The organism is Rhizobium leguminosarum (assembly GCF_019798305.1).
Taxonomy (GTDB): domain Bacteria; phylum Pseudomonadota; class Alphaproteobacteria; order Rhizobiales; family Rhizobiaceae; genus Rhizobium; species Rhizobium leguminosarum_U.
Map to the genome: position 1 here is coordinate 52386 of NZ_JAAXDD010000013.1, position 57671 is coordinate 110056.

46 protein-coding genes (1 of these 46 only partly in view) are annotated in these 57671 nt (G+C 58.4%); 21 read left to right on the top strand and 25 right to left on the bottom strand.

Features of this window, described 5'->3' with window-relative positions:
* Positions 1 to 4583, bottom strand: a 4583-nt coding sequence (locus tag HFO99_RS22660; protein WP_222363961.1) for a N,N-dimethylformamidase beta subunit family domain-containing protein, incomplete at its 3' end; no start/stop codon positions are given.
* Positions 4584 to 5221: 638 nt separating this feature from the next.
* Here HFO99_RS22660 and HFO99_RS22665 point away from each other — a divergent pair.
* A complete protein-coding gene (locus HFO99_RS22665) occupies positions 5222 to 6529 on the top strand; it encodes an exopolysaccharide biosynthesis protein (protein WP_222335599.1) in 1308 nt (435 codons plus the stop codon).
* Between the two features lie 79 nt (positions 6530 to 6608).
* The gene (locus HFO99_RS22670) at positions 6609 to 8117 is read left to right on the top strand and encodes an O-antigen translocase (RefSeq protein WP_222363750.1); all 1509 of its coding nucleotides are present in this window, start codon (positions 6609 to 6611) and stop codon (positions 8115 to 8117) included.
* Positions 8118 to 8190: 73 nt separating this feature from the next.
* Here HFO99_RS22670 and HFO99_RS22675 read toward each other — a convergent pair whose 3' ends face one another.
* The 6 genes from HFO99_RS22675 to HFO99_RS22700 are packed head-to-tail and all read right to left on the bottom strand — an operon-like array spanning position 8191 to position 13722.
* The gene (locus HFO99_RS22675) at positions 8191 to 9408 is read right to left on the bottom strand and encodes a DegT/DnrJ/EryC1/StrS family aminotransferase (protein WP_222363752.1); all 1218 of its coding nucleotides are present in this window, start codon (positions 9406 to 9408) and stop codon (positions 8191 to 8193) included.
* On the bottom strand, positions 9405 to 10376 hold the full coding sequence (locus HFO99_RS22680; RefSeq protein WP_222363754.1) for an NAD-dependent epimerase/dehydratase family protein: 972 nt from the start codon (positions 10374 to 10376) through the stop codon (positions 9405 to 9407). Before HFO99_RS22680 ends, HFO99_RS22675 begins: the two co-directional genes overlap by 4 nt.
* Positions 10373 to 11092, bottom strand: coding sequence for an acyltransferase (locus tag HFO99_RS22685; RefSeq protein ID WP_222335595.1), 720 nt, complete (start codon positions 11090 to 11092; stop codon positions 10373 to 10375). Before HFO99_RS22685 ends, HFO99_RS22680 begins: the two co-directional genes overlap by 4 nt.
* The gene (locus HFO99_RS22690) at positions 11082 to 12185 is read right to left on the bottom strand and encodes a DegT/DnrJ/EryC1/StrS family aminotransferase (RefSeq protein WP_222363756.1); all 1104 of its coding nucleotides are present in this window, start codon (positions 12183 to 12185) and stop codon (positions 11082 to 11084) included. The genes HFO99_RS22685 and HFO99_RS22690 overlap by 11 nt, the downstream gene beginning before the upstream one ends.
* On the bottom strand, positions 12182 to 13219 hold the full coding sequence (locus HFO99_RS22695; RefSeq protein WP_112907983.1) for a Gfo/Idh/MocA family protein: 1038 nt from the start codon (positions 13217 to 13219) through the stop codon (positions 12182 to 12184). Before HFO99_RS22695 ends, HFO99_RS22690 begins: the two co-directional genes overlap by 4 nt.
* Positions 13216 to 13722 (bottom strand): acyltransferase, encoded by a 507-nt coding sequence (locus HFO99_RS22700; protein WP_222363758.1) that lies wholly within the window; start codon positions 13720 to 13722, stop codon positions 13216 to 13218. Before HFO99_RS22700 ends, HFO99_RS22695 begins: the two co-directional genes overlap by 4 nt.
* A gap of 538 nt (positions 13723 to 14260) precedes the next feature.
* Between HFO99_RS22700 and HFO99_RS22705 the strand changes: the two genes are divergently transcribed.
* Positions 14261 to 15025 (top strand): LuxR C-terminal-related transcriptional regulator, encoded by a 765-nt coding sequence (locus HFO99_RS22705; RefSeq protein WP_222363760.1) that lies wholly within the window; start codon positions 14261 to 14263, stop codon positions 15023 to 15025.
* Between the two features lie 227 nt (positions 15026 to 15252).
* On the opposite strand, the gene HFO99_RS22710 is transcribed toward HFO99_RS22705, so the two are convergent.
* The 5 genes from HFO99_RS22710 to HFO99_RS22730 form a co-directional block, all read right to left on the bottom strand.
* On the bottom strand, positions 15253 to 16242 hold the full coding sequence (locus tag HFO99_RS22710) for a glycosyltransferase family 2 protein (protein WP_222252532.1): 990 nt from the start codon (positions 16240 to 16242) through the stop codon (positions 15253 to 15255).
* A 94-nt stretch (positions 16243 to 16336) separates the two neighbouring features.
* On the bottom strand, positions 16337 to 17383 hold the full coding sequence (locus HFO99_RS22715) for a glycosyltransferase family 8 protein (protein ID WP_315860495.1): 1047 nt from the start codon (positions 17381 to 17383) through the stop codon (positions 16337 to 16339).
* The gene (locus HFO99_RS22720; protein WP_222335591.1) at positions 17380 to 18432 is read right to left on the bottom strand and encodes a UDP-glucuronic acid decarboxylase family protein; all 1053 of its coding nucleotides are present in this window, start codon (positions 18430 to 18432) and stop codon (positions 17380 to 17382) included. The genes HFO99_RS22715 and HFO99_RS22720 overlap by 4 nt, the downstream gene beginning before the upstream one ends.
* 45 nt (positions 18433 to 18477) lie before the next feature.
* Entirely contained in the window at positions 18478 to 19971 is a 1494-nt protein-coding gene (locus HFO99_RS22725) for a sugar transferase (protein ID WP_222363963.1), read from the bottom strand.
* A gap of 7 nt (positions 19972 to 19978) precedes the next feature.
* Complete coding sequence (locus tag HFO99_RS22730; RefSeq protein WP_222335589.1) at positions 19979 to 20845, bottom strand: WecB/TagA/CpsF family glycosyltransferase; 867 nt, start codon at positions 20843 to 20845, stop codon at positions 19979 to 19981.
* A gap of 452 nt (positions 20846 to 21297) precedes the next feature.
* Between HFO99_RS22730 and HFO99_RS33560 the strand changes: the two genes are divergently transcribed.
* Positions 21298 to 21423, top strand: a complete 126-nt coding sequence (locus tag HFO99_RS33560) for a hypothetical protein (protein ID WP_261323285.1) — start codon at positions 21298 to 21300, stop codon at positions 21421 to 21423.
* A 42-nt stretch (positions 21424 to 21465) separates the two neighbouring features.
* On the opposite strand, the gene HFO99_RS22735 is transcribed toward HFO99_RS33560, so the two are convergent.
* Positions 21466 to 23592 (bottom strand): right-handed parallel beta-helix repeat-containing protein, encoded by a 2127-nt coding sequence (locus HFO99_RS22735; protein WP_222363762.1) that lies wholly within the window; start codon positions 23590 to 23592, stop codon positions 21466 to 21468.
* On the bottom strand, positions 23589 to 24908 hold the full coding sequence (locus HFO99_RS22740) for an O-antigen ligase family protein (protein ID WP_222363764.1): 1320 nt from the start codon (positions 24906 to 24908) through the stop codon (positions 23589 to 23591). Before HFO99_RS22740 ends, HFO99_RS22735 begins: the two co-directional genes overlap by 4 nt.
* Before the next feature lie 619 nt (positions 24909 to 25527).
* Between HFO99_RS22740 and HFO99_RS22745 the strand changes: the two genes are divergently transcribed.
* The 6 genes from HFO99_RS22745 to HFO99_RS22770 all read left to right on the top strand — a co-directional run bounded on the left by HFO99_RS22745 (position 25528) and on the right by HFO99_RS22770 (position 33196).
* Positions 25528 to 26478, top strand: a complete 951-nt coding sequence (locus HFO99_RS22745) for a glycosyltransferase family 2 protein (protein ID WP_222335586.1) — start codon at positions 25528 to 25530, stop codon at positions 26476 to 26478.
* A complete protein-coding gene (locus HFO99_RS22750; protein WP_222363766.1) occupies positions 26475 to 27575 on the top strand; it encodes a glycosyltransferase family 4 protein in 1101 nt (366 codons plus the stop codon). Before HFO99_RS22745 ends, HFO99_RS22750 begins: the two co-directional genes overlap by 4 nt.
* Complete coding sequence (locus tag HFO99_RS22755; RefSeq protein ID WP_222363768.1) at positions 27569 to 28711, top strand: glycosyltransferase; 1143 nt, start codon at positions 27569 to 27571, stop codon at positions 28709 to 28711. The genes HFO99_RS22750 and HFO99_RS22755 overlap by 7 nt, the downstream gene beginning before the upstream one ends.
* The gene (locus HFO99_RS22760) at positions 28708 to 30906 is read left to right on the top strand and encodes a GumC family protein (RefSeq protein ID WP_222363770.1); all 2199 of its coding nucleotides are present in this window, start codon (positions 28708 to 28710) and stop codon (positions 30904 to 30906) included. The genes HFO99_RS22755 and HFO99_RS22760 overlap by 4 nt, the downstream gene beginning before the upstream one ends.
* 102 nt (positions 30907 to 31008) lie before the next feature.
* Complete coding sequence (gene gmd, locus HFO99_RS22765) at positions 31009 to 32112, top strand: GDP-mannose 4,6-dehydratase (RefSeq protein WP_222335578.1); 1104 nt, start codon at positions 31009 to 31011, stop codon at positions 32110 to 32112.
* Entirely contained in the window at positions 32105 to 33196 is a 1092-nt protein-coding gene (locus HFO99_RS22770; RefSeq protein ID WP_222335575.1) for a GDP-L-fucose synthase family protein, read from the top strand. The genes gmd and HFO99_RS22770 overlap by 8 nt, the downstream gene beginning before the upstream one ends.
* A 687-nt stretch (positions 33197 to 33883) precedes the next feature.
* Here the strand turns inward: HFO99_RS22770 and HFO99_RS22775 are convergent.
* The 5 genes from HFO99_RS22775 to HFO99_RS22795 form a co-directional block, all read right to left on the bottom strand.
* On the bottom strand, positions 33884 to 34150 hold the full coding sequence (locus tag HFO99_RS22775) for a DUF2277 domain-containing protein (protein WP_222363772.1): 267 nt from the start codon (positions 34148 to 34150) through the stop codon (positions 33884 to 33886).
* Between the two features lie 415 nt (positions 34151 to 34565).
* The gene (repC, locus tag HFO99_RS22780; protein WP_222363774.1) at positions 34566 to 35783 is read right to left on the bottom strand and encodes a plasmid replication protein RepC; all 1218 of its coding nucleotides are present in this window, start codon (positions 35781 to 35783) and stop codon (positions 34566 to 34568) included.
* Between the two features lie 207 nt (positions 35784 to 35990).
* Positions 35991 to 36983 (bottom strand): plasmid partitioning protein RepB, encoded by a 993-nt coding sequence (gene repB, locus HFO99_RS22785; protein ID WP_222363776.1) that lies wholly within the window; start codon positions 36981 to 36983, stop codon positions 35991 to 35993.
* Between the two features lie 289 nt (positions 36984 to 37272).
* Positions 37273 to 38502, bottom strand: a complete 1230-nt coding sequence (gene repA / locus HFO99_RS22790; RefSeq protein WP_222335572.1) for a plasmid partitioning protein RepA — start codon at positions 38500 to 38502, stop codon at positions 37273 to 37275.
* A gap of 411 nt (positions 38503 to 38913) precedes the next feature.
* Entirely contained in the window at positions 38914 to 39354 is a 441-nt protein-coding gene (locus HFO99_RS22795; RefSeq protein WP_222363778.1) for an RbsD/FucU family protein, read from the bottom strand.
* Positions 39355 to 39552: 198 nt separating this feature from the next.
* On the opposite strand from HFO99_RS22795, the gene HFO99_RS22800 reads away from it, so the two are divergent.
* The 6 genes from HFO99_RS22800 (at position 39553) to HFO99_RS22825 (ending at position 47378) form a co-directional block, all read left to right on the top strand.
* The gene (locus HFO99_RS22800) at positions 39553 to 40551 is read left to right on the top strand and encodes a LacI family DNA-binding transcriptional regulator (RefSeq protein ID WP_222363788.1); all 999 of its coding nucleotides are present in this window, start codon (positions 39553 to 39555) and stop codon (positions 40549 to 40551) included.
* On the top strand, positions 40548 to 42065 hold the full coding sequence (locus HFO99_RS22805) for a sugar ABC transporter ATP-binding protein (protein WP_222363790.1): 1518 nt from the start codon (positions 40548 to 40550) through the stop codon (positions 42063 to 42065). Before HFO99_RS22800 ends, HFO99_RS22805 begins: the two co-directional genes overlap by 4 nt.
* Positions 42065 to 43108 carry an ABC transporter permease gene (locus tag HFO99_RS22810; RefSeq protein ID WP_222363792.1) on the top strand — a complete coding sequence of 348 codons (1044 nt, stop codon included), beginning with the start codon at positions 42065 to 42067 and terminating at the stop codon, positions 43106 to 43108. Before HFO99_RS22805 ends, HFO99_RS22810 begins: the two co-directional genes overlap by 1 nt.
* A 53-nt stretch (positions 43109 to 43161) precedes the next feature.
* Positions 43162 to 44151: a substrate-binding domain-containing protein gene (locus HFO99_RS22815; protein ID WP_222363794.1), complete on the top strand. Its 990-nt coding sequence runs from the start codon at positions 43162 to 43164 to the stop codon at positions 44149 to 44151.
* A 544-nt stretch (positions 44152 to 44695) separates the two neighbouring features.
* Entirely contained in the window at positions 44696 to 45262 is a 567-nt protein-coding gene (locus HFO99_RS22820) for a sugar transferase (protein WP_222335560.1), read from the top strand.
* A gap of 121 nt (positions 45263 to 45383) precedes the next feature.
* Positions 45384 to 47378: a polysaccharide biosynthesis protein gene (locus tag HFO99_RS22825; RefSeq protein WP_222363796.1), complete on the top strand. Its 1995-nt coding sequence runs from the start codon at positions 45384 to 45386 to the stop codon at positions 47376 to 47378.
* Between the two features lie 142 nt (positions 47379 to 47520).
* Here HFO99_RS22825 and HFO99_RS22830 read toward each other — a convergent pair whose 3' ends face one another.
* The 3 genes from HFO99_RS22830 to HFO99_RS22840 all read right to left on the bottom strand — a co-directional run bounded on the left by HFO99_RS22830 (position 47521) and on the right by HFO99_RS22840 (position 49887).
* Positions 47521 to 48819: an O-antigen ligase family protein gene (locus HFO99_RS22830; RefSeq protein ID WP_222363798.1), complete on the bottom strand. Its 1299-nt coding sequence runs from the start codon at positions 48817 to 48819 to the stop codon at positions 47521 to 47523.
* A 366-nt stretch (positions 48820 to 49185) separates the two neighbouring features.
* On the bottom strand, positions 49186 to 49437 hold the full coding sequence (locus tag HFO99_RS22835) for a hypothetical protein (RefSeq protein WP_222304509.1): 252 nt from the start codon (positions 49435 to 49437) through the stop codon (positions 49186 to 49188).
* A gap of 45 nt (positions 49438 to 49482) precedes the next feature.
* A complete protein-coding gene (locus HFO99_RS22840; protein ID WP_222363799.1) occupies positions 49483 to 49887 on the bottom strand; it encodes a DUF2934 domain-containing protein in 405 nt (134 codons plus the stop codon).
* Positions 49888 to 50180: 293 nt separating this feature from the next.
* Between HFO99_RS22840 and HFO99_RS22845 the strand changes: the two genes are divergently transcribed.
* A complete protein-coding gene (locus HFO99_RS22845) occupies positions 50181 to 50903 on the top strand; it encodes a GntR family transcriptional regulator (protein ID WP_222363800.1) in 723 nt (240 codons plus the stop codon).
* Positions 50904 to 50945: 42 nt separating this feature from the next.
* Positions 50946 to 52133 carry a mannonate dehydratase gene (gene uxuA, locus HFO99_RS22850; protein WP_222363801.1) on the top strand — a complete coding sequence of 396 codons (1188 nt, stop codon included), beginning with the start codon at positions 50946 to 50948 and terminating at the stop codon, positions 52131 to 52133.
* A gap of 67 nt (positions 52134 to 52200) precedes the next feature.
* Here the strand turns inward: uxuA and HFO99_RS22855 are convergent, their stop codons facing one another.
* Positions 52201 to 52848 (bottom strand): TetR/AcrR family transcriptional regulator, encoded by a 648-nt coding sequence (locus HFO99_RS22855; protein ID WP_222363802.1) that lies wholly within the window; start codon positions 52846 to 52848, stop codon positions 52201 to 52203.
* Between the two features lie 135 nt (positions 52849 to 52983).
* Here HFO99_RS22855 and HFO99_RS22860 point away from each other — a divergent pair, with 135 nt between their 5' ends.
* Together HFO99_RS22860 and HFO99_RS22865 are read left to right on the top strand one after the other, a co-directional pair.
* Positions 52984 to 54165, top strand: coding sequence for an HlyD family secretion protein (locus HFO99_RS22860; RefSeq protein ID WP_222363803.1), 1182 nt, complete (start codon positions 52984 to 52986; stop codon positions 54163 to 54165).
* Positions 54166 to 54188: 23 nt separating this feature from the next.
* On the top strand, positions 54189 to 55778 hold the full coding sequence (locus HFO99_RS22865; protein WP_222363804.1) for a DHA2 family efflux MFS transporter permease subunit: 1590 nt from the start codon (positions 54189 to 54191) through the stop codon (positions 55776 to 55778).
* Between the two features lie 41 nt (positions 55779 to 55819).
* Here HFO99_RS22865 and HFO99_RS22870 read toward each other — a convergent pair whose 3' ends face one another.
* Both HFO99_RS22870 and HFO99_RS22875 read right to left on the bottom strand, forming a co-directional pair.
* Positions 55820 to 56689 carry an aldose 1-epimerase family protein gene (locus tag HFO99_RS22870; protein WP_222363805.1) on the bottom strand — a complete coding sequence of 290 codons (870 nt, stop codon included), beginning with the start codon at positions 56687 to 56689 and terminating at the stop codon, positions 55820 to 55822.
* 106 nt (positions 56690 to 56795) lie between these two features.
* Positions 56796 to 57125, bottom strand: coding sequence for a DUF6665 family protein (locus HFO99_RS22875; protein ID WP_222363806.1), 330 nt, complete (start codon positions 57123 to 57125; stop codon positions 56796 to 56798).
* A gap of 204 nt (positions 57126 to 57329) precedes the next feature.
* On the opposite strand from HFO99_RS22875, the gene HFO99_RS22880 reads away from it, so the two are divergent.
* On the top strand, positions 57330 to 57671 hold the 5' end (the start) of the coding sequence (locus HFO99_RS22880; protein ID WP_222363807.1) for an ABC-F family ATP-binding cassette domain-containing protein. It continues 1281 nt past the right edge of the window; the window shows 342 of its 1623 coding nt (coding positions 1–342); the start codon lies at positions 57330 to 57332; the stop codon falls past the right edge of the window.

The window sequence follows — 57671 nt, forward strand, 5'->3', positions numbered from 1 at the left end:
GTCGGCGTGCCGGAGAAGGTCCTCGTCGAGGCGTTGAAGCTCAGCCAGGAAGGCAGCGCCGTGCCGTCGGCAGCGGTTGCCGAATAGGCCAGCGTCTCGCCGCTGTCGACATCGGTAAAGGTCGTCGTCGGCAGGACGAAGGAGAAGGCCGAGCCGGTGGTGGCATTCTGGGTCGCCGTCTGGACCGCCAGCACCGGCGCATCGTTGGCGCCATGGACGGTGATCGTCAGGTTTGCCGTGGCCGTGGCGCCGGCGCTGTCGCGCATCGTATAGCTGAAGACATCGCTCAGCGTGTTGGTCGACTGGCGCAGCGCCTGGACAGCGGCATTGCTCTCGTTGACGGCATAGCTATAGGTGCCTGATGCATTGAGCACGAGGCTGCCATAGGTGCCGTTCAGTGCCGAACCGAGCGTGCCCGACGTCGCGCCGAAGACCACTGCAGTGACGGTCTTGGTGTCACCGGCATCCGGATCGGTGTCGTTGGTCAGCACGTTGCCGCTCGCAACCACGCCGCCCGAACCATTGGCCACGCCGCCCTTCTCAGTCGCGTTGCCCGTATCGGCAACCGCCGTCGGCGTCGTGTTTCCGGGAACCGATACGGCGATGTTGAAGCTCTCGTTGGCTGCAAGACCGCCAAGATCGGTAGCCGTCACCTTGACGCCGTAAGTGCCGGCTGCCGTCGGCGTGCCGGAGAAGGTCCTCGTCGAGGCGTTGAAGCTCAGCCAGGAAGGCAGCGCCGTGCCGTCGGCAGCGGTTGCCGAATAGGCCAGCGTCTCGCCGCTGTCGACATCGGTAAAGGTCGTCGTCGGCAGGACGAAGGAGAAGGCCGAGCCGGTGGTGGCATTCTGGGTCGCCGTCTGGACCGCCAGCACCGGCGCATCGTTGGCGCCATGGACGGTGATCGTCAGGTTTGCCGTGGCCGTGGCGCCGGCGCTGTCGCGCATCGTATAGCTGAAGACATCGCTCAGCGTGTTGGTCGACTGGCGCAGCGCCTGGACAGCGGCATTGCTCTCGTTGACGGCATAGCTATAGGTGCCTGATGCATTGAGCACGAGGCTGCCATAGGTGCCGTTCAGTGCCGAACCGAGCGTGCCCGACGTCGCGCCGAAGACCACTGCAGTGACGGTCTTGGTGTCACCGGCATCCGGATCGGTGTCGTTGGTCAGCACGTTGCCGCTCGCAACCACGCCGCCCGAACCATTGGCCACGCCGCCCTTCTCAGTCGCGTTGCCCGTATCGGCAACCGCCGTCGGCGTCGTGTTCGAGCTCGGCGTGGTAAACATCACATCGACCCAATAGTTCGTCGACTGGTATGTGCTCGTTGGCAAGAGGCTGTTGCTGCCATAGCGGTAGACGCCGTTACCGCTGGCCGGCGCCGTGAGCGGACCGCTGGTTACGTTTGAGGTGAAGTAGCCGGTGGTCGATGAATAGTGGCCGACATTCGTATGGTAAGATGCCGTGTATGTTTGTCCGACGGTCAGCGACACCGGGCTGGTGAAATATGCAGTCTGCCAGCCGCTGGCAGTCTCGTTCGTGAAGGTGAGGGTGGCAAGCTGCGTGCCGGTGCTCGACCATAAAGAACCCGTATGCGTGCCCGTATCGAGGTTGCCCTTGTAGAAACGAATGCCGGTGACCGTGCCTGCCACGGAAGTCTGGAATTTGACGCCGAGTTCAACGGCTGAGGTGTCGTTGGTGTTGACGACCGCTGGCGTCGCCGAACCGAAGAGAGAGGTGTAACTCGGCCCGCTGACGGTGACCGTGCGTCCCGCCGAGGGTGTTTCCAGGTTGACGTTATCGTCGACTGCACGGGACCGGATGGTGTACGTCCCCGCGGTCTGCGGCGACCAGGTATAAGTCCAATTCTCATCGCCCGTCGCCGGATGCCAGCTCGCCCCGTTGTCGGTCGAAACCTCGACCGCGGCGATGACTCCGCCTCCCGAATCGGTAGCGGTGCCAGTAATCGTCACTGTGGATCCAACGGTCGCCGTGGCGGGTACCGTGATGACCGAGGTCGGTGCAGTATGGTCTGACGAAGCAGTCCCGGCAGTAAGCCCGGATTGCAGTGTCCCCGGCTGAATGCCCATGTCGGCAAGCAGGTTGACCATTGCCTGCTGCACGCGAGGATCGGTCGCAGTCGCCTCGTTATCGTGATTGTTGCTCAGGCCCCATGTCCAATAGACCGTACCGGCGCCGAACACCAGCGCACCGCTCGGCGCCCGATAGAGCGTCAGATTATGGGTCGCGGTCGCATTGCCTGTCGTGTTTCCATAATCGAGCAAATAGGTGCTGACCGGAAGCGTCGTCGATGACAGCTTGACGAGGCCAGCCGGATCGAAGCCGTTATCGGACGCTTCATCCCATTCGTAACCAAGATAGTTCTTGGTGAGCGTTGCCGTCTGGCCAGGCTGAAGATTGGCGACGCTCGTATTGCGCCAGAAGCGCAGGTTGGCGTCGTCATATCCGACCGTGATCGCGGCGAGATTGCTGCCGACATCGTCGACCTTGAACAACTGTCCGGTCAGTGAGTTTTCCGGGTTTCCGCCGCCGATGGCAGGCGGGCTGAAGCGTGGATCGCGGAAGGTGCCGGTCCATTCACTGGAAGGATCGATGCCGCTGTTGGCCCAGGTCTCCTTGTAGGTGATCAGCGTGCGATAGGGCGTGCCGTCGGCGCTATAGGCATTGCCCCAACGGGTACGCCAATAGACCTCGTTACCGCTCCAGAACATGAGGTTGACGCCCGCATCGCGCGCGGCTTCCACATTGGTTCGCTGTTGACCGGACCAGTATTCGTCGTGCCCGGCATCGATATAGGTCTTGTGATTGAGCAACAGGCTGCCATAGCGGTCGGCGTCGACACCCGACATGTAGGAAACATCATAGCCGTTCTGTTCCAGCCAGTAGATGCCTGCATATTCGGCGCCGAACAGATAGTCCTGCGGCCCGGCATAGGTGCCGACCCCGCCGCGGGTCGCAATCGGTCTGTTGTAACTAACCGCATAGGCGCGACCAGCACCCTGCCCCGTCGCCGGCCCGTTGCCGCCATAGAGGTTTGCGCCACCCCAGCCGTTGTAAGCTTGCCAGGTCTCGTCTGCGGTCTGGAAGACGATGTCGCTTTGGCTGGCATCATCCCGCACGATGAACGGGATCTGATTTTCGCCAGAGGTGCCATCCTGACGCACGAGCTTGGCGATGTAGACGCCCGAGACGGCATCATCAGGTACCGTCCACGACGCCGAGACTGCCCAATTGCCGGCATCCACCGTGCCGGTTGTGGCATTACGCAACGGGTTGGGCTGCGTCTGCAAGCCGGTATGCTGCATGGTCGAGACCTTGCGGGCGCCCATGCCCCCATAATAGCCGAGCCGATAGATGTCGATCCGGTAGTTGGTGGAATTGGTATTGATTTTGAAGCTGACCGTCTTGCCGTTGTCGACGCTGATGTCGGTCGCAAACCCTTCGATGTTGGTGCTGCCGGCACCGACGATGCCCCACTCGCTCTCCGGATTGCCCTGCTTCTGGTTTTCAAGCACGATCGCGTTGCTGGCCGTCGCCGCGGCCGCCAGATTTTGCGTTGTCAGCGACCGCTGTGTAGAAGGCTGCGTAGAGGGTGGAGTCGTCACCGAGCCGGAAAGGGTACCGACACCCTTCGTGGTGGTGCCCTTTCCGGTCTCTCCGCCACCGGGCAAGGATCCGTTCAAGATCGTCGAATCCGTCCACGTTGCGGTCCCGCGCCAGCCCGAGAGCGGGGACAAGTTGCGATCGAGAAGCGGATCGCTGACCGAGGCGCCGATGGCCTTCTTGATCGCCGCCACATAGTCCGGCCCTTCGGTCAGCCTTGTTCCAGGCAACTGACCATCTTGCTGAAGCAAGGCGCCGCCATGGGCCCAATCGAGAATCCGTGTTGGGGACGTATAGTAGCCGCACCCGCACACACCAAAGGGCATACCAAACGCCAGCGCATTTGCTCCAGCATGCTGCCCGGTCGACTGCGCCGATGGCGTCGATTCGAGAATGACGACTTTGCCCGAGGGCGTACGCTCAGCCGCCACCGCAGCAGAACTTTGCCCCGAAGTTGTCGGTGCAGGGCTTTGCGGCAGATACGGAGCCAAAGGATCATCGCCTATGAGGCTCGTTCCAGCGTAGGTGCGATAAAGGGACGATTGAGCTCCGAACGCAATTCCCTTCGCGTTCGGCTGGAAACCTGCAAAACCAGGCGTGTGGGCGGGCAACACAGACGCGGCAGTATCACCGCTTCGCCCCCCCATCTTGCGATTTGTTGCGAGAGCGTCGAGCAAGGGCGGCGATTCGCGGGTGATATTGGCCCGACCGTCCGGGTCGTCGATCACGCTCGCTCTATGTTCAGAGTCATGCTCGTTGAGCGCCGCGTTGTTGTGGGAATTGTCGACATGGCTATCATACTTGTTTCCATCCGCAGTTTGCACGGATGCCGCAAGTTGAGCACTGTCCTCGTGCCTTTCGGCAGGCTTGCGCGGCCTTCCCTTGCCGCCGATGGTCAACCATGCGGGAATCAACGAATCCACCAGGAGTGAGTGCGAGGTCCACCGACGAGCGTTGCGATACATGGCAGGCACCTTCCGCGAGATTATCAGGATCGAATCTATGAGGACCGCTCGATAGGCGGCCCTGAATTGTAGTCGAAAAATGAGAGAGTATCTGCTACGCCTTTCGCTCTACAGGCGGCATCCTTTGGGCAACCGGCCGTGTTGCACGTCCACGTGATGGATAAGACCCGCGAAGATTTGCCGCTTGCTGTGCAAGTCTTGAAGCCGCATAGGCCGTTGAGATGGCGGCGTCTTCGGCCGTCAAGATCTGGCAGGAGAACGCCCTTGTGCTGCACCGCTGGCGCTGCTTCGAGTTGTCGGACGAACGGCGCCGACGCCGGTCAATATCGTCGTCCGGCAAAATTGGCGATGCGAGCATAAAGGCTCTGCCGCGGGGATTGCGGTACTTCGAGGCTAGCGCGGCCGAGGCGATGCCTCTGTGTCGCGCCGAAGATATGTGTTTCTGCTCGATTTAGGCTTAAGCATCCTCCCCACCTCATCAATTGTGATTAGGCAAAGTAAACGACCTCCACCTTCCTCAAGGCTTCTCCAGACTGCACACTAGCGATCTGGTTTCGGGCTTGGCGTCCGGCGTTCGAACAGCGCCTAAGGCATTGGACCAGCGTCCGTTGAAGGATGTTTTGAAGGCGAGACATGTAATGAATCTATCGCACCGTGCCCCTCACCCGTACTTTCGCGCCACGCTTGCCATCAGCGCACTCGTCTTTCTTGCCGGAGCCGTGTCGCCGGCTCTCGCCGATAGCGCCCCGTTGGCTCCGCAAACGAAAATCCGCCTGACGGTCGTCCAATGGATGCCGTCCAAGGGCCAGTTTGAGCGATGGGATGCGATTGGCGGCGAATATACGGTTTCAGATGCAGGTGAAGTCTCCCTGCCCTTTCTGGGGCCGCAGCCGGTTGGACTGGACAATACGAGCCTCACCAACGAGATTGCCAAGCGCCTTCAGGCAAAGATGGGTTTGGCCCAGGCACCTGCGGTGACGATCGACGTTCTCGACTATCCGTCCATTTACGTCGTCGGAGACGTGACAGCGCCCGGACAATATAAATTTCACTCCGGCCTCAGCGTCCTGCAATCCCTGGCCATGAGCGGCGGCCCGTTACGGGCTGCGGCACAGCAGCAATCGGACACGATCAAGCTTGCCGGCGACCTGCGAGAAATCGACCATTCGCTCCTGCGCAGTTCGGCGAAGCTCGCGCGGCTGCAAGCGGAGATGGCCGGCTCGAAGGAGATCGTCTTCGATCAGCCACCCGCTACCGATCAGCAATATGCCGAGAGTATCTACCAGGAGGAGCGGGTCATTTTTCAGGCGCGTGCAAACGCGCTGGACAAGCAGTCGGTGGCCCTCGTCGAATTGCGCAATCTCTTGACGGCAGAAATCGACACACTGGAAGAAAAGCTAAAAGGCTCGGATGACAATATCCAATCGGTCGAAGAGCAACTGACGAGCGTGAAGACGCTGGTCCAGAAGGGCCTCACGATCACCTCACGCCAGATGGATCTGGAACGATTGCTCACCACCTATCGCTCCGACCGGCTCGACCTCGTGACGGCCATCATGCGGGGCCGCCAGGCGATCAACGAGACGACGCGAAATCTCGAAGGACTTTCCGACACTCGCCGCAGCGAGGTCGCTTCAGAGGTGCAGGCGGAAAAGGCCACTCTCGATCAGCTCAAGTTGAAGCGCGACACCACGCAACAACTGCTTCTCGAAGAACTGTCGAACGGCGCTAGGGCGAATAACCGCGGTGAGGACCTGCCGCTGACGTTCATCGTGAGCCGGCGGGACAAGGGACAGGTCAATCAATTCCAGGCCGCCGAAACGACCGAGTTGGTGCCGGGCGACGTGGTCAGGGTAACGCGGGCTCGCAGCGCCGATGCGCTGTCCGAAGACGCCGCTGCGCTGCCTGTTCAGACAGAGGCGCATGTCAGTCAGGTAAGCCGGTGATCCGCAAAATGCATGTGCTGCAATCGAGCCCGCGGCGGGAGATTGAACGCTGGCCCGGGATAAACGGCCAGGGCTTGCGATGACTTTGAGGATGACCCCACCCAGCAGCCCGACCTACACCCAGATCCTCAAATCGACGATGTTGATGGGCGGGTCTTCGCTCGTCAACGTCGCACTCAGCATTGTCAGAAACAAAGCCATGGCGGTTCTGCTTGGGCCCGAAGGCGTGGGACTGATGGGCCTTTACGGGTCGATCCTCGATATCGCCCAGGCGATTGCCGGGCTTGGCGTGGGCAGCAGTGGCGTGCGCCAGATTGCCGAAGCTGCAGGCACCGATGACGCAGAAACGATTGCACGATCAGCAACAGTGCTGCGACGCATATCGGTGGTGCTCGGATTGTTTGGTGCGCTCCTTCTCGCCGCGTTGGCATTCCCGGCCTCACATTTCACTTTCGGCGGCTACCAGCATGCCGGTGGCATTGCATTGCTGTCGCTGGCAATCTTCTTTCGGCTGGTCTCTGCAGGGCAGACTGCATTGATCCAGGGCCTACGCGGCATTGCCGATCTTGCCCGTATCAACGTGCTTGCCGGACTTATCGGCACAGCTGTCAGCATCCCGCTGATCTATTTGTTCGGCCTGCAGGCGATCGCACCGTCCCTCGTGGTGATTGCGGCTGCTTCAATCCTTCCGACCTGGTGGTACAGCCGGCGGATCTGCCCGCATCCCTCGCCAATGCCCGCGCGCCAGTTCGGTCGGGAAGTGTCGGCACTGCTCAGGCTCGGTTTTGTCTTCATGGCAAGCGGGCTTCTGACCTTCGGCGCAGCTTATGCCATCCGCCTTATCGTGCTGAAGGAGGGCGGCGTCATGGCGGCTGGATTGTACCAGGCGGCCTGGGGCCTTGGCGGTCTCTATGCCAGCTTCATCCTGCAGGCGATGGGAACGGATTTTTACCCGCGCCTGACTGCGGCAGCCGAGAACAATGCCGAATGCAATCGGCTGGTCAATGAACAGGCGGAAATCAGCATGCTGCTCGCTGGCCCCGGCCTGCTCGGCACCTTGACGCTTGCGCCGCTCATGATGAGCCTATTCTATTCGGCGGAATTTCAAGGTGCAGTCGATCTTCTGCGCTGGATCTGCCTTGGAATGATGCTGCGGATTATTTCCTGGCCGATGGGTTTCATCGTCGTGGCGAAGCGTACCCAGGCGATTTTCTTCTGGACGGAGGTTGCGGCGGCAGTCGTGCATGTGGGGCTTGCCTGGCTCTTCGTATCGCTGCTCGGTACGCAAGGAGCCGGCATGGCGTTTTTTGGCCTCTATGTCTGGCACAGCATCCTGATCTATGTGATCGTGCGGAAGCTGACCGGTTTTCGCTGGTCCGCCGCCAATCGCAGACACGCGCTGCTTTTCTTGCCCGCATCGGGACTGGTATTCCTGATGTTCTCGATTTTGCCGCTATGGCCGGCGACGGTGATTGGCTTCGTCGCCGTCGCTGTCTGCGGGCTCTATTCGCTGCGCATGCTGATCGACCTGCTTCCGCCGGAGTCCGTACCAGCAACCATCCGCGGATGGATCACGAAATCAGCATAACGAAACAATGCGCGCATCCGGAGCTACGCGCATTGTTTCGTTATGCAAATTGCTACGTCAGGCAAATGCGGGTTCAGGCGACAGCGACATCCATGGCACGTTGCACGCTGGAGGCTCCGACGGTTGCTTCCGCCAAGGCTGCGCGAAGGGCCTCAACAACCCGGTCCAGGTCGGACACGGTCATCTGGGCATAAAGCGGCAGGATTATCGTTTGCTGCTGCGCAGATACACTCCGCATCAGGCTGGTGACAGCGCGGTGGGAGCTCTCATCAGAATAGGCTTTCTCGAGATGAATGTTCATCACCCCGCGCCTGGTCGAGATCCCCTGATCGAGCAAAGCCTGCATGACGGCCCGCTGGTCGACCGTCGCGGCCAGTCTCACACAGAAGCTCTGCCAGTTGCTGCGAGCCCAGCGCGGCTCGGCCGGGAGAGAAATCCCGGCAATCGTCGACAGACGTTCGCAATATTGCTCGGCAAGCAGCCTGCGCTGGGCAACCAACTCCGGCAGCCGCCGCAACTGCTCGCGTCCGACGGCCGCCTGAAGATCGGTCATCCGGTAATTATAACCCAACTCGTCATAGTCTTCGAAGATGACCTGTTTCGAGCCGTGACGAACGGCATCGGTGACGCTCATGCCATGCTGGCGCCAGAGCCGGAACTTCCGGTCATATTCGGGATTGGCCGTCGTCAACATGCCGCCATCGCCTGTCGTGACGACCTTCCTGGGGTGGAAGGAGAAGCAGGCAATGTCGCCATGCGCTTTGCCGATCTTTTCCCAACGGCCGTCCCACAGGATTTCGCTTCCCGTCGCACAGGCTGCATCCTCGATGACCGGTATCTGGTGGCGCTTGCCGATCTCCACGATGGCGCGGAGATCGCAAGGCATGCCGAGTTGATGCACGCAGAGAATTGCCCTGGTGCGGGGCGTGATTGCCTTTTCGATCAGACTGGCGTCGATGTTGTAACCATCTTCTTCAATATCGACGAAAACAGGCACCGCATCGCAGTAGCGAACCGCGTTTGCGGTCGCGATGAAAGAATGGCTGACGGTGACGACTTCATCACCGGCGGATATGCCGACCGCCTTCAGGGCCAGATGCAACGCGGTCGTGCAGTTGGACATGGCGCAAGCATGCGCAGCGCCCACAAAGGCAGCGAATTCACGCTCGAAAGCCGCGACTTCCGGCCCCTGGGTCACCCATCCCGACAGAATAACGCGGCGCGCAGCGTCAGCCTCTTCCTCCCCGAGGACGGGTTTGGCGACCGGAATTGTGGATTGAGATGAGCTCATGCAGCCGCCCCCCCTGCGTTGGTCTGCATTTGCCACCATGCAACGAGATCACGAAGCCCTTGCTCCATAGAGATCTCCGCCTTGAAGCCGAGGAGCCGTTCGGCCTTGCTGATATCGGCAAGGCGACGGGTCACGCCGTTGACCGTGCGGGCCTCTTTGTGCTGCGGTTCGAGTGAGGAACCCATAATGTCGCTCAGCATCTTCGCGAGTTCCAGCAGGCTTATTTCCTTGCCGCTCGCGACGTTGAACACTTCATCCGTGACATCGCTTTTCGCGGCCAGAATGTTTGCGCGGGCGATGTCGCGTGCATCGACAAAGTCCATCGTCTGGCTACCATCCCCATAGATGAGGGGTGGCATTCCGGCCATCAGGCGTTCCATCCAACGGATCAGAACTTCCGTGTAGGCGCCGTAAACGTCCATGCGCGGCCCATAGACGTTGAAATAACGGAGCGCGACATAGCGCAGGCCGTACATCTCCGCAAAGCTACGCATAAGCCCCTCGTTGAATGTTTTCGCCGCGCCGTAGATCGTCCGGTTATTGTACGGATGATGCTCTTCGGTCGTTGGAAAATTCTCGGCAAGCCCCAGAACCGAGGCGGAAGAGGCAGCAACTACTTTCGATACGCCCGCCGTGACGGCGGCTTCGAGAACGTTGAACGTGCCCTCCGCAAGGACATCGAAAGCCAGCCGTGGCTCTTCGGCGCATTGCGTGATTCGGATGGCGGCCTGATGAAAGACGATGTCGACGCCTTCGAAGACTTTTGCCAGAAGCGCTCTGTCGCGGATATCTCCGTCGATAATCCTAACAGCCGCGCTTGATATTGCCGAGCCGAGATTGTCCCGGCGCCCGCGTACGAAATTGTCGAGGACGATGATCTCGCGAGGTTTTTCCAAAGCGACAAGATCGGCAATATGCGAGCCGATCAGACCGGCACCGCCGGTAATGAGCACCCGTTTGTCTCTCATGATCTTCCCTCACGCAACATGTTCGTCATCGGATCATTATCCGAACGCCAACGTATGAATTTCGCAGGTACACCTGCGGCGACTGAGTACGGCTCGACGTCGGAAACGACAACTGCCCCCGCTCCAACGATCGCCCCCTTCCCGATAGTCACCCCGGGAAGAATGGTTGCATTCGTTCCGATATCGGCCTCTGCACAGATTCGTACCGGCTTGATTTCAAGATCCGTGCGAATGATCGGCACATCCAAGGGCAGTGCCGTGTGGGTCGAGCCAAGCACCTTGGCGCCAGGTCCCCACCCGACAGAATCCTCGATCACGAGATCGCGAGCGTCGAAATAGGCCATCGGCCCGATCCAGACATTATCGCCGATCTTGCATCGGCCGTCGAAGCGACCCTGGATATAGGCCTGAGCCCCGATGAACACACCATTGCCGATGTCGAACGTCTCGGGATGTTTGAAACCGGCACCGCCAGCAACCTGCAATCCTGTGCCACAGCTCCGCGTGATGGCTTGCCAGATGGCTTTTCGCATCAGAGTATCGATGACACCGTCACTGATCGCGAAACGACCGTATAGTTCGATCAGGCCAGCGCGCCCGTATGACTGCCTGAGTTCTTCGGCCAGCCCGGCCTGGTAGGCAGGGTCCGCCGGCCTTTCATGACGGCCATGGACCGCTTGCACGATCCGGGCCTCGCCCGCACGATCAGCTGACATAGGTGTTCTCCAGCGCGGCGGCCACCTGGTCGACGTGCCACGCCGGCATCTCGGGATAGATCGGCAGCGAGAGGACCTCCCGTGCGGCAGCTTCCGATATTGGGAAATCGCCAGCCTTGTAACCAAGGTCGGCATGGGCCTTCTGCAGATGAACTGGGATCGGATAGTGCAGCCCGGACTGAATGCCCTCTTCGCTCAGTACGCGCTGAAGCTGGTCGCGATCGCGGCTTCTGATGGCATAGACGTGATAGACGTGGCGCCGGTCGGCGATTTCGACAGGCGTCCTGAGATTCGCCGAACCGCCAAGCAGCAACGAGTAGCGGCGTCCGTGGGCGCGCCGCGCTTCGGTCCAGACTTCGAGATGCCGGAGCTTGATGCTCAGGATCGCACCTTGAATGGCATCCATGCGGTAGTTGAAGCCCTTCAGCAGATGGTAATAACGCTGTTCCTGACCCCAGTCGCGCAACATGCGCATCGTCTTGGCCTGATCGTCGCTGTTCGTGACGACGATACCCCCCTCGCCGCAGGCGCCAAGATTTTTGCCGGGGTAGAAGCTGAAGCAACCGGATGTGCCGATGCTGCCGGCGCGCGCGCCTTTGTATTGCGCTCCGTGCGCCTGGCAGGCGTCCTCGATGACCGGTATCCGGTAGTGGTCAGCAATCGCTTTGATCGCATCCATATCGGCCATCTGACCGTAGAGATGGACGGGAACAATGGCCTTGGTTCGGGGTGTAATCTTTGCCTCGAGCTGCGCCGGATCCATCGTGAGCGTCACGGGCTCGACATCGACGAATACCGGTCGTGCACCTGCGTAGCAGATCGCCGATACGGTTGCGACGAAGGTAAATGGCACGGTGATGACTTCATCGCCGGGGCCGACGCCTGCCGCGAGAAGCGACAGATGCAGGGCACTCGTCCCGGTGTTGACGGCTATCGCATGTTTGACGTTGCAATAGCCCGCGAATTCCTGCTCGAGGCGAGCGACCTCCTCGCCCAGTATGTATTGCCCCGAGGCGAGCACACCGAGCACGGCGGCGTCGATTTCGCTCTTGATGGATTGATATTGTGCTTTGAGGTCCAGGAACGGGATCATGCAATGCGCCTCGCCTCTTCAAGCTCGATGATACGGCCGCGCTGGGCGAGCGACCGGCTTGCGGCTTCAAGGATGCGAACGACCCGCAGTCCGGCCTGGCCATCCGTAATGGGCCGCGAATTTTGCTCGATGCAATCGACGAACTGATCCAGTTCGCGTTTCAACGCCTCGGTCATATCGAGCTTGGGCGCCCACATGTCGCCGCTGCGGTAGCCGACCATCATCTGATGCACCTTCTCGCCATATGCATCGGAATTGGGGCACATGGTGATGCCCTTGTCATAGACCTTGATCTTTTCGCTGGGCTCCAGATCGTCATAGACGATCATCTTGCTGCTGCCGCCGATCAGCGTGCGGCGGACCTTGACCGGGGCCAGCCAATTGACGTGGATATGTGCGATGAGCTTGCTCTCGAAGAAAAGCGTCAGATAGGCGATGTTCTCCGGCTCGCCGAGCACATGGCTCATGCCCGTCGCAGAAACGGCGACCGGCCTTTCCTGCACAACATGGTCCAGGATGGAGAGATCATGCACCGCGAGGTCCCAGATGACGCTGACATCGTGCTGGAAGAGCCCCAGATTGACCCGAACCGAGTCGTAGTAATACATGTCGCCGAGGCCGCTTTCGACTAGTTCGCGCATCTTGCGGACGGCGCCGGTATGCACGAAAGTATGATCCACGGCCAGCACGAGGCGTCTGCGCGCGGCTTCTTCGACCATCCGCGAGGCTTCGTCCGTCGTCGAAGCCATCGGCTTTTCAACGAAGACATGCTTTCCGGCCATCATAGCCTGCATAGCGAGCTTGAAATGGGTGAAGACCGGCGTCGCGATAGCGATGGCATCCACTCTCGGATCGCGCAGAACTTCCTCGAAATCATCGGTGATCGTCACTGCGGGGTAGCGGCTTTTGACAGCCGCCAACCGTTCGACATTGAGATCACAGACTGAAATGAGCTGCGCGCCGGCCGCTTCCGAGATGTTACGAACCAGATTCGGACCCCAGTACCCATACCCAACAACGGCGATACCGATCATTGCACTTCTCCCAACGCTTGCATGTTGACTGATCGGTCATGAACGCGACCGATGATCCTGGCCGGAACGCCGACAACAATGGCGCCGTCAGGCACATCCTTGGTTACAACCGAGCCGGCGCCGACCTGTGCGGCTTCTCCGATGATGACGCCAGGCAGAATGGTGGCGTTGCTGCCAATCGACGCGTGGCGCTTGACCAGAGTAGGGATGACAGCCCAGTCGGTTTCGGTCTGCAGGCTGCCATCCGAATTGACGGCGCGCGGGTACATGTCGTTTGTAAACATGACCCCGTGGCCTATGAACACGCCGTCTTCCAGCGTCACGCCCTCACAGAGGAAGGAATGGCTGGAGATCTTACAGTCTTCTCCGACGATGACATTCTTCTGAATCTCGACGAAGGTGCCGATGCGGGTTCCTGCGCCGATCGTGCAGCCGTAGAGATTCACAAGATCTCGATGGTGAATGACGCTGCCGTCACCCAGCTTGACGTTTGATGCAATCATCCCTGCAAACTCCTAACTCATAACAGGCCCGATTTTCAGTTAAACAAAGGTCGATTGCGTCCAATGTTACCCAGGACAAATACTTCCCTCCATTCCAAAGAGAATTGTTTTCTTCATCTGAGTAAAGAAACAAATCGTTTAAGCTTATCCGCCGAAAGGCGTATCTACTTACGACGACTTACCCCCTGGTTTATGCCCCTGTCCAACATTGGTGGCGGGGCACCTCTCGCACTCGTCGGCTGGCGTACGCCGGAGACAGCGATTGTTTCCATGCATTTAGGGGTTCATTGCCAAACGGCGGCGCAACAACAGAGACTATCCCGCAATCGTTCTAGTAAGACCTAGGTCTATACTCAGGCTTATCTTCACTTTCTTATCCAATTATAGAAGTTGTGTAGTACTTAACCTATATTAGCTACTGCAACGCCCGGCGAATTGTGGTAATCCATTCCTCCTTTAGAGTTTCCTAAACCCCCGTATGGAGAGGGGTCGGTACTCGGGCCGTAGTGGCGTAACGTGTTATAGGGAGGGTGAAGCTGTGAATTCAGCACTGATACCGAATCTAGACCGCAGGCAGGAAAACATCTCTCTTCCTCTTAAGATAGACAATAACGCGCACACACCTGTCTTGTCGGCAAGGCAAACGCATTCGCTTGTCATTCTCGATAATCGTGAACTTGATAGGCAATGCTTGGCGCAATGCATGGCTGCTCAAAAGGCGGATTTGCAGATACTGGCATTTGGATCAATTGAGGAATGGAAGCAGAAGCGCGATGAACATCCTCCGCTTTCGGCAATCCTCTTGAACGTCGGCGGCAAAAAGATCGATGAACCGGCCGTTTCGGAGCAAATCCGCAAGCTTGCGTCGGAATTTACATCAACGCCACTCATCGTATTGGCTGATAGCGACGATTTCGGCCAAATCGTCAGGGCGCTTGAGTACGGAGCCAAAGGGTTCATACCCGCCTCAGTCAGCGTCAGTGTGTGTATGGAGCTGATCGCGCTGTCAGTGGCAGGAGGAATTTTTGTGCCTGCAAGCGCCCTGTTCGCCATGCGTCACTTGCTGGACTCGAGCAATTCGGCCGCCCGCCCGCTCTCCGGCATATTCACGGATCGTCAGGTCGAAGTCGTCGAGGCGCTCCGACGCGGAAAGGCGAACAAAATTATCGCCTATGAGCTCAATCTGCGAGAAAGCACGGTAAAGGTGCATGTTCGCAATATTATGAAGAAAGTCAAAGCAACGAACAGAACGGAAGTCGTGTTCAAGCTCAACGACTTATGTCAAACCGGTTTTCCGGCATGACCGTGGATAGGGCGTCGGCCTGATGCTTGTTGGGGCAAATCTTTTCGTATCTTGGAACCACGGTCTTGCTCAAATCACCCCGGTGGCGCGAATGCGTCACCGGGGTTTTTGATATCGGGCGATCTATTATGCTTCCCGCGATCTTGGCGTGAGCAGCGATCGGGCGCCCAATCACGGACTGCTTTTCCCGTCTTTGCGGGGAACTAACCCGGCCCGGTCCTGCCTATTCATGCTGCAGCTCTTCGCCGCATAGAATTCAAGGCGTACCAGTACTTTGGACCGATGGTTTGCTTGCAGACCAACTTGATCCAGGGCAATGAATTTCGCACATCAGGAGAAACCTCGAGAGCAAAACGCTGAATAGCCACGGCTGTGGGAACATCGAAATTATTAAATGCCATGCCCGCCAGCCGAAGCGCCTCTTTCCCTAGATCCCTGGCAAGAAAACGTCTTAATTTCTCATCTTTTCTGAGGCTTTCCGCGCCTTGGCGAAATAGAATATCGAAAGCTTGCTTTCGTTGCCGGAGGTCGGGAAGGATACTTTGTCCATAGTATTGTAGCGACATGTTCGAGGCATGTCTGCGGTATACTGCTTGGTCTTCGTTGATGTAGCCTACTCCAGCATGTGATGCGAGCCGCAGCCACATCTCCATATCGCCGGCATGCGGCAGTTCCTTATGATAGCCGCCGACCTGTTTTTGCAGTGTCGTTCTCACGACGGCCGTCGGTGTCGGAACCAGGTTGTTTGCTCCACTCAACCGTATGAATTGCGGACCGGACAAGACCTGCATCGGAGGCACACTATTGTCGCCGAGAGGATCGACGCGCTTACTGACGCCACCCGGCTCAGCTATGAGCGCGTTTCCGAACGTAAACCCCACATGCGGATGATTGCGCATCAGCTCGGAAGCGCGCCCCAGCGCGCCCGGCAAGAGATAATCATCCGCAGAGAGAAGCAGGAACAAGTCGCCGCCCGCCCACTCGATTCCCCCATTATAGGTGGCGATGTGGCCCTTGTTTGCAGTGTGCCGCCGATAGGTGACCCGTTTGTCCCGGGATGCCAGGGCCATTCCGATTTCCGGCGTATTGTCTGGCGAGCAGTCATCCAGAATAAGCACGCGCACATCGACGCCTGCTTGTGAAAGAACACTACCAACACATTCCTCAAGAAAATGAGCGTAGTTGTAGCAGGGAATGACGACATCAACGCGTTGCAACCTTGTTCCTCCGCAGGCAATCGTTTCGTTCGGAGCATTTGATGGAACCCGAACTCGGCTTCGTTTTACTCTTATGCGTTCTTCGCTCCACGATTCACTGGCGCGGTGTCGATGCGTGCGCACGCATAGTCGATTTCGCGCGGGACCATGCCGCTCTCAACAAGGCGGATCTGGCAAGCAACCGCGAGCCTGCACGCTTCAGGCCACTCTGAACGCGCGCCCAACGGGTAAGCGCAAAACGGGTCCGGGACCGAAACGTATCGTAGAAGGCGACGTTCGGGCTCAAGCTTCCTGATTTCCAGGGCTTCACGTTGGTCACGAAATGAACGATTGCGAGCTTCTGCTCGAGCGCGATGCGGGCGATCGCCTGCGTTGGCTCGAACTGAAAATTCCAGGCACGGTCCAGGATCTTCCACTTTCCGTCGCAGGCAAAGTTAAGAGCGTCCTGATCCGAATATTCCGTCGTCGGAAAGCGGTCGAGATAGTCCAGAGATCGTTCCGATATTCGCTCGTTTCGCCATTTTTCAAGGTCGATAAGGAGAATGCCGGCGTTGAAATAACGTTCGACCCGAGGGCCGCCGGTTGCACCTGGTCCGTTGCGCACAACATTGTCCAGCCAGTAATCCGGCACGGCGCCGATCACTGCCTCGCCAAGATCGATATTCCACAGCTGTTCAAGCGCAGTCAGGACCAGGATGTCGCCATCCAGATACAGAACCCGATTGCAGGTCTGCGGAAGGAACTGCGGCAAAAGGAGTCTCGCGAAGGTCATCCTCGAAACGCCAGGACGAGTGGAAAATCCGCTTGCGAAGGACAATGTGGCGATGGGATGCCACTGAATGACTGCAGAATTTGCGGGCAGAGAATCAAAGATCAGTCGCTTTGTTTCTTCGCCTATTCCCTCATGAACGACATGGATATTCAAGGGCCATGCGCTTCTGTTATTCTCGGCGACCGATCTAAGGGCGGTCGCCAAGGGAACGGCGTAGGCCGCATCGACCGCAAAGACGATGGGCCCCAACCGCTGTGTTGCACCCGCAGGGACGGCTCCTGTTCGTATGCTATGCACATTCATGTTTCCGGCACCATCCCATCGAAAGAACACGAGCTTCGACTTGCAATGATCGACGTTGTTGTTCACGGCCCGATTGCTACGGCTTCCTGAACGGGAAGGGCGACGGCCGGGGTAGGCAGATGGGTGTAGGCCGTTCGCGAGGACTGGACGCCAAGCGTGCTCTTCACTCCGCCAGAAAGCTTCCACTCGAAATACGCGATCGTTTTCTCGAGCCCCTGTCGCAGGTTCACTGTCGGCTGCCAGCCCAGGTCCTGCTTTGCGCGGCTGATGTCGGGCTTGCGCTGCGTCGGATCGTCAATCGGCAGAGGCTTGTAAACGATGCTTGATTTCGATCCCGTCATCTCGATGACCATTTCGGCCAGTTCCCGGACCTGGAATTCTCCTGGGTTACCGAGATTGATCGGACCTGTAACGCCAGCCGGCGCCCCCATCAGGCGGATGAAGCCCTCAATCAGATCGTCTACATAGCAGAAGGAGCGCGTTTGCGTGCCGTTGCCGAAGATGGTGATCGGCTCGTTTTGAAGCGCCTGAACGATGAAATTGGAGACGACGCGACCGTCATTGGTCTGCATGCGCGGCCCGTAAGTATTGAAGATGCGGGCTACGCGGATTTCCACGCCATATTGACGATGGTAATCGAAGAACAATGTTTCGGCACACCGCTTGCCTTCGTCATAACATGCCCGCGGCCCTATGGGATTGACGCTGCCTCGATATTCCTCGGGCTGAGGGTGGACTGCCGGATCGCCATAAACTTCGCTCGTGGATGCCTGGAAGATCTTCGCCCTGGTGCGTTTTGCCAAGCCGAGCATATTGATGGCCCCGTGCACATTGGTCTTCACGGTCTGTACGGGGTCGTGCTGATAGTGGACCGGAGACGCCGGACAGGCGAGGTTGTAGATCTCGTCGACCTCCACATAGAGCGGGAAGGTAATGTCATGGCGGAGCACCTCAAAGCGAGGATCGTCAAGAAGATGCAGCACATTGTCGCGCGAACCGGTGTAGTAATTGTCCACGCAGAGGACGTCATTGCCCTCTCGCAGAAGCCTTTCGCACAAGAATGATCCCAGAAAGCCGGTGCCGCCGGTTACCATAATTCGCTTTTGTCCGTGCATTGGTGTGCTCCGTTGTTGACGGTTGCCTCGCGAAATCGAGGATGGTCAGTAGGCTCCCCTGCGCTTGAAGACCGCAGGGATTGTGCTGAGAAGAATTTGGCAGTCAAACCACAGCGACCGGTTGTCGATGTAGAACTCGTCGAGTTGCTGCTGCAGCTCGATATCCGCATTGCTTCGTTCGGATATTTGCCAAAGGCCCGTGAGCCCCGGCGTGACGGAACGGCGCTTGTTTCGAAATTCGCCGTCCATAGCCAGGAGGTGATATTCCGGGAACGGACGCGGCCCGACGATGGCCATCTGGCCGGAAATGATGTTTGCCAATTGCGGGAGCTCATCGATGCTCGAAGAGCGCAGCATATGTCCTATAACCGGAAGGATGCGCGGATCGTCCTTGAGCTTGAAGTGGCTCAACCACTCGGCGCGCATGGTAGGATTGTCTCGGAACAGTGCTTCAAGGCGCTGTTCTGCATCTTGGTACATCGTCCTCAATTTCAGGACGTGCACCGGCTTGCCGGATCGCCCTTCCCTAGTATGCCGGAAGAAGACGGGACCTGGATCGATGGCATAGATTGCGGCCGCTGCAAACGCGATGAATGGCGCGACCACGATCATTGCAGGGATGGCGATTGCGAGATCGAGGATTCGGCGAACCGGATCCGAGTTGACCCAACTCCCACCGGTGGTGAGGCGAATACCGATCTCTCCGCCAACATCCGCAGGTCGCAATCCGCTTACCTTGAGGCTCGGCGTGTCGGACAGCAAAATGACTTCGGCGAACTTCCGACGCAGCGCCGCCAAGTCGGGTACAAGCGAGCCTGTGTCACCCGCAATCACGGCAATGGATAGCACGCCATCGGGCAATGCCTCCAAAGTATCGGGGGAAAAGGGCTCCGGCCTGATGCCATACTGCCAGTGGTTCTTGAAATGGGCCACGAGAGCGGGAGTAAGGTTGCACCCCCCTATGACAACCGCACGCTCGCCCCACATTCCAAGTTTCCAGCACAGGCCTCGTGCCAGCCAATGCACAAATGGCTGAACAATCAGCCCGAGAGCGAGGAACCCAATAACGGCAAGCAGCAGTCGTTCCCCCTCGGGCAGGATAATTGCTCCGAATGCCGCCAGAACAGCCACCTTGGCGGCAGCTATGGTGCGCCGCCGTAGATGTTCGTGATCATGTAACCGATATCCGGGATAGAGGCCGGCCGATGCGTAGAGAACAATCGCAGCAAGCGCTGCGATCGTGAAGGTGCGCTCCACTATCGCGCCCTCCGAACCACTGGGGAGAAAGGACAGGAGAGCAAAATAAGCAATCAAATAGCTTGCGATGTCGCCGCCGATCAGGAAGGACGAGGTTGCAAACCGATGAAGCCCGCGCCGTAGTGCGACGGGCATATTCGGCCCTGCCCGCACAAAGGGATCGGTGGGCTTAGCTGCTATGGGTGGCACGGAACCTGCCGGAATCGCCCGCGCCGCCATGTCATTCGATGTGGCTGCCTTCGACGGACCCGGTGTCATTGCTGGCGACGCAAATAAGGACATGATGGCTTTACACCTTTGCAGCTGCTGCTTTTGGCGCGCTTGATCCAAAAACCGCGTCTTCGATCGGAAACTTCCGAAGCCCCAGTCTCTGGAATGCCGTCAGTGAGATGAAGGTCGGCACGACGAGCGCATAGCGCCGCCATAGCCGTCGCGGCTCGCATAAAAGACGAAACGCCCATTCGAAGCCGCTTCTTTGAATGAACCTTGGAGCCTGCCGCTTGAGGCCGGCGTGGAAATCGAATGCGGCTCCGACACCGATGAGCATCGATGCTTCCAGACTATCGCGCATGCGCGCCATCCAGAGTTCCTGCTTGGGACTGCTCAGCCCGACCCAGATGATATCGGCGCCCGACCGATTAAGCCGGTCAGCAATATCCGTTTCCTCCTGCGTCGACAGTTTGCGAAAAGGCGGTGCATAGGAGCCGACGATCCGTGCTTGCGGAAATTTTGCCAGAAGGCGCGCCTGCAGTTGTTCGAGCGTTTCGGCCGTTGCACCATAAAGGAAGTGGCGCAAGCCCCTGGAGCTGCCGGCATCGAAAACGGATAGCATGAGATCCGGTCCATAGACCCTGTCGCTTTCGGCATGACCAGCACGCTTCAATGCCCAAACGAGCGGCATGCCGTCGGGAGTTACGAGGAAAGCCCGGTTATGTATCGACCGAAGCTCGGGATCATCTTGACAGCGGACGATGCCGTGTGCGTCGCGAACGCAAACATATTCCTTCCTGCCGTCTTCGATCGCCTTTTGAATAAATCCAGTCGCGCTTTTGAGATTGACTGCCGAAACGCGAACACCAAGGACATTCGTCCATTCAAAGGAACCCTTTGGATGAAGAACTGAAGTTTGGCTGCTGCCTGCTGGTTGCTTTCCCATGACCTACGCTTTCGCGATCGAAACTATCATCAGAATATCCCGGCAGGCCGATTGCCTCCATACTTGCAGCTCCAGCTATTGGACGTAGAAGAGATTTCATATTTACGTCTTATGCCACGATGACGTACAATATTCGAAGTAAGTCTATGTACCCCACAGCTTACCCTGCTGCTCTTTTTGATGACTGTTGGCCCGAAATGGCGCTTCGACCCACGCAGAGCCGCAGAAGCTATTCACTCTAGCGTGATCAAAGCTAGTGAGGTTTGAGCGCAAACAAAGCCGGAAAGAGAGAGTTCAGGGAATTCCTGTGTACCCCTGAGCAGGTGGAACACTTGAGCCTGGCAGGATCTCCGAATGGATCTGGCCGCGGCTTCGCCTGAACGGTCGAAAGGCCTCACCTTGAGGCGATCGATCATTCGACGGCTCGGCGGAAGCCTCGCGCAGGATGCGAGTTGGGCAAGGGCTGGAATTTCGCTTTGAAATCGGCGCGCCACGCTCATCTCGTCACCGTTCCTGCCTGCGGCAGCTACCAGCAGCGCGTGCACGCCATGATTGAAGGGCGTTATAAGTCGCTATAGCTGCGGACTTTATCGTAGCAGAACACGTCGCGGCGCCTTTTGTTACTCGGGCGGCATGACTACGCTTCCGGTGTCCTCCCCAGCCTTCTGAAGATCTCCTAGACTGCCAAATTCTCCCGGACGCATAATCTCCGGATGTACCCTGAAGCTCTTGTCGTTCAAGTTGCCGCTGTAGCGGTTGCGCGCGAATTGCACAAATCCAAGCCCAAGATCGGGAGCGTTGACATACGCTACAATGCCGCTGTCACTGTCAACCGATACAGCATTCTCCTCAATACGATTAGGGCGTGCCCATGGCGGACGCCAACCCCTGCCGGTACCGTCATCAACGCGAAAAGCCGCGCCCGATCCGTGTGTGATGACGTTTCCCGCCACCAGGTTGCTCCAACCGCCGTTGATACCGATCGCCGCGACGTTGCCCGAGAGCGTATTTCCCTCGATACGCAGCCCGCTCGCCTTCCCATCCGTATAGATCGCCCAGCTGATGGGCGACGGCCATTCGCTGGTATTCTCATATCCGGGAGGCCAGAACGTCCCATCGACCCTGTTCATGAGATGACCGGTCCCGGTCACCAGATTGGAGCGGATGGTGCTGTTGAGAGGATCGGCCTGCTCGCCCATCATCTTGATGGCGCCGCCATCTGCCGTCTGCTGATTGGCATTATGGATCACGTTGTGCTCGATGACAGCGTTATAGACGGCGTCGTTAGAACCCCATAACGAACCGCCGGCGATTCCGAACTGCGCCGTGTTTTCGATCAGGTTGTCGGCGATTCTGACATTGTCAGCCGCCTGGAACCATATTCCTGCGGTTTCAATGTAAACCTTTCCGATGTCATGGATATGGTTTGAAAGGATCCTGGAGCCGTTCGACTTGCCGAACGTGCCATAATTTGTGCCGACGTAAATCCCGTTGCCAGCCACATCCGCAATCACGTTGCCGGCAATCAACGCATCCTTGCTTTCCGTCACATGGACCCCGACGCCGACATTTTCGATGCTGTTGCCGAGAATCTCAACGCCATCAGCGTGTTCGATGCGTATGGCGCCAAATCCTCTGGTTTCCGTATAGAACTTGCCGCTGCCTTCAGGAGCCCCATCTCTAAACTCGAGCCCTGATACAATCATCCCATCAGCCCCATCCAATTTGAAGAATGTCGGCAGGATGCCAGCAACGACGACGGAATTGGGTAACGACTGATCGACAGGGATATAATGAAGCTGGCCCGCGACAAGGTCGTACCACCACTCTCCGGGAGCATCGAGCAAGGCCTTGGCTCCGGTTAGGAAATAGCGGCTGCCTTCTGCGGTAAAGAAATAGCCTGTGCCTTTCGTATAGACAGTCCGGCCGGTGCCATCGATGGATACAACTGGGAGTGTATCATTTCCCCACTGGCTTCCCGGTTGATACCCCCCAACGATGTCCACGACCAGCCCACTTGTATCACCCATTGCCGGAAGATCGCCGGCATGGAAACAAAAACGCGTGTTTCCTTCCCGCGCGTCGATGGCAGGCTCGCACTTTGCGGCAAACAACCATCCCTTGCGTGGATCGCCATCAGCCGGAGCGTTGGGATATCGAGCCGGAGTTTGGCGTTTCCCATTGACGAAAAGGCCACCAACCCCTTCATCCGGTGGCAATTTCAGCGGCGCCGTCCAGCGACCATCGGCCTGCTGCGCCCAATTGCGCACGCGTAGCCCCCCATGCAAAATCGGCGCTTCATTGCATCTTGCCGTGAGGATCAAGCCCCTATCGCGGGCGTCAAAGACGATCGGCTGAGTAAGGTAGTAATCGCCTTTACCCAGCGCGATTGTGTTGGTGCCGCCCTTCTCACGGGCAGCATCACGGGCTCTTTCAATGCTGCCGAAAGGGCCGTCGCCGCCCTGCTGATTTGCTGTCGGAAGGAGGCCACTCCAGGTGTCTTTGCCATCGGGAGAAACGTAGAATATCGTCCGCGCCCCAGCGCTGCTGTTCAATACGTCGCTTAAAGAAGTCCCATTCAACTTGGCGGAGAAAGTCGCGGGAGCTTCCGCGCAAGTCGCCTCCCTGACGAGCATTTGCAAGCGCTCAGGCGCATCTATCTCTGTCCCGGCTGGAGCCGGATTACCGGACTGCGGAAAGAGCATGACAGGCAAAATGCTCAGGATCAGTTCAAAACGCCGCCTCATGATATCTGCAACCCGCTCGCAAGGCCACGCGAGGGCGCCTGCCAATGCGGCAAACGGCTGATCGATACAACGGGCGCGTACAGCGAAAACATGATGATGGCTGCGGTAAACAGGATGAAGATGGTGTCATTCTGAGCGAAAAAAATACTCTCGGTCAGATTCATCACCAGAATCATGATCGTCAGGACATTGAGCCAGAGCCACCCGTACTGCGGGTCATGACAATGAAGGGTCGCGCCCTGGCGGATTGCGTGGAGAAGCAGCAGAACAAACGGAATCATTCCCATTATTCCAAAGCTCAACAAGATATCGCGGTATCCATTATGCGCGTGAGGCGCCGCCCATCCGATCTTTTGCCACATGCGCGTCGCTTCGGGGTTCGCGGTTGTCCAGAAAGCCTGGTAACCGTAGCCAAACATCCAACGATCGGATATTTCGCGATCGACCAGCTCCCACAATGGCACCCGACCCGTCAGAGTCGCGTCCTTGCCCAGCGCTTCAAGGGCCGGAACCAGGAATTCGTGAAGCGAAATCAGAATGCCGAGAGACAGCTGAACAAAAAACAGAACGATGATGACGCGGCCAATGCTGCTGCTTCTTTGCAGGAGGGAATAAAAGCCGATCAGGCAATACGCCACTGACGTGGCAATAATCGCGGTCATCGATCCAGAGCTTGCAAGGCAGATCACACCCGCGGCCAACAAGATGAACGCGGTTCGCCGCAGGCCGAGCGTCCCGTCGATCAGCACGGCCGTTGCCACCAAGATCATCAGAGACGCGTACCAGCCCAGGACGTTCTTGTGAATGAAAATGCCTCGCATAGTACCATCCGGCATACTGGCGAGGCTTGGTGACACGACTGACATAATCACACTGAGGACGATACAGGCTCCCAGGGTCACAAATATCAGGAACAGCAGCTGCCTTGGCGTGAAACGTATCGCCAGGACATAGGAAAGAAGCACGCAAAACAAAAGGCCGATTGCACGCCTCAAGGTCGTTGGAGGTCCTATTGACCACAGGGTGGACAGAAACGGCAGGACAAGGATCGCGGGAACAATAAGATTTCGCCTGAGCGCCGTTAGAAATTGCGGAAAATTGCGTATCAAGATCACGATTGTAAATACATATACGGGAAAGCAAGGAAGACGCAGTATAGATCTGGCAGATTCGCTGAGCGCTCCATCCGCATCTGCCAGGATAAGCGGCAGCAACGCGCCTGCCTGAAAGAAAAGGGATATGCCGGCGCCCCAGCATTCTATGGCCCGCCAACTGATGGTTGGTCCGCTGGCAGTCCCGAGGCTATCTACTCTCATTATCCGTCCCGACTGACTTGAAAAGACAAGCGACTGTTGATCGCGGCAGATCAAAAAAACAGGTGTCGGCCTTCGTGCTGCGCTGCTCTCAAGCAATCATCCAGCCACATCCGCAGTCAACCTGTCCTAGCGAAGGGCAGGCTACGCCTAATGCACCTTCGCTCCACCCAAAGACGGTGTTGTGCGTAAGCTTTCAGCCGGTGTTTACCCAAAAGGCGGGTCTTCATGTCCGCCGATTGCCCATAAGAGCAGATGTTGCGCATGTCCGTTCACCGCTACCGTGGCGATGAGTGTCTTGTGAAGCGTGGTGGTAAGCCGCCGTTCCACTGGAATGAGGCAACAATTCTGACAGAGGCTCTCTCTGCAGTCGAAGCCTGGAAGGTTTAGGATTATTATGTTTCTGCGTCACGATCCTAGTTCTCTATGCAAGGCGACGGGCGCTCTACTCGTCGTGGCGATCTTATCGGCTCCGCGCGAGATGCTGTTCGGCCGACAAGGTCTTTTGGATATCACCGTCACCGAGGCTCCGAACCACGATGGCTGCGTAGAGGTCGACGTCCTAAGCAACTTTGCGCTGCTGTACAGCGGTGCATCGCCGCAACTCGCCTGAGAGCGCGTCATGGAGCAGCCGGCCCTCAGTGTCCTCATCAATAATTACAACTACGCTCGCTTCGTTGGGCGGGCGATAGACAGCGTGTTGAGCCAGGACGCGCGCAACGTCGAGATAATCGTCGTCGATGACGGCTCCACCGACCAATCGCGGTCCGTTCTGGAAGCGTATGACAGCCAAGTGAAGGTGATCTTTCAGGAGAACGCAGGACAGGCCGCTGCGATCAATACCGCTGTCGGATCAAGCATGGGCGAGATCCTCTGTTTTCTTGATGCCGACGACTGGTGGGCGCCGAGCAAGCTGTCGGCGACGGCAGCAGCGTTCCGCGCAAACCCTCAAGCATCGCTCGTCTATCACCGACTGCAGCCAACGCTTGTCGATGGGACGCCGACTTCCAAGCCGATCCCTCGAAGCCTGTGTTCGGGCGCTTTGTCGCCGCTACTTACCAGATCGGCTGGTTGGTGGCCTTTTCCGATGACGTCAGCCATCGCTGTACGACGTAGCGCGTGGAATGCTGCGGGCAAAATTCCCGAACAATTCCGCATATCAGCCGACGCCTGGCTCGTGGGAATCTATCCGTTTCTGGGGGACGTCATTGCCATGCCGGATCCGCATGGATTCTATCGAATCCACAATAACAACTGGTATCGCGCGACCGAGGATGCGACCACGCTGAGGAGGCGGATGACACACTGGCAGCAAACCCTTGAAGCAACGAACCTGTTTCTCTCAGCCCATAAGCTGCCGGCAAGACTACATCTCAGGGATCACTATCCCTACCGCATCGCGTCGGCAAAGCTGCAGGGAGCCGATGCACGCACCCGGTTCAAGCTTGCCGTCGAAGGCCTCTTCTTTGCCGGCGAACCGAACCTGCTCAGGCGGATGCGCGATAGTTTGCGCTGGGCGCGCGGCCTGTCACGGCTCGGCCTGGACGTCGGCTTGTCGGAGGCAACGAAATGAAGGCGCTGCTATTGGTTTCCGAACTGGAAGACTATACCATCTCATTTGCCAGCGGCCTTGCCCAACACCTGAACGTTGTGCTTGCCGTGCCACGCCGGCGCTATGCACATCTCGCCTCTTCCATCGATCCGGCTGTCGATCTGCACCTTCTGGACTGGCCGAGACACCGTTCTCTCTCCAATCCCTGGTTTCTGTACCAGCTTACGCGTCTGATCCGACGGGAACGGCCGAACCTCATTCATCTCCTCAGCAATTCTACACTTTGGCTGAACCTCGCCGTGCCGTTCTGGCGCCCGATCCCGCTTGTGACGACCATTCATGACGTGGAAATCCATCCCGGCGATTCCGATACGCGTACGCTGCCCGGCTGGGCCCCCGAATTGATGGTGAAGCAATCCGGACATCTTGTCGTCCACGGCGAGGGACTGAAGCGGCTGGTCCTTAATCGATATTCAAAATCGGCGGAATGTGTCCATGTCCTGTCGCATCCCTCCATCCTTCGCTATGCGGAGCTCGCCCGGCGACAGAAGATGACGCCGCGCGAAGCGGATGGAACTGTACGCGTCCTGCTCTTCGGACGGATTTTTGCCTACAAGGGCCTGGAACATCTGGTCCGGGCCGAGGCGATGCTCAAGGACGTACTTCCCAACCTACGCATCACGGTCGCAGGCCGTGGCGACAGTCCGCTGATCTTCCAGCCGCTCATGGGGGATCCCGGCCGCTACGATATTCGCAATCGCTTTATCGAGGATGCAGAGGTCGCCCAGCTTTTCCTGGACACCGACATCGTCGTGCTTCCCTATACGGAAGCATCCCAAAGCGGTGTGCTCAACCTTGCCGCCGCATTTGGAAAACCGGTCATCGTTACGGATGTCGGCGAGTTGCGGGGCACCGTTCAGCCCAACGGGTTGGGAATGGTGGTCCCTCCCGGAGATGCCAAAGAGCTCGCGGCAGCTATCAGGACATTGGCAGACAACGGCGAGCTTAGAAACAATTTCGGTGCCAATGCGCTCGAATGGGCCAAAGGACCGAATTCGCCTGAACGGGTCGGCGCCCAGGCCGCGGCCGTTTATCGGGAGGTGGTCGGGTCATGCTGACGGAGGCCCTCACGGACAGTAATCGAATGGCAGCACAGAGCGCGGCCAGCGTCCGCCACTATGTTCCGGGCGGCTGTGAGAACGGCGGCGGCATTGGCAGGCTGGTCGGTTATATAACAGAGACAGCGAAAGAGACCGGCACGAAGCATTTCGTCACCGATACCAGAGGGGCTCGATGGTCCAAAGTGACGTCACCCGCACGCTTGCTCGGCGCCATCCTGACGATGGCAAAGGATCGGATTGTCGCGCCAGCCCGCATTCACCATTTCCATATCGCTGGCCGCGGCAGCACCTACCGAAAACTGATCCTGACCGAGGCTGCCCGTTTGTTCGGGTGCTGCCACATATTGCACCTGCACGACTACGACTACGCCGGCGACTTTGCGAAACGCTCGCCACGCCAACAACGGCTCATACGTCGGATGTTTCAGAATGCCGATTGCGTTGTGGCGCTCGGCCGGCGTGATTGCATGACGCTGACGACACTTTTGGGCGTTGACGAGCGCCGCACGGTCGTCGCCCATAATTGCGTCCCCGATCCTGGGGCGCACAATATTCGCGTCGGTGAGACACCGTTGATCGTATTCCTTGGCCGGTTGAGCGAACGCAAGGGGGTCACGGAGCTTCTGTCGGCCCTGAGCCACCCGGTTATGAAAGAGCTGCAGTGGCGGGCCGTACTGGCAGGCGACGGACCTGTCGAGAATTATCGCCGTCAGGCTGACGCCATGGCGCTTTCAAATCTGGTAGAGATGCCCGGCTGGCTTGACGCCGGTGAGGCGCGAGCCCTGTGTGCGCGTGCGGATATCCTGGTCCTGCCTTCGCACGCCGAAGGTCTGGCAATGGCCGTGCTCGAAGGGCTGTCCCACGGCCTCGCCGTCGTCACCACGCGTGTTGGGGCGCATGACGAAGTCATTACCGACGGTGAAACCGGCCTCTTCGTTCCAGTCGGAGACCAGGATGCCTTGGCTGCAGCCCTGGCGAAGCTGGTGTCCGATCCAGAGATCTGCATCCGCCTTTCGGTCCAGGGGCGCGCACATTATCTCAGCCATTTCAGCATGATGGCCTATATGCGATCGCTCGAGAAACTTTACGAAACCGTTTCCGCGAAACCTCGAGCAATGGTTGGCGCACGATGACGATTTCCACTGTTCCGCCGGACCGCAACCTTCCGATTTCACAGATGCGCTACGATCCTCGCTTTCAGGTGGAGACCAAGGCGGACAACTTCGATCTGGGATCCGTCTTCCGTCTCGTCCGGCGAAGAATGATCATGATCATCGCGATAACCGCGCTTCTGATGGCGCCCACGGTGATTATTATCTCTGGGTTGAAGCCCGCCTATCAGGCCTGGGCCCGATTGATTATCCACCAGCCTCTCGCAACATCACTTGGTGCCGACGATAGCCACAGTGATCTACTTGACGCGAAATCGGAGACTGAGCGGCTTCTATCCAGAAGCATCGCAGAGCGAGTCGTCCACGAACTGCGGTTTAACGTGCGGCCGGAATTCAATCCAGCGCTGCGCGAGATCTCGTCCATTGACAGGATCCGGGCAATGTTGCGCGGCCTGTTCGACACGGAAAAACCCACCTCGCCTGTACGCGACAACATCGACGCCATCATCCCGGAATATTTTAGGGCGCTCGGCGTGTGGCACGAAGACAAGAGTGACGTTATCCAGATCAGCTTCACTTCGAATGATCCTGAACTCGCAGCCGCGGTCCCGAACCGGATCATCAGCATCTACCTCGATGAACGGAAGGACAGTCTCGGTAGCCGCCTGAATTCAGCGCAAAAATGGATCCGACAGCGCATCACCGAACAGCAGGCTCGCGCGGATATTGCTCGCGACGCAGCCCGCAACTATCAAGAATCAATGGACGTCGTCTCGAAAGAGGACGCTCAAGATGAACGGATCAAGTCAATCATAGAAGTCACTGGCCGCGAAGGGAAAATCGAAGAAAGCCGGCTTGAGGTCAAGGCCACGATATCAACGCTGGAAGCAACGGATAACGCTTCGGTCGCTGCGGAGAATATCGCCGTCCCCGACAACATTTCCACAAAGCAACGCGATCTTCGCGCACAGGAGCAAGATCTCGCCCGCCTTCTTCAGACATATGACGGTAATGCCGAGACCGTGGTGGATTTACGTGGGAAGATCCAGGAATCCCGTGCCGATCTCAACCTTGCTACCAAGCAATATCTCCAAACAATGCGCACCAAGCTCGCCGCACTTGATCACGAAGCTAAGTCAATACAATCCATCTTGGCTGAAGCTCATGAAAAACGCACACGCGAAGCGCTGGTGCAGTCGGAATTGACGCGACTGCAACATATCGCCGACTTGGAACAAACGTCACTCGACAAGCTTGAGGATCAGCGCCGTGACCTCGCCGCCAAGGCCATGCTGCCGGGGGCGGAATTGGAAGTTCTATCACCGGCTTCAGTGCCGATCGCGGCACAGGGACGTGGACGGCTTTTCTATCTGGTGGGTGCCCTCCTGGCTGCGATCTCGGGTGCCGTAACGGCTGCTTTCGTGATCGAAATGTCGGACCGGACGGTCCGGAGTTTCGACCAGATAACTGCAATGGGGCGCACGATCCCGGCTGGACTTATCCCGCATCTGGCGCGGTGGGAAAATTCGAAAACGATGTTCGAACATATGCCGGTCCCAATGTTTGACGAAGCAATCCGTACCGTGGTGCTTTCGCTCAAGCAGTCCAATGGCGGCAAGTCGCCGAGCAGTATCGTCGTTACCTCGGCCCACAGCGGGGAAGGCAAGTCGCTTGTCGCGAGATCGCTGGCTATCGAACTTGCCGCCGCCGCAATTCCGGTGCTGCTGGTCGATGGCGACCTTCGGCGGGGAAAACTCGATTCGTTTTTCAGGTCGGGGTTAATGTACGGACTGAACGAATTCCTGAACGGTCAGGCCGATCTCCGCGACATCGTCTACCGCCATCCAAGCGGTATCGACTTCATTCCATCTGGAAGATTCAGTCTCCAGCGGCGCACCCGTTCGAACGGCCTGGCAGAAATCATTGAGATGGCGGGCGCGGCCGGCCAGATTGTCATCTTCGACAGCGCGCCTGTGCTCGCCTCGACAGATACCGTCCATTTGACTGCCCTGGTGGAAAGAACACTGGCGGTCGTTAGATGGGGAAAGACGAGCCGCCGCGCGGTCGAGTTCAGCCTGCAGCAAATGAAAAGCTCGCGGAATTCGGAAATTGTTGTCGCGATCAACAATGTAAACCCCAAAAGCCACGCGTTGTATAATTTCAGCGACTCGGAACTGTTTTCGAAATCCCTGATGAAATACTACAGCCTAAAATAATGAATACTCCTACATAAGGCGCAAACGCTCACCTTTTACGAAATTGTACTTACTAAACATCATAATATGCTTCTGCATTAGTATTCGAGTTGGAGGGCAATCATGGATACGGGAATGACAAAGAACCGAAAAGTCGCGCTGATTACGGGTATAACAGGTCAGGACGGTGCGTATTTGGCCGAGTTGCTCCTGGAGAAGGGCTATATTGTTCACGGCCTCAAGCGACGCTCATCATCCTTCAACACCAGTCGCATCGAACATCTCTACGAGGATCCCCATGTCGAGAATCCTCGCTTTATTTTGCATTTCGGGGACATGACAGATTCAACGAATCTCATCCGTGTCATTCAGGAAACGCAGCCGGACGAGATCTACAATCTCGCCGCACAGAGCCACGTCCAAGTCTCTTTCGAGACGCCGGAATATACAGCCAACGCAGATGGAACCGGCACCCTTCGGCTACTTGAAGCAATTCGCCTCCTGGGGCTGACCAGGAAGACCCGCTTCTATCAAGCGTCCACCTCAGAGCTCTACGGCAAAGTCCAGGAAGTCCCGCAGAGCGAAACGACGCCGTTCTACCCTCGATCACCCTACGCGGTGGCCAAGCTCTATGCCTATTGGATAGTGGTCAATTACCGCGAGGCATATGGCATGCACGCCTCGAACGGCATTTTGTTCAATCATGAAAGCCCGATCCGCGGCGAAACGTTCGTGACGCGTAAAATCACCCGGGCGGCGGCTGCGATCCATCTTGGGCTGCAGGAAAGGCTCTATCTCGGCAATTTGGATGCCAAGCGCGACTGGGGACATGCACGAGAATATGTCCGCGGCATGTGGCTGATGCTGCAACAGGACGAACCGGAGGACTATGTCCTTGCGACCGGCGAAACGCACTCGGTTCGCTCCTTTGTTGACAAGGCCTTTGCCAAGGTGGGCATGCCGATTGATTGGCGCGGGAACGGGGTTGAGGAAAAGGGATACGATAAGACATCCGGTCAGTGTGTGGTGGAAATCGATCCAGCTTACTTCCGTCCGACTGAAGTTGATCTTCTGATTGGCGATCCGGCGAAGGCGCACGCGAAGCTTGGCTGGAAACATGAGACCAGTCTTGATCAGCTGGTTGCGGAGATGGTTCGCGAGGATCTGAAAGTCATGGCACGAAATGTTCCGTCGGTCGGTGTAACCAAAGGTTTTGCCCATGTCTGAGGTGATCTACAGCCTTGCCGGAAAAAGGGTCTATGTCGCGGGCCACCGCGGCATGGTGGGCTCTGCGATCGTGCGGCGTCTCGCTTCCGAGGGCTGCGAGATTTTGACGGCCACCCGCGCCGAGGTCGATCTCAGACGGCAGGACCAGGTGGAGGCCTGGATGAGTAAGAATCGTCCCGACGCTGTCTTCCTGGCTGCTGCGAGGGTCGGCGGTATTCTGGCGAACGCTACCTATCCGGCCGACTTCCTTTACGACAACTTGATTCTGCAAGCGAACGTGATCCACGCGGCCCACAGAGCTCACGTCGAAAAACTGATGTTTCTGGGCTCGTCCTGCATCTATCCGAAATTCGCCGATCAGCCGATCGTCGAGGACTCACTTCTGACTGGATCGCTTGAGCCCACGAATGAATGGTATGCGATCGCCAAAATTGCCGGATTAAAGCTCTGCCATGCCTACCGCAAACAGCACGGTAGAGATTTCATCTCGGCCATGCCTACCAATCTTTATGGTCCAGGGGATAATTTTGACCTCGGGTCGAGCCATGTCATGCCGGCGCTCATACGCAAGGCGCATGAGGCCAAGATCAACCAGCAGCAAGAGATATGCATCTGGGGGACCGGCACGCCGCGGCGCGAATTCCTGCATGTTGACGATTGCGCCGACGCCTGCCTCCATCTCATGAAGACCTATTCCGCCGAAAGTCATGTGAACGTAGGTTCGGGCGAAGACATTACCACCCTGGATTTGGGATACCTCGTCTCCAAGGTCGTAGGTTTCGAAGGCAAGATCACGCGCGACCTCACCAAGCCAGATGGCACACCACGTAAACTCTTGAGCGTCGACAAGCTTCGCACTCTCGGCTGGTCGCCTAAGATCGGTCTGAAGGAGGGTATCGCGGACGCCTACCGCTCCTTCCTTGATGGGCATTATCTCGAACGCAGCAACAGGGCTTTGTCGGGCGACTTGATCGGTCAAAGCGATATCAGTTTTGAGAGAGCTAAAACTTCGGCGCTGCACGCGCCTACGCTCTCTACAGTCGCACATCATCCCTTGCGCACAGCGAATTTGCACGAGGGATAATAAGGTTTTGTCTCGGGGGGAGACGCATATGCTGGGGGAGCAAATAATGCAACCAGTAGAAATTAGGATTGCAGCATTAATTTTCCTGATAACCGTGTGGGTGATGATTATCAGAGCGGCAATGGATTTTTTCGCGGTTCAGATGCCGATACCGCTTGTCGCGTTCTTACACGGATAGTCCATGTCGGATGGCTCCGCGAGATTACCTTCGAACCGCGGTGGGCACCCTTTCCCGAAGCAGGCGTTCAGTTTCTCCTCGCCGATCTTTGGCGCCAGTGGGTCATCGACGAGGCGGTGAACCCGCTCAATCCGCTGAGCGATCTATCCTCCTTGCGCAGACCGTCCGGCCTTGATGCCGACAGTCGGCAGGTAAAGCCGCAAGAACGCGGTATCACCGAACTGACGGTAAGCACGGAAAGCAAGATGCCTGTGCTCGAGCCAATCTTGCCGACGGTCGAACGGATCTACGTCTCCTCGAGGCGCCTCAGCGCTACACCCCGTCGAAAGCGGGCAAAGCGGCGACACCAAGTACGGTCTTCGGCAGATCATAACTCTTTGAATCTATGGTAAACGCCTCGTTAACCAGAAGTGATATCCATCATAGCTTCCGCCATTCCTAGCGGTCACCGGAGTCTCTTCTCACTTTCGCTAAGCCAGCACTGTTCAGTGACACGACGCCCTACAAAATCATGCGAACCTGATCAGGTTTTTCGCGCGCGCTTTTGCAGCTTCTTCCTCACGGCTGTGCGGCGGATGTGAAGTCTCGAGCGAATTAAGCAGTTCGCGCGCGCATGCCGCGATCGAAACGATTGCGTGTTCGAACGCTGCCTCATTGCGTTTCGAGGGTTTGGTCGTTCCACTCAGCTTTCGTACGAACTGCAATGCGGCATCATGGATTTCCTGATCGGTCGCCGGCGGATCGAAATTGAACAGCGTCTTTATGTTTCGGCACATGACTTGCTCCTAGTCATCTTCATCTGCTTTCGGCCTTAAGACGGCCTGCCCCGCGGTCCTTTGCCCGTTCGCAAGGATCTTCTGGCCATCCATCAGACCGTGCATCCTAGGCCGCTCCACCTCGGTTGTGAACAAAGATACCGTCACCGCCGTTGTCGGACCGGATGAAGCCAACCCTTTGTTGCATCAAACCACGTCACGGTACCCGTCGCCATAGCGACTGCCGTTGATCATTTCATTCTGCCGCACCTTGATCGGGTGGATCACATTTGACGACTACAAAGACAGATCCTTCTGAATATCAAGCCGCAGCAATCCCACCGGCGCCGTTACGCTTCCGCTGCCCGTTGCGAGCGTGAGCGGCCAAGGGTTTGGCTGCGTCTGCCGACCGCGCCCCTTCCCTCCACGATCGTGCTCATGACGCCGTTTTCCTCCCGACACCGCCATTAAGGCGCATCAACGCCATCAACATCGGGCCCAGAGAAAACTCCCCTCGCCGCGCCTTTGCCGTCAGATCCCGCAAATAACCGCCGGCCGAATTGATATGGCCTGCCCTCTCGAGGATGCAGGCCATAGCGACCGCGGCATTTTCGGGGCCCATGACTTCGCAGGCATCCTGATAGGCCGATGGGCTGACGCCGAGCGTCGATCGAACGACGACCGCCGCCGACATCAGGTCCCGCCAACCAGTGACAGCGCCTCCCGGCCCGTAGTCTACGATATCCGGGCACCCTTGGAGCACCATTCCCAAGGGAAACGCCTTTATCGGCTCCCTCGTTGGCCGATCGGCTTGGCTCGATTTCGCCCCCTGCTCTTTTCTAGAGCTTGGTTCAAGTTCATTGCTGGAATCGGTATTTGAATTCTGTATGTGACGTTCAAAACCGACATCATTGGTGTCTGTTTTTTTAGATTTCATCTGCGTTTCCAGCACACTGACGATCTCGTCTCGCAGCATCTCCATCTCTGTGAGAACGTGCTCCAGGTCTGCTCTCGTCGGCGAACGCGGGATCTGAGCCACTACGCTCAGGAAATGGTTCTCGATTGCCGCCCAGTCTCCAGCTGCGCCCTCCTCTATGGCGGCGGAGATCAGCTTGCGGACATCCCGTCGGCAGATCGAGAGCGCCTCCTTCGTCAGAAGAAATTGCTTACGCTCGGCTGCGACCTGCTGTGCCATCTGCGCGAGTTCTTCCGCGCGGGCAAGCATCGGCGCCAGGCTGAAACCGAAAGCTTGCTCGATGTCTCCGGCGCTGCCCTTGTGGGCATACCGCTTTCCATTGGGGCTGTCCTTGCGCACGATGAGCCCGGCATCGACGAGCGCAGCCAGGTGCCGGCGAAGGGTCGTGCCCGTGATACCATGGGCACGGATCGACAATTGTGCATTTGACGGGAACACGACCAGCCCGCGTTGCTCCGACAACTCTGTATGCGGATAGAATGTCAGCAACGCATCTAGAACTGCCAGAGCACGGTCCTGGACGCCGAGGGTCGCGCGCGCCTCGCACGCGTCGCGAAAGATTCTCCATTTGTCGGCCGTCTTTCCAGCCTTGATTTCTGCCGTCTCGAGCTGCCTCTTCACTAAGGCAAGCGTCATCGGCCGCCGCCCGACGGGCGTCGTTACACTTCCTGACTGCATGTCATTTCACCTTTCAAAAAGGCAAAGCTCATCGTCCCGCCGAATTGGCGTCCAACAACTCTTGACAGTGATTCCGGGAAGTGCGATTCTCTGGGTGCTAAACGAGAGAAATGGGCTTCCGGATGGACATTCGGGGGCCTTTTTCTTTACCTGATTTCTTCTTCCTTCTCAGTTTCTGTCATCACGACGTCCGTCCATCGGGCGCCGTTACCTGTCTCGGCGAAGTTCTTCGAACTCCGCGTGCAGAGCTTCCAGCTTGTCGGTCAAAAAAGCTGCGAACTCGGGAACCACTCGCTCATCAAAGCTGATGCGCGTGGTTTTGCCGATCCGCTCGATGCGCGCTGCCTTCTGCCCTTTTGCATTTCGCCAATGCTCGCCGCCGCTCGCCTTCTTCTTTGGTGTCGCTGCTACTGCCAATGCCTTTGCGAAGCGCTCATCCGATGAAAGTTGCAGAAACGCCGGCTCGGCGATCAAGGCTTCGATCTTCTTGCCTGAGGACGACATGGTCTCTGCAAGTGCCATCCATCTCGAACGACCGGCCTTCGGGGCGGGTCCGATCGCTTGAACGATCGACTGTGGCAAAGAGCGAGCGATCGAGATGTAGCGGCTGAGATCGGCCTTGTCGGTCGAAAGCGCCGAAAGGATCGTTTCCCGCTTGTAGCCAGCCTCTTCCAAGCGCAAGGCAAAGAGCGCCTTCTCGATAAACGACAGGTCCTGTCGATCGAGGTTCTCCTTGCCCTGCGCGATGACCAGTTCGTCGTCACTCAGGTTCCGGACGATCGCCCTCACCTTCACGCCCAGCCTTGATGCCGCCCGCAACCGCCTGCGGCCGTATGCGATCTGATACCGGTCCGCACGGCCGGTCGCCGGCCGAACCAGGATCGGCACCTGCTGCCCGTGTTGCCCAATGCTGGATACCAATTCTTCGAACCCCGGATCGACCTCGATGGAAATCCGGTCTCCGACGGAGGAGTCAGAGACCGTGGCAGGATCAACTTCGATGACGGCATGCCCCGCAGAGAGCTGTTCCTGAAGCCGAGCAGCCGCACGTGCGCCTTCGCTCATTTCCTGGAGGGATGTACCCATCGCCGATATCGCACCGGAGCGAACGCGCTCGGGGCTCTTGCTGGCGGAAGCGCCGGCGGCTGGCGGTTCGGTTTTTCGCATGAAGAGCGAGTTGACGGTGTCTTTCCTGCTCATTTGCCATCTCCCAAGTCTGCCCCTGCGCTGACCACATGCCGGCTGGATGCATTGCGCGCACCGGTTAGCGCAGCAAAGCTGCAAGCTCGCGGCGACGCGGAGGTGTAATTCCTCCGCTGGAATAGGCGGGGATGATGCCGACGCTCGCGATCGATTCTGTTGCCTGAAGAGGGCAGGGGCCTTTTTGTGAAAGTTGGGAGCTCCCAACCTTTGCGCCTCGACTGAAAGGTGGGAGCTCCCAACTTTAAGCAACCTGTCGGCCCGAAGCGAATCTGGTCTGTTCCGCAGATCATCGTTTACTCCGTCCCCAGGCGGCGCGGATCAGGTTCTCGATCTCGCAATTGACAGCGTCGAGCGACTCCATGGCGCGATCGTAGGTCGAGCGCGTCAGGTTCTCGCGGCCGATTTCATAGAGCGTCTGTTTTGTCAGACCCGCGTCGGAAACGGCCGCCGACTTCACCATCGGGTTCGTCAGCACGCTGTCGTCGAAGAGGTTTCGCAGAAGAGCCGCGACCTTCGTCTGCGGCGCATCCTGAGGTTCGAACCGCGTCAAAAGGTACTTGATGAAGTCGTAGCGAAGCTCACCTCCGGCCTCTCGGACGACTCCAAGAAGATCGTGGGTCATCAGCAGGAACTGGCTCATCGACGCGATGTCGAGCATCTGAGGGTGCACGGTCACGACCATCGAGGTCGCAGCGCAAAGTCCGCTGAGCGTCAGATAGCCAAGCTGTGGCGGGCAATCGAAGACGACCACATCATAATTGTCGGCAACATCATCGAGTGCGCGTGCAATGCGCAAGAAGAAAATCTCGTCGGCGCCTTTCGCGCCATTCGTCAGCGCTCTTGGCGTCGTATGCTCGAACTCCATGAGCTCCAGATTGCCTGGCACGAGGTCGAGGCCGTCGAAGTAGGTTTGGCGGACAACGTCGCTCAACGGACGCCGCTCTCCGTCATAGCGGATTGCCGCGTAAAGTGTTTCATTGCTGCCGACGTGGGTTTCGGGCAATACGCCGAGAAGGGCGGACAGGCTGGCTTGCGGGTCAAGGTCGAGCGCAAGCACACGGTAGCCCTGAAGCGCCAGATATTGCGCGAGGTGGACGGACGTCGTGGTCTTGCCCGATCCGCCCTTGAAGTTCGTGACCGCGATGACTTGGAGATGATCGTCGGGTCCACGGCGGGGGAGAAAATCGTATGCGTCGCGTCCACGTGACGTCGAGGCGAGCCTTGCGCGGAGCTCATTGAGCTGAGCCAGGGAGTAAAGGCGCCGGCCGTTTGTCGTCAACTCCGGCTGCGGACCATCGCCGGCGAGGCTCATCTTGCGCAATGTGGAATCGGATATGCCGATGAGCTTGGCTGCTTCACCCGAGGTGAAACGCCGCAGTGTCTTGCTTGCGGTCGGCGGGAAAATCGCCTCGCTGATCGATTGGAGCTGTGAACTGAGCAGCGACGCATGATCACCAATGGTCTCATCCACGGTTTTCTGCGATGCCAATCGAGTAGAACGAAGCGGCTTGCTCACGGTCAAAACTTTCGTCACGGAAAAAGTTCAATTACGGCGTTTATTCCGTGACGATACGGAAACAAGCGATTCTTGCAAGGAGTTAATGGTTAACAGCCACTTAACGGCAGGCCCGCAACAAGGAACGAAGCCAGACCGAAATGAGATATTTCCCTTACGATTCCAGCATGTTCCTAAATTGCGCCGCCGACCGAAAGGAATCTGTGGGACTCGCAGATCTGCTGGTCAGCAAACCCGCCGGAAGGGCCGATCCAGACGACCATTGGCCTTCAGCCGCCCGCTCCCCAGAGAATCACAGATCAAGAGATCTCACAGATTTGCGACTGGAATAAACGCGCAGTTTTCCCAAACCAGTATAAACAGACCAGCCTAATTGCGGAGCGGGACAATGGCAGGAAGAAGACCTGACCATCAGACCACGCCCTTCTTAAGGATGAAGTTCCCATAGGGGCGCGATTCAGCCGTCTGGATGACTGCAAACGATCGCATCGCGATGGGATAATATGCAAACCTCTCGACAGGTTGGCTCGCTATCGACCGCCCCTCTGCCGCACTGCAAACCGCGAGGACGTCTTTGTGTACGTCCAGCAACTCGCCTGGCGCATCGACCGCCTCCATGTGCATCAGAGGCGTTTCAATGAACGTGTCCAAGGGCATCATCTGAAGGATCCCGCGAACTGCAGTCGGTGCATCGACACCCTCCAAGATGAGAAGCTTTCCGCTCGTGGTCTGGGTCGCCACACGAAAACCGGAGAAGTTTCGATCCACGATTGCCAGTTCGTCGCCATGACCCATGGAGGCCATGACCCACAACACGTCGGCCGTAATAAACGGCGGCACACCCTTCAGCATGGCATCTCCCTCCCAAGAGATTTCACCGACAAGAACGATGAACGATTAGCAGAAAAAAACGATTGCGCAAACGTTTCGATGGCGCTAGCGTGACCACATAGCGGATCCTGGGAGAACCTCTGGAGGTTGGAATTCCGCTTGGGAGGATAGTTTGAAAAACTTGTTTGTTGCGCTGCTGGCGAAAGCTGGAGTGCGCTCATGACGACTATTTCCGAGGTGGCAAAGGCGGCTGGGGTCTCAGTCTCCACGGTTTCGCACGTTCTCAATAAGACGCGCTACGTCTCACCCGAGAAGGTCAAGCTCGTCATCGAGTCCGTGGAGGCAATCGGATACATCCCCAATACAGTCGCTCGCTCGCTCAAACTGTCATCGACAGGCACTGTCGGCCTCGCGATTTCCGCGATTTCGAACCCTTACTTCAGTGACATCATCTGCGCGATTGAAGCCGAGTGTTCCAAACGAGGCTTGATCGCGTTCCTCTGTGACACGCAGGATGATCCGGTCCGGGAGCTGGAACTGATCCAGCATCTGCATCAGCGCCGCGTCGACGGGATTATACTTGCGCCTTCAGGCGATCCTAAAAAAGCGCTGGACTATCTCATCCGGTCCGACCTTCCCTGTGTGCTTGTTGACAGGCTATCGGACAACCGTTTCGACCAGGTCGGGACGGATAACGTCGCCGCAATACGAACGCTCGTCGATCATCTGGTCGCGCTGCATCATCGACGGGTTGGGATCATTCTCGGTCAACCCGGCTTTGCGACGACTGTAGAGCGCGCAAAGGCGTTCCGCGCAGCGATGACGGAGAAGGGAATAGAGGTAGAGGACAATTTAATCAGTGACGGCAACCGCAGCACCGCCGACGCCACGGCTTCGACGCACCGGTTGCTGGGGCTGAAGGAGCCGCCGACAGCGATTCTTGCTTCGAACAATCTGGCGATGATCGGGACTATGAGGGCTATCCGGGAGCGGAAGCTGCGTGTTCCCGCGGACATTTCTGTACTTGGGATTGATGATTTCGAATGGGCAGATTATTTCGAGCCGCGCCTGACACTGATGGCCCAGCCTTGCGATGAGATTGGCAAGAAGGCGGCGGACTTGCTGATCGAGCGGATAGGCAACAAGCGCCGCCCCCACGAGACCATTCGACTGTCGCCAGTTTTACGAGTGCGTGAATCGTGTGGAGAAGCAGCATGAACCACGTCGTTCTTTCAGCGAAAGGTGTCGTCAAGCGCTTCGGCGGAGTTCAGGCGCTTCGCGGCGTGGATTTCGACCTAAAGGTTGGCGAAATCCATGCGCTGCTTGGTGAAAATGGTGCAGGAAAATCGACGCTGATGAACCTGCTGTCCGGTGTGAATACGCCGGACGAGGGAGAGATCTTCATCGACGGCAAACTGGCGCGATTTCACAGCCCGCGTGATGCACAAGCGGCCGGGATCGCAACGATCTTCCAGGAGCTGGACCTCGTTCCGAGCCTAACCGTGGCTGCCAATCTCTTCCTTGGGCGCGAACTTGTCCACCGGCATGGCATGCTCGATGGGAAGGCGATGCTGCAAGAGGCGCGTAAAAGACTAGAAGCGATCGACCGATCTATCGATCCCGCCCAGTTCGTGAGTGAGCTTTCGATCGGCCAGCGCCAGGTCGTCGCCATCGTCAAGGCACTTTCCTACGCATCGAGAGCCCTTATCATGGACGAGCCGACGGCTGCCTTGACCGTTGGCGAAGTGGATCGACTGTTCGACATCATGCGTGGCCTGGCAGCGTCGGGCGTTGGCATCGTCTATATCTCGCACCGTCTTGAGGAAGTCCCTCAGATCGCTCATCGCGTGACGGTCATGCGCGACGGCAAGGTGGCTGGCGTCACCAAACCAGATGCGCCTCAGGCCGAACTGGTGCAGCTTCTCGTCGGACGTCCTTTGAACGAGCTATATCCCCGCCGCGCCCACAGTGTAGGTGACGTGCTCCTGCGGATGCGACAGGCTTCCTTCCGCCCATACCGCGTGTCGCCCGGATGGCAGGCGCCAATCAAAGTCGATCTGGATGTTCGGCGCGGCGAAATCGTCGGGCTCGCCGGCGTTATGGGAGCGGGTCGAACCGAGCTTTTGAGCGCTCTATACGGAACAGGCGTGCCCGGCCAATGGCATGGGGACATTACGATTGGTGGCAGGCCGACCAGGCTTAAATCGATCGCGGCCGCTCGCAGGGCAGGACTGGCATTCGTAACCGATGACCGGCGTGGGGCCGGTCTCATGTTGCGTATGTCTGTAGGTCTCAATCTGGTGATGTCGATCATCCGCTGGATATCACCAAAGGGTTTGCTGTCGGCGCGACGCCAAGAGGATGCGATCAAGAGCTCTTTCGGCCAGTTCGACATTCGTCCAAAGAATCCCGGCATCGCGGTCGGGGCTCTCTCTGGGGGAAATCAGCAGAAGGTCGTCCTCGCAAAGGAAGTGCTGGGCAATCCGCGCTTGTTGCTTCTCGACGAGCCGACACGTGGCGTCGACGTCGGCGCAAAGGGAGAAATCTACGCCCGCCTGCGCAAGCTGGCTTCCGAGGGATTGGGCATTCTTGTCGCTTCTAGCGAGATGCCCGAACTGATCGGCCTATGCGATCGAATAGTGGTTTTGCGCAACGGCAGCAGCGTTGCTGAGTTTTCTGGCGGCGTCGACGAACACGAAGTCCTGGCGGCCGCCAACGGGAGGGAGGCCTGATGTCCGAACAGCGAATCGCATCCAATCCAGCGGTTCAGCCCGCCAAGCGGATTGATCCGCTCGCGGTGTTGGTCCGCTTCCAGAGCTTGATCGGCCTTATACTCGTTTTCGCCGGGGGCATCATTTTCTCACCGCGTCGGCACGGTGTCATCCTGTTCATTCAACCCGACAACATCGCCAACATCGTCCGCGCGGTGTCCGAAACTGGCATCATCGCGATCGGAATGACGTTCGTGATCATCACCGCCGGGATTGACCTCTCGGTTGGGGCCACACTTGGTCTTGCGAGCGTCGTAACGGCAACATTGATGGTCTCAGGCGGTTTTGGGCTGGTCACGACGGTGCTGGCAGTGTTGCTGATGGGCACTTGTTTCGGGTTGGCCCAGGGAGCGATCTCAAGCAAGTTTCGACTTGAAGCGTTTATCGTCACTCTTGCCGGTTTACAGGCGGCCCGCGGGCTTGCACTCGTGGTGTCGGACAATCAGTACATCAATATTTCCTATGGTGATGGCCCTGGGCTCGCTCCGCCCATCTTTGCCATTCTGGGCGGTCGGCTATTCGGTAATGTCGTTCCCGTTGCCACGATCGTCTTCTTGATCTTCGCCTGCATCGCCACACTGGTGCTGAACACGACGAGGTTCGGCCGTTACGTCTATGCCGTCGGCGGCAACGAACGCGCCGCCCGCATCTCAGGTGTTCCGGTCTCGGCAATCAAGATCGCCGTTTACGCCATTACCGGCTTTGCATCCGCGCTTGCTGGCATCGTCCATGCCGGACAATTCAATTTTGGGAGTGCCAATGATGGGACCGGATATGAATTGACGGCCATCGCGGCTGTCGTCATCGGAGGAACCAGCCTGTTTGGCGGGTCGGGTTCAATGGTCGGAACAATCGCCGGTACAATCATGCTTGGCGCGTTGGCCAATATACTGCAGCTGAACAACATCACGCCAGCGATGCAGTTGCTTGCCACAGCGGCAATTATCGTTCTGGCGGCAGTCCTTCAATCCCTCGTTCGTCGCCGCGAAGGATTGGGCAGGTAGTGTGGCGGCATCACCCGGAGGGTGGATCCGGGATCAATGTGGAGGAGAAAGTAATGACACAGAATGCACTTCGACTGTCGCATGCCGGGCGCATGGCACTCCTGGCCGGCTCGTGCCTTGCTATTGCCAGCGTGGCTCACGCTGCCGATCCGCTCGTGAAGGCTTGCGCCAAGGATGGCGAGTTCGTCATCGGCTTCTCGCAGGCCAACAATGCGGAGCCCTACCGCCAGCACGTCAACGATGAACTAGAGGCAGCCGCCAAGGTAGTCCCGCAGTTCACGCTGCAGATCGCTGACGGCGCGGGCAACGTCAATACTCAGACATCGCAGGTCGACAATTTCATCACCCAAAAGGTTGACCTTCTGTTGATCTCGCCGTTCGAGGCGGCTCCGCTTACGCCCGCCGTCAAGCGGGCAATGGACGCGGGTATCCCGGTCGTCGAACTTGACCGCAAGACGAACGGTGAGGCTGGCAAGGACTACACAGCCTTCATCGGAGGAGATAACTACAAAATCGCGTTGGCCGCCGGCGAATATACGAGCAAGACGCTTCTACCTGACGGCGGCGAGGCGGCTGTGCTGCAGGGGTTGCCGAGTTCCACACCGGCCGTCGAACGGCTGAATGGCTTCAAGGATGGCGTGAAATCCAATTCCAAGATCCAGATCGTGGCAGAACAAGCGGCAGACTGGTTGCCGGATAAAGCGCAGACCGCGTTCGCCGCAATGCTGCAGGCTCATCCCGATATCAAGATGGTCTATGCCAGCAACGACATGATGGCGGCGGGTGCGCTACTTGCTGCGAAAGGTGCAGGCAAGAGCGTGAAGATCATCGGCACTGATGGCTTGCCAGGTCCGGCAGGCGGAATCGAGGCAGTCGCAAAGGGCGACTGGTCCGCGACCTTCACATATCCGACAGGAGCCAAGGAGGCGGTCGATATGGCTAAGTCGATATTGCTGGACTGCGCATCGTCGGTGCCAGCAACAGTAACGGTCGATACCACCGCCATTACGCCCGATAACGCGAAGCAGATGATGGGTAAGTAAAGCTTCAGACTCAACCCGGCCGGACGCGTCCGTCCAGCCGGGTTGAATCATATCGATTGGCTGGCGTGCTCGACCTCTTTCGTCGAGCGCATTCCTAAATAGCAGGAGACTCGCTCCAAGGCGCTTTCGTGCTCGCGGCTGTAACCGTTCAAAGGGTTATTGACCTCTTCTGTTACAATTCCGGCGGCCTCAGACGCAAATCTGGCATTGATAGTCCGAGTTTTCCCAACCTCTTTCGCGTAGCCGATAGCCGCATCGCGGCAATCTCTATCGTGCCCTGCGCGAGGCCAAGCGGCTGCTCGGCGCATCACCGACCCGAGCGCTGGCCATCTTGAAATGACTTGCTGCGCTTTTATTCCACGGGAGAGCTCTCCGAGGAAACGGGCTTGTGGTGTTCCCTTCCAATGCATAGGTCGATAATCGACCAAGCCGGCACATGATAAAACGCCATGCCCTACAGTTGACGCGAAACGCTTTTTGACGATACGGCAAACGACAGCGGCGCATGCGTATGGTCGATCGATGGGCGGAAGAACTTCGGAATATGGATTTGAAACGGGTGGTGGATTTTTGCTTGGCTTTGATTGCGTCGGTGATCCTGCTTGTGCCAATCCTTATCGTCGCTCTTTGTGTTCGCCTTACCTCGCCGGGACCGATCCTATATTGGTCAAAACGTGTCGGCCGTTTCAATCAGATCTTCCTGATGCCGAAATTTCGCAGCATGCGCGTAGACACGCCAACGGTTGCCTCGCATCTGCTCGAAAACCCGGATCGGTTTCTGACACCCATCGGCTCGTTTCTGCGCAAATCGAGCCTCGACGAACTGCCGCAGCTCTGGTGCATTCTCGAGGGGAAGATGAGTTTCGTCGGCCCACGGCCGGCACTCTACAATCAATACGACCTTATAGAATTGCGGACGGTCCATGGCGTCGACAAGCTCCTGCCGGGATTGACGGGATGGGCGCAGATCAACGGACGTGACGAATTGCCGATTCCTGAGAAGGTAAAATTCGATATCGAATATCTCGAACGTCGCTCGTTCGGCCTCGACATAAGCATTCTGTTTATGACCGCCGAGAAGGTCATTCGCCGTAAGGGAATAAGGCATTAACTTACCTACTTCTGATAGATAAGCAGTGCGGAAGACCTTGGCTTCCGATTATTTCAGTTGCGCTCGTTACAGAAAATGACAAGAAGGTGGTGTCGATCGATCTGCGAAACGCTGGTAAACAATGCCTGGAAATACCCCCACTGAGACACCGCGCTCGGGATGGTTCTTGATGCCGATGCAAGCGCTCGTCGCCCCTCTGCTGGCGATGCCGCGGGTTGCCAAACGTGCTCTGGCTTTGCTGGTGGATTCCAGCTTTTGTGTTCTGACGATTTGGCTGGCCTATTGTTTCCGCCTGAACGAATGGACGGTGCTGACCGGCGTCCAGTGGTTGCCGGTCTTCGTTTCGCTCTGTATGGCACTTCCCATCTTCATCGTCATGGGCATGTACCGGGCGATCTTCCGTTATGCCAATATGGCTGCTTTCATTACTGTTCTAAAGGCGATTGCGATCTACGGCGTCGCCTTCATGACGATCTTTACCGCCCTCAGCGTCCCCGGTGTTCCGAGAACCGTCGGCATTCTCCAGCCCTTCCTGCTGTTGATTGCCATCGGCCTGTCGCGGTTGGGTATCCGTTATTGGCTCGGGGATGCCTACCAGCGCATCCTTCACAAGAATATGCTCGCCAAGGTGCTGATCTATGGGGCAGGGACGGCCGGGCGGCAACTGGCCGGTGCCTTGATCAACAGTGCCGAACTCAATGTCGTCGGCTATCTGGATGATGACCCGCGTCTCAAGGGGGGCGTCATGGGTGGTTTGCCGATCTACGACCCCTCGGATCTTCCAGTGCTCGCGGGAGCCCTTGGCGTGCACAATGTGCTTCTTGCTCTTCCATCTGCATCGCGGCAGCGTCGCAATGAAATCCTGGAACATATCCGTAAAGCCAGGGTCAATGTTCGCACGTTGCCGGATCTCACGGCCCTGGCTCAGGGACGCATCGCCGTCTCCGACATCCGTGAGCTGGAGATCGAAGATCTGCTGGGGAGGGAAGCGGTCGCGCCGCGGCAGGAGTTGCTCGACACGGCGATGCGCAACAAGGTGGTGATGGTCACCGGTGCCGGTGGCTCGATCGGCGGCGAATTATGCCGCCAGATTCTGCGCAACGAGCCTTCCAGCCTGATCCTCCTCGATCAGAACGAGTTTGCGCTTTATAATATCCATGCCGAACTGCGAAAGCTGGCCGAACTGTACAGACATGAAAATCTGCAGATCGTCCCAATCCTCTGTTCCGTCCGCGACCAGGATCGCATGGAACATATCATGCAGAGCTGGCGACCTCAGACGCTCTATCATGCCGCCGCTTACAAGCATGTGCCCCTTGTCGAACACAATGCCGTGGAAGGCATCAAGAACAATGTCATGGGTACGCTGATCACGGCACGCGCAGCGAATAAATGCGGCGTTTCAAATTTCGTGCTGATCAGCACTGACAAGGCCGTGCGGCCGACTAATGTGATGGGCGCCAGCAAGAGGCTGGCGGAGATGGTTCTGCAGGCGCTCGCAGCAGAATCGGCGACCGACAGAATGCGAACGAACTTTTCCATGGTCCGCTTCGGAAACGTCCTCGGCTCCTCCGGATCGGTCGTGCCGCTTTTCCGGCAGCAGATCAAGGACGGCGGCCCCGTTACGCTGACACATCCTGATATAACCCGCTATTTCATGACCATTTCGGAAGCCTCGCAGCTCGTCATCCAAGCTGGCGCCATGGCCGACGGTGGCGATGTTTTCCTGCTCGACATGGGGGAGCCCGTTCGCATCGCAGATCTTGCCCGCAAGATGGTCGAGCTTTCCGGATTGACCGTCCGCGACGAGAACAATTCCGAGGGGGATATCGAGCTCTCCGTTACCGGTCTTAGGCCCGGCGAGAAGCTCTACGAAGAACTGTTGATCGGGGATAATCCTGAAATAACCGAACATCCTAGGATTATGAAGGCGCGCGAGGATTTCTTGTCCTGGCCGGAGCTGTCGAAAAGGCTGAACTCGCTCAACGCGGCATTGGACCGGAACGACATGACCGCTGCACGCGCGACGTTGGCGGAGCTTGTTTCCGGCTATTCGTCAACGGGTGAGGTCTCGGATCTGGCTTTCACCGGCGCCGAAGCCAATACGGCAGCCTGAGATATCATAGCAAATTCCTTAAATCGGAATCGATCTTAGGATAAAAAATCATGCAGCAATTCAAAGTGCTGCAGCATCTTTGCGCGTCTTAAAAGACACGCGGCGTTGTCGAAGTCTGCAGGGGCTCGAGGAGTGCCAAGCATCAGCTCCGGACGACGGGAGCAAAGCCAGTGCTGCCTCTATCTGCACAAATGAGGGCAACGAGATAGGCGAAGATCGGATCCAAAGCCTTCTGATTGAACATAATGCCAAAGCTGCCCGTTATGACGTAGCTGCTGAACAGCAGAAGAGCGAGCGCAATAGCTAAATCCCGGCCCGGTCCCGCTTCCTTTCTCCAGGCGCCTATCACAGGTGTCAGCAGCATCAGCGAAAGCGCCGCAATGCCGAAAACGCCGGCATCGATTCCCGCGGTCAGGAAACCGTTATGGACATGTGAGTAGGGCAGTTGCGGCCGTATGTTTTCGGGCAGCTCAGCCAAAACCGAAGCCATCCGGTTCTGCGGGCCATAACCCGTCAACGGGTCCTTGCTGATCGCCGATAGCGCGCCTTTGTACAAGGCGAACCGCGCACCGATCGATGTGATCTCGCCGTCACTGCGTTCGAGCGATGTCAGATTTTCCTGAAGCGCCTGGATACGATGGAGGACCTGGCCGCTGCCCAGGGTGATAAGTCCCGCCAACAGCAAGGAGCTGGTAATAGCAAGGCTGCGCAAACTCAGATGGAAGCTGTGTTTGCGAAAATACCAGAGAAAGATGACGACATGGACGGGAATGACCAGCCAGGCCGAGCGCGTTCCCGAAAGCAGAACACAGCCTAGCCCGGCGGCATATCCCAATATCGCAATTCTTTGCTCCACGCTTCTGGGAGATTGAACGTTGAGAAGCGCAATGCCGCCGAAAAGAACGCCTATGACGCCCAGGAGTGCAGCGTTCGAAGTCCCGGCCTCTGCCCTTTCCATCAGAAACATGATCTGCAGGAGACTGAAAAGAAAGGTGACAATCATACCGATGCCTGCGCCGAGGATAAACAGCGGCACGAGACGGCCATCGGGAGATTGGCGCATCCGCGGCAATATCAGCCAGACCGAAAAGAAAGGCAGAAGCCGGAATATCCAGTCCAATTCTTCGGAGTAAGGCGGGTTGATGAAGATGCTCGCGATCATCACCAGCGGGTAGATCGACATGCCAATGGCAACCAGCCGGTCGGATCTCGACAGGTTCAAGACGAGGCTGCCCGTGGCCAGACAGTAGGCGCCCCATACCATCGACACGAGGAGGATGAAGGAGTTAAAGTTCGGCGAAAGCCCTGGAAGGATTGCAAAGAGAAAGACCGCAATGCGGTTGTTTCGGTCGAGGGCGCTCCCGGCCTCATTCCCGGGATAAAGCACCGCCATCTTGAGTTGTCTGAAATAATTCACTTTGCCGGTCCTGACCGTGGTCATACTGCCTCGCTAAGGATCGTGACCGCGGCTGTCAAGCGGTGATGATGATACAATCTATGGCTTTATTCGACGTGGTATTCCAGCAACAGGCGTCCGGACAGACGTGGTTCTCGTCGATGATGAGCGGCAAGTGGAAAAGACGGTAAGACTGGCTTCAACGGAAAACACTCTTAAAGTGCGGGCTTGATTTGAAGATTTGCTCGTCCAGCGGCCGACGAAAGCGTATCGCGGGAGAGAAGACAGCAACATTCGGATCGTCAGAGCCATAGCGCCGCATGTCTTTTCGAACGAGCAAAGGACGATGTAGCACCTTGAATTATGCGGTAATCGAAGAACCAACGCAGTTTTTCATCGAAGCGGCCGCCGTCATCGCCAATATGGGCGGGTCGAACCTTCCGCCGATGATCGACCAAGGAGATAACCGAGCCCGAATGCCATGATGCCGGTGATAAGCAGCAATGCGCTTGCGGTATGTGGGTGCTCTCTTGCGCCGGAGACGACCGCATAAGCCTCACGCTTCACCTCTTTGGCGGCCGACTTCGCGACCTTGGTCAATCCCTCCGGCTGCTCAGCGGGTGTGCCGGTGAATCCGGCGTTCAAATTCTGTTTGTCGACCATGTCGGGAACCTTCTGCAAGAGGTCTGAGATTGGCACGCGGAAAGTTCAATCCTGCTCGCGCGTGCCGGGGGAGGCTTCGCGTTGATCGGCGTCCTCGAGATCCGATTTGACGAGGAATGCATCGGTATGTTCGCGCGAGGCCTCTCGCAGTGCTGCGAGGCTTGGAGGATTGTCGGCTTCACCCTGCTGTGCATCGAGTTCATGCTCGGCGAGAGTCCAGTGATGCCGTTGCTTGCCTTCTGGTCTCCCTTCTTTCTCCCACAGGGAGTATGCCCTTTTTCGGATCTCCTCCTCGCGGGCGGCTAGCGACAACTCGCCGCTGTGCCTATCGATTTCGTTTGCGGCTCGCCGAGCCATCTTCTGTCCGCGTGCGTCCGCGGCGGATGGAGCTTCCGGCCGGCTGCCGTCGCTCGCACCTTTGCTTGTCTTGCGTCGTGCCGAGTTTTTCATGAGGGTCTCCTTCAAATCTCAACCAACTCGGCCGACCTAAGTTCCAAACAAAGAATGCTCGGCGCAAAAGATCGGGCTTCTGATTTCGCGAGGTTCATGCCGTTCGCTCGCGCCTCTGCACAATAATGCCCGTTCCATGCTTTCGATTCCGACCGAGCCTGCTGGTCGAAATGCTCATTCGCGGAGTGCCGCCCCTTCAGCTGCAGTCATACCGCCGCAGATTACCGGGCGTCTTGGCAAGAGGATAAGACTGATATACTAGTATGCCACGAGTTTTAACGCACCGGTATGTCATGTGGCAGGCATTAGAAACCAAAGTTTCGGCAGTACCGACTTCCCAGGAGGTCGGGGGCAGGCTGCGCCGCATCACCACGGCCGGCGCCATCTACGATCGCCTGTATGCCGACATCGTGTCGCTGCGGATGCCGCCCGGCATGCTGCTGCAGGAAAAGCGGATCGCCGATGAATTCGGTGTCAGCCGCACGCCGGTGCGCGAGGCACTGCTTAGGCTTTCCGAGGGCGGACTGGTCGATATCTACCCGCAGTCGGGCACCGTCGTGTCGCGGGTGCCGGTCCAGGCGATCCCTGAGGCGGTCGTCGTGCGCAAGGCGCTCGAAGGTACGACCGTCGAGACTGCGGCTCTGACCGCCACCACCGACGATATCGCCCGTCTCGACGCCATCATTGCTCGCCAGCAGGCTCATGCAGCGACCGGCGATGCCTCGAGATTCCATGAGGAGGATGAGGCCTTCCACGAGGCGATCGCGCAGATATCAGGTTATCCCGGCATCTGGGCGATCCTGAAAACGGTCAAGGTGCAGATCGACCGGGCACGACGGCTGACGTTGCCGGTGCTCGGGCGCATGGACAACGTCGTGCACGAACATATCATTATCCGCGATGCGCTCGCCGCGCGCGACGCGGCGGCTGCACGCAGCGCGATGATCCATCACTTAAGCGCCGTCATTCCCGATGTCGACGAACTGCGCGCGCGTTACCCCGATTATTTCTGCTGACGGCAGGCCAACACGAAACGAAAGACTTAGGGAAGGAAGAAGATGCGACAGGGTTGGAGATGGTTCGGACCGGAAGCGCCGGTGACGCTGGATGACGTCCGCCAAACGGGCGCGACGAATATCGTCTCTTCGCTGCATCAGGTGCCGATCGGCAGGGCCTGGACGGAGAAAGAAGTGCGCGAGCGCCAGGCTCTGATCGAGACGACGCCTGGCGACCGCTCGCCGCTCACCTGGTCGGTCGTGGAAAGCATCCCGATCCCCGATGCCGTCAAGCGCAAGGGCGGGCAGGCGAAGGCCGAAATCGAGGCGTGGATCGCCAGTCTCGAAGCGGTCGCCGCCTGCGGCATTCCGATCGTCTGCTATAATTTTATGCCTGTCGTGGACTGGACCCGCACCGACCTCGATTACGTGACGCCGACGGGCGCAACCGCCATGCGCTTCGATCACGAACGCTTCGCAGCCTTCGATCTCTTCATTCTGGAGCGGCCGGATGCGGCGCAGCACTATTCACAGGAGGACCGCGAACGGGCGCGTGTCGTCTTCGAGGCGATGTCGGACGAGGAGATCGCCGACATCACCCGCATCATCACCTCGGCTCTGCCGGGGTCGACCACCGAACCGCTGACCATTCCGGCCTTCCGGGAAAAGCTGGTCGCCTACAGCGGCATCGATGCTGCAAGACTGCGCCGGCACCTGATCGAATTCCTGGAGGCGGTGACGCCGGCTGCCGAAGCGCGCGGCGTCAAGCTGACGCTGCATCCTGACGATCCGCCACGTTCACTGTTCGGTCTACCGCGCATCGCCTCAACGGCGGACGACTATGCCGCTCTCTTCGATGCGGTACCGTCGGCGGCGAACGGCATGTGTTATTGCACCGGCAGCCTCGGCGTGCGTGCCGAAAACGACCTGCCGGCGATCGCCCGACGTTTTGCTTCGCGCATCTACTTCGCCCATCTGCGCGCGACGACGCGCGAGGGCGACGGCCGGACGTTCCATGAAAGCGCGCATCTGGAAGGCGACGTCAACATGGTCGCCGTTCTCCGCGAACTGGTTGCGGAGGATCGCCGCCGCGGCGCGCAAGACACCATCGTCTTTCGCTCGGATCATGGCCACCGCATGCTCGACGATCTCGACAAGGTCGTCACACCAGGCTACCCGGCCATCGGCCGCATGCGCGGCCTCGCCGAACTGCGCGGCATCCTGCATGCGCTCGGGGCGCCGCCGAACTGAGGGCCTCCCCGGTTCGCGGCGTTCGCCCTTCAGCGGAAATCATCGCGCTCTGAAGCCCGAGCGGTGCTCAGAGCGCGCAACCTTTCAGGAAAAGATCGGCGCACATCTTCGCCCGAGCCGCAATCGTCTCGATCTTCGGCGGTGGCTCCTGGCGCAGCATCACGGCACGCTGCGGCTCCATGATCATCATGCCGCGCAGCATGCCGCAGGCCGCATGCGGATCATCAAGCGCAATCAGTCGGCGATCGATCTGCTTGTGCAGCCAGTTCTCCATCAATGTATTGGTCCTGACGACCGCCTTTTCATAGAAGGCGTTGGCGATCTCGGGGAATCGATCAGACTCGCTGATGACGAGCCGGGTCACCGTGATCGTATCGACCGAAAGCGTCAGCATGCCATAGGCCATCAGCATACGCTCCAACCCCTGCTTGAGATCGGCCACGGCGAGTGTGCCGGGGTCAAGCGCCATCAGAAAGCGCTCCGTGCGCTCCGTGATCATCTCTGAAAAGAGATCTGCTTTCGTCGGAAACAGGCGGTAGAGGGTCTTTGTGGAAACACCGGCCTCCTGCGCGATCGCAGCGATGCTTGCCGCGGCATAGCCATTCTCGTGGAACTGCCTGTTCGCCGCCTCAACGATCACGCTTCTCGTATCCTCGTCGCAGCGGACTTGCGGGCGTCCTCGCGGCTTCTTCTCGATTTCGTGATTTTGGACCATAACGATTTTCCAAATTCTCATTGACATCTATTTTCTAATGCATATTTTGGAAAATATCAAGTTTCCTAAACTGCATTTCACCGAATTCAGAGGCGGCAGCCCCAAGTGACGGCGACCGTCATCAGGAGAAAGAAAATGACCATCAAGACGCTGCATGCCCTGAACAACAATACCGCCGTCGAAAACACCGCCGAAGCCGCGCCGGCAAGCCTGGACGCAGGCCAGCCGCGCATCGCCGAAGTCGCCGTCCCCGTTGCCGAGGAAAAGCCCGCCCGCAAACGCGGCCGCCGCTTCCTGCTTTTCGGCGCTACCGCCCTCGTTCTGATCGCTGCCGGCGCCTATTACGGCCATGATTACTGGACGGTCGGCCGCTTCCACATCTCGACCGACGATGCCTATGTAAAAGCCGACAGCAGCACCATCGCCCCCAAAGTATCAGGCTATCTCGCCGAGGTCCTCGTCATGGACAACGAGACCGTCAAGGCCGGCCAGCCGCTCGCCCGCATCGACGACCGCGACTTCAAGGCAGCCCTCGATCAGGCCAACGCCGATGTCGCCGCTGCGGAAGCCACCGTCAACGCCAAGCAGGCTTCGCTCGATATCCAGCAGTCGACGATTGCCGCCGCCCGCGCGACCGTCGACGTCGACCGCGCCAACGAGACCTTTGCCGAGCAGAACAACAAGCGCTATTCGAACCTTGCCACTAGCGGTTATGCCCCGGTCCAGACGGCGCAGCAGGCCGCCTCGCAGATCGCTGCCGCCCAGGCCACCATTGTTCGCGACACCGCCTCGCTCGATGCCGCCCTCAAACAGGTCGATCTTCTCAACGCCGAGCTGGCCCAGGCAAAGGCAGCCCTTGCCCGCAGCCAGGCCGTCCAGCACCAGGCTGAGCTCAACCTTTCCTATGCGACGATCACCGCGCCCGTCGACGGCACCGTCGGCAACCGCACGCTGCGCGTCGGCCAATATGTCCAGGCCGGCACCCAGCTGATGTCGGTCGTGCCGACGACGGCTGCCTATGTCATCGCCAACTACAAGGAAACCCAGCTCACTGACGTCAAGGCTGGCCAGCCTGTCGATATCGAGGTCGATATGTTCCCGGGGCGAATCTATCATGGCCATGTCGACAGCCTCGCGCCGGCAAGCGGCCAGGAATTCGCTCTGCTGCCGCCCGATAACGCCACCGGCAACTTCACCAAGGTCGTCCAGCGCATTCCCGTCAGGATCGGGCTCGACGGCGATGCTGCCGCCAATGGCGACCTGCGTCCCGGCATGTCGGTCCAGCCTAGCATCGACACCAAGAACGACCCCAGCTAGGCCGGGAGACGGGAGTTCGTGTCATGTCCACCATCGCAGCAACAACCATCGCTGTCCCGCAGCCGAAAACTGGCGCCAGCACCAAAGACTGGATCGCCGTTCTCGCCGGCATGATCGGCGCCTTCATGGCGATCCTCAACATCCAGATCACCAATGCCTCGCTTCTCGACATCGAAGGCGGCATCGGAACGGGCGTCGACAACGGCGCCTGGATCTCGACCTCCTACCTGATCGGCGAGATCGTCGTCATTCCGCTGACGGCTTATTTCAGCAGCGTCTTCTCGTTCCGCCGCTATATCCTCGTCAATTCCGTGCTCTTCCCGCTGTTTTCGATTGGTTGTGCCTTCGCCCATGATCTCGGCACGATGATCGTGCTGCGCGGCCTGCAGGGTTTTGCCGGCGGCGTACTGATCCCCATGGCCTTCACCATGGTGCTGACCAAACTGCCGAAACACCAGCAGCCGCTCGGCCTTGCGGCCTTCGCGCTCTCGGTCACCTTCGCACCGGCGATCGGTCCGACCATCGGCGGTTATCTCACCGAAAATTACGGCTGGCAGACGATCTTCTTCATCAACGCCATCCCGAGCGCCATCATGGCGGTCGCCCTTGCCCTGACGCTCGACAAGCAGCCGATGCAGCTCGGCCTGCTGAGGGAAGGCGACTGGGCGGGGATCATCAGCATGGCGATCGGCCTCTCGGCGCTGCAGACCGTGCTCGAAGAAGGCAACAAGGAGGACTGGTTCTCCTCGCCCTTCATCGTCAAGCTCAGCATCCTCGCCTTCGTCTTCCTCGTCGCCTTCATCTGGATCGAGCTGACGGTGGAAAAGCCGCTGGTCAAGCTGCGCCTACTGAAGCAGCGCAACTTCGGCATCGGCGTTGCCGTCAACGTGCTGGTCGGCGTCGCCCTCTTCGGTACCGTCTATATCCTGCCGCAATATCTTGGCCAGGTGCAGCGCTACAATGCCGAGCAGATCGGCAATGTGCTGGCCTGGACGGGCCTGCCGCAGCTTCTTTTGATCCCGCTCGTGCCGATGATGATGAAGCGCTTCGATGCGCGTTACATCGGCTTCCTCGGCATCTCGATCTTTGCGATCAGTTGCTTCATGAACATCACGTTGTCGGCCGATACAGCGGGCGACCAGTTCTGGATTCCGAACATTGTCCGCGCCATCGGCCAAGCCCTGGTGCTGACGCCGATCACCGCCATCACCACTGCCGGCATCGCGCCTTCGGATGCGGCCGCCGCCTCGGGCCTGACCAACATGCTGCGCAATCTCGGCGGCGCCGTCGGCACGGCGACGCTCGGCACGGTGCTGACTAAACGTGAGCAGTTCCACTCGAACATCATTGGCCAGTCGGTGACGCTCGGCCGTGACGAAGTCCGCACCCGTCTCGACCAATTGACAGGCTACTTCCTGCAGCATGGTGTTTCCGATCATGCCGTCGCAGCCCAGAAAGCCGTCGTGGCGCTTGGTCAGCTCGTCAAACGCCAGGCCCTCATCCTGGGTTTTGCCGATACCTTCGCCGTCATCGGCGTGGTTCTTGCCATTGCAGCCGTCGCCCTGCTGCTCACCCAAAAACCGCGGGCCGGCGGGGGCGCCGGCGCTCACTGAGACATCGGCGCTCGCCTGCCGGCGAGCGCTTCTGTCTGGCCTTATTGCGGAATTTCGACCGTGAAGGCGAAGCTTGCCACAGCACCCGGCGCCAGGATCGTGGTCGACGGTCTCTTCGATAGTTCGCTGGAGCCCCCGGTTTCCGCGGCCGTTCCATGCCAGGGCTCGATGCAGAGGAACGGCGCACCCGGTTTGGTCCACAGGGCAAGATTGGGCAGGTTTTCGAAATGGAAGTGCATGGCCGGCCCGCCTTCGGCGCCATAAGTCAGGCCTTCGCCCGTACCACTCGGGAAAATCATCGCATCCTGCTCGAACATCGCGTGATCCAGCACCAGCCGGCCGGCATCGAACGGCGAGGGCAGGGGCGCGGGATTGATGAGGCCGCCTTCCAGCCGCACAAGACCCGGCTCGCCTTGATTGTCGAGCGTCACGATATGGTCGCGGCCGGAAGCATCGGGCAGCGGCCAGGCGAAGGCCGAATGGAAGCCGAGACCGAAGGGCATCGGCTTCGGGCCGCGATTGGTGACCTCCGCCGTGACAGTCAACGCGCGGCCCTCGACCGCATGCACCACGGCCAGCTGAAATTCGAACGGATAGACCGCCCGCGTCGCATCCGAGGCGGCCAGTTCGAACCGGCACATCGTCTCAGTGGAGGCCGCAAGGGCGAATTCGCTGCGGCGGGCAAAGCCATGCTGGGCCATAGGGTAGACCGTGCCGTCGATCGCGATCTTGTCATCAGGCGCCTTGCCGACGATCGGAAACAGGATCGGCGACCGCCCGGTCCAGAAGGCTGCGTCGCCGGTCCATAACCACGAGCGTCCGTCGCTTGACGTCAGCGCCTGCATCTCGGCGCCGAGAGAGGAGACGTCGACGGTGAGATCCTGATTCCCGATCCGGATGGAGATTGGCATCGCGTTTCCTTTCGCATTGGCTTCGGCACCAAGCCATACCTTTCCGAACCGGGGATTTCCACCGAATAGAGGAGCGGGACGGCAGCCACACCAGGCGCTGCCCTCGTCATTTCCTGATCGCGCCCAATCTCGCGACCACTTCGTTCGGGATGCCGTAGCGCTCGATGGCGTCGCGGTTGTTCCGCAAGCCGCAGATCTCACGCTGGATGAAGAACGCCCAGACGGCGTCGGAGGCTTCGTTGAGAAGCCTCTCGCGGTCTTCGCTGCTCTGGCGGTCGGCAGTCCAGGCCTTCAGGGCGGCAAGGGCTGCCTCCACCTTTAGCCCGTGACGTCCGAGCGAATCCGCGCGCGCCGACATCAACTCGTATTCGAGGACGTTGAAGCCGTTTCTATCCTGCTCGGATTGTCTGAAGGATTGCGGCAGACGAACGCTCATTGGCACAGGTCTCCGTTGGCGCGAGCCACAATATTAGCCAATCCGGCCCAAAATTAAAGAAGGTGAGCACGATGTCGTCGGAAAACCGCTCACAGGTTCAGCATCATGCTCCTGACATCGAGAGGGTGAGAAACAGGCCTATCCTGCCGTGTCGACGCGTGGCATAAGGGCGCCAAAATCTCTTTTCAGGCTCCCGCGCAAACCATGATCCGTATCGAAAATATCAGCAAGCAGCTCAGCCACCGCATCCTCTTCATCGAGGCGTCCGCAGCGCTTAACAGAGGCGAGAAGATCGGTCTCGTCGGCCCGAACGGCGCCGGCAAGACGACCGTCTTCCGGATGATCAACGGCGAGGAGCAGCCCGACGAGGGGCAGGTCTCCTGCGAGAAGGGCGTCACCATCGGCTATTTCAACCAGGATGTCGGCGGAATGGCTGGCCACAGCGCCGTCGCCGAGGTGATGAATGGCGCAGGTCCTGTCAGCATCGTTGCCGGGGAATTGCGCGAGCTCGAGGCGGCCATGGCCGATCCGGAACAGGCCGATAAC

Coding starts and splice junctions, on each gene's coding strand:
- HFO99_RS22865 (WP_222363804.1), top strand. CDS start 54,189: ATGTCCACCATCGCAGCAACAACCATCGCTGTCCCGCAGCCGAAAACT.
- HFO99_RS22750 (WP_222363766.1), top strand. CDS start 26,475: ATGAAGGCGCTGCTATTGGTTTCCGAACTGGAAGACTATACCATCTCA.
- HFO99_RS22685 (WP_222335595.1), bottom strand. CDS start 11,092: ATGTCAGCTGATCGTGCGGGCGAGGCCCGGATCGTGCAAGCGGTCCAT.
- HFO99_RS22820 (WP_222335560.1), top strand. CDS start 44,696: ATGGATTTGAAACGGGTGGTGGATTTTTGCTTGGCTTTGATTGCGTCG.
- HFO99_RS22815 (WP_222363794.1), top strand. CDS start 43,162: ATGACACAGAATGCACTTCGACTGTCGCATGCCGGGCGCATGGCACTC.
- repB (WP_222363776.1), bottom strand. CDS start 36,983: ATGAGCAGGAAAGACACCGTCAACTCGCTCTTCATGCGAAAAACCGAA.
- HFO99_RS22745 (WP_222335586.1), top strand. CDS start 25,528: ATGGAGCAGCCGGCCCTCAGTGTCCTCATCAATAATTACAACTACGCT.
- HFO99_RS22810 (WP_222363792.1), top strand. CDS start 42,065: ATGTCCGAACAGCGAATCGCATCCAATCCAGCGGTTCAGCCCGCCAAG.
- HFO99_RS22855 (WP_222363802.1), bottom strand. CDS start 52,848: ATGGTCCAAAATCACGAAATCGAGAAGAAGCCGCGAGGACGCCCGCAA.
- HFO99_RS22805 (WP_222363790.1), top strand. CDS start 40,548: ATGAACCACGTCGTTCTTTCAGCGAAAGGTGTCGTCAAGCGCTTCGGC.
- HFO99_RS22795 (WP_222363778.1), bottom strand. CDS start 39,354: ATGCTGAAGGGTGTGCCGCCGTTTATTACGGCCGACGTGTTGTGGGTC.
- HFO99_RS22740 (WP_222363764.1), bottom strand. CDS start 24,908: ATGAGAGTAGATAGCCTCGGGACTGCCAGCGGACCAACCATCAGTTGG.
- HFO99_RS22870 (WP_222363805.1), bottom strand. CDS start 56,689: ATGCCAATCTCCATCCGGATCGGGAATCAGGATCTCACCGTCGACGTC.
- HFO99_RS22830 (WP_222363798.1), bottom strand. CDS start 48,819: ATGACCACGGTCAGGACCGGCAAAGTGAATTATTTCAGACAACTCAAG.
- repC (WP_222363774.1), bottom strand. CDS start 35,783: ATGCAGTCAGGAAGTGTAACGACGCCCGTCGGGCGGCGGCCGATGACG.
- HFO99_RS22665 (WP_222335599.1), top strand. CDS start 5,222: ATGAATCTATCGCACCGTGCCCCTCACCCGTACTTTCGCGCCACGCTT.
- HFO99_RS22860 (WP_222363803.1), top strand. CDS start 52,984: ATGACCATCAAGACGCTGCATGCCCTGAACAACAATACCGCCGTCGAA.
- HFO99_RS22695 (WP_112907983.1), bottom strand. CDS start 13,219: ATGATCGGTATCGCCGTTGTTGGGTATGGGTACTGGGGTCCGAATCTG.
- HFO99_RS22775 (WP_222363772.1), bottom strand. CDS start 34,150: ATGTGCCGAAACATAAAGACGCTGTTCAATTTCGATCCGCCGGCGACC.
- HFO99_RS22845 (WP_222363800.1), top strand. CDS start 50,181: ATGTGGCAGGCATTAGAAACCAAAGTTTCGGCAGTACCGACTTCCCAG.
- HFO99_RS22730 (WP_222335589.1), bottom strand. CDS start 20,845: ATGGGAAAGCAACCAGCAGGCAGCAGCCAAACTTCAGTTCTTCATCCA.
- HFO99_RS22670 (WP_222363750.1), top strand. CDS start 6,609: ATGACTTTGAGGATGACCCCACCCAGCAGCCCGACCTACACCCAGATC.
- HFO99_RS22840 (WP_222363799.1), bottom strand. CDS start 49,887: ATGAAAAACTCGGCACGACGCAAGACAAGCAAAGGTGCGAGCGACGGC.
- HFO99_RS22690 (WP_222363756.1), bottom strand. CDS start 12,185: ATGATCCCGTTCCTGGACCTCAAAGCACAATATCAATCCATCAAGAGC.
- HFO99_RS22835 (WP_222304509.1), bottom strand. CDS start 49,437: ATGGTCGACAAACAGAATTTGAACGCCGGATTCACCGGCACACCCGCT.
- HFO99_RS22770 (WP_222335575.1), top strand. CDS start 32,105: ATGTCTGAGGTGATCTACAGCCTTGCCGGAAAAAGGGTCTATGTCGCG.
- HFO99_RS22725 (WP_222363963.1), bottom strand. CDS start 19,971: ATGTCCTTATTTGCGTCGCCAGCAATGACACCGGGTCCGTCGAAGGCA.
- HFO99_RS22680 (WP_222363754.1), bottom strand. CDS start 10,376: ATGAGAGACAAACGGGTGCTCATTACCGGCGGTGCCGGTCTGATCGGC.
- HFO99_RS22760 (WP_222363770.1), top strand. CDS start 28,708: ATGACGATTTCCACTGTTCCGCCGGACCGCAACCTTCCGATTTCACAG.
- HFO99_RS22875 (WP_222363806.1), bottom strand. CDS start 57,125: ATGAGCGTTCGTCTGCCGCAATCCTTCAGACAATCCGAGCAGGATAGA.
- uxuA (WP_222363801.1), top strand. CDS start 50,946: ATGCGACAGGGTTGGAGATGGTTCGGACCGGAAGCGCCGGTGACGCTG.
- HFO99_RS22735 (WP_222363762.1), bottom strand. CDS start 23,592: ATGAGGCGGCGTTTTGAACTGATCCTGAGCATTTTGCCTGTCATGCTC.
- HFO99_RS22825 (WP_222363796.1), top strand. CDS start 45,384: ATGCCTGGAAATACCCCCACTGAGACACCGCGCTCGGGATGGTTCTTG.
- HFO99_RS22675 (WP_222363752.1), bottom strand. CDS start 9,408: ATGAGCTCATCTCAATCCACAATTCCGGTCGCCAAACCCGTCCTCGGG.
- HFO99_RS22700 (WP_222363758.1), bottom strand. CDS start 13,722: ATGATTGCATCAAACGTCAAGCTGGGTGACGGCAGCGTCATTCACCAT.
- gmd (WP_222335578.1), top strand. CDS start 31,009: ATGGATACGGGAATGACAAAGAACCGAAAAGTCGCGCTGATTACGGGT.
- HFO99_RS22800 (WP_222363788.1), top strand. CDS start 39,553: ATGACGACTATTTCCGAGGTGGCAAAGGCGGCTGGGGTCTCAGTCTCC.
- HFO99_RS22720 (WP_222335591.1), bottom strand. CDS start 18,432: ATGCACGGACAAAAGCGAATTATGGTAACCGGCGGCACCGGCTTTCTG.
- HFO99_RS22755 (WP_222363768.1), top strand. CDS start 27,569: ATGCTGACGGAGGCCCTCACGGACAGTAATCGAATGGCAGCACAGAGC.